General features: G+C 60.6%; 48 protein-coding genes and 9 pseudogenes (2 of these 57 running past the window's edge). 35 read left to right on the forward strand and 22 right to left on the reverse strand.

Going from position 1 to position 56,604, the window contains the following annotated elements; all coding sequences use genetic code 11:
* Both ACVWW1_RS32710 and ACVWW1_RS32715 read left to right on the forward strand, forming a co-directional pair.
* Window positions 1–1,214, forward strand: the 3' portion of a protein-coding gene (locus tag ACVWW1_RS32710) for a DUF2075 domain-containing protein (RefSeq protein WP_456658721.1). 766 nt of this gene lie to the left of the window's left edge; 1,214 of the gene's 1,980 nt are visible here — the last part of the coding sequence; its start codon lies beyond the left edge, outside the window; its stop codon occupies window positions 1,212–1,214.
* Window positions 1,215–1,586: 372 nt separating this feature from the next.
* On the forward strand, window positions 1,587–2,147 hold the full coding sequence (locus ACVWW1_RS32715) for a hypothetical protein (protein WP_456658722.1): 561 nt from the start codon (window positions 1,587–1,589) through the stop codon (window positions 2,145–2,147).
* A 60-nt stretch (window positions 2,148–2,207) separates the two neighbouring features.
* Here ACVWW1_RS32715 and ACVWW1_RS32720 read toward each other — a convergent pair whose 3' ends face one another.
* Window positions 2,208–2,777, reverse strand: coding sequence for a hypothetical protein (locus tag ACVWW1_RS32720; protein WP_456658723.1), 570 nt, complete (start codon window positions 2,775–2,777; stop codon window positions 2,208–2,210).
* A 443-nt stretch (window positions 2,778–3,220) separates the two neighbouring features.
* On the opposite strand from ACVWW1_RS32720, the pseudogene ACVWW1_RS32725 reads away from it, so the two are divergent.
* The 4 genes and pseudogenes from ACVWW1_RS32725 to ACVWW1_RS32740 form a co-directional block, all read left to right on the forward strand.
* Window positions 3,221–3,298: pseudogene (locus tag ACVWW1_RS32725) on the forward strand (hypothetical protein); the annotation flags it as partial.
* A gap of 81 nt (window positions 3,299–3,379) precedes the next feature.
* Window positions 3,380–4,009, forward strand: coding sequence for an adenylate/guanylate cyclase domain-containing protein (locus ACVWW1_RS32730; RefSeq protein ID WP_456660726.1), 630 nt, complete (start codon window positions 3,380–3,382; stop codon window positions 4,007–4,009).
* Window positions 4,010–4,019: 10 nt separating this feature from the next.
* A complete protein-coding gene (locus tag ACVWW1_RS32735) occupies window positions 4,020–6,287 on the forward strand; it encodes an ATP-binding protein (RefSeq protein ID WP_456658724.1) in 2,268 nt (755 codons plus the stop codon).
* Between the two features lie 288 nt (window positions 6,288–6,575).
* Window positions 6,576–6,824 (forward strand): agmatine deiminase family protein, encoded by a 249-nt coding sequence (locus tag ACVWW1_RS32740; RefSeq protein ID WP_456658725.1) that lies wholly within the window; start codon window positions 6,576–6,578, stop codon window positions 6,822–6,824.
* A 362-nt stretch (window positions 6,825–7,186) separates the two neighbouring features.
* Here ACVWW1_RS32740 and ACVWW1_RS32745 read toward each other — a convergent pair whose 3' ends face one another.
* Complete coding sequence (locus ACVWW1_RS32745; RefSeq protein WP_456658726.1) at window positions 7,187–8,128, reverse strand: LysR family transcriptional regulator; 942 nt, start codon at window positions 8,126–8,128, stop codon at window positions 7,187–7,189.
* A 129-nt stretch (window positions 8,129–8,257) separates the two neighbouring features.
* Here ACVWW1_RS32745 and ACVWW1_RS32750 point away from each other — a divergent pair, with 129 nt between their 5' ends.
* The 10 genes and pseudogenes from ACVWW1_RS32750 to ACVWW1_RS32795 all read left to right on the forward strand — a co-directional run bounded on the left by ACVWW1_RS32750 (window position 8,258) and on the right by ACVWW1_RS32795 (window position 17,988).
* The gene (locus tag ACVWW1_RS32750) at window positions 8,258–9,223 is read left to right on the forward strand and encodes a tripartite tricarboxylate transporter substrate-binding protein (RefSeq protein ID WP_456658727.1); all 966 of its coding nucleotides are present in this window, start codon (window positions 8,258–8,260) and stop codon (window positions 9,221–9,223) included.
* Window positions 9,224–9,231: 8 nt separating this feature from the next.
* Window positions 9,232–10,347 carry a methyltransferase gene (locus ACVWW1_RS32755; protein ID WP_456658728.1) on the forward strand — a complete coding sequence of 372 codons (1,116 nt, stop codon included), beginning with the start codon at window positions 9,232–9,234 and terminating at the stop codon, window positions 10,345–10,347.
* A gap of 69 nt (window positions 10,348–10,416) precedes the next feature.
* On the forward strand, window positions 10,417–11,388 hold the full coding sequence (locus tag ACVWW1_RS32760) for an MBL fold metallo-hydrolase (RefSeq protein WP_456658729.1): 972 nt from the start codon (window positions 10,417–10,419) through the stop codon (window positions 11,386–11,388).
* Window positions 11,389–11,627: 239 nt separating this feature from the next.
* Window positions 11,628–12,125 carry a lipocalin-like domain-containing protein gene (locus tag ACVWW1_RS32765; protein WP_456660727.1) on the forward strand — a complete coding sequence of 166 codons (498 nt, stop codon included), beginning with the start codon at window positions 11,628–11,630 and terminating at the stop codon, window positions 12,123–12,125.
* Between the two features lie 60 nt (window positions 12,126–12,185).
* A pseudogene (locus ACVWW1_RS32770) lies at window positions 12,186–12,413 on the forward strand (lipocalin-like domain-containing protein); the annotation flags it as partial.
* A 106-nt stretch (window positions 12,414–12,519) separates the two neighbouring features.
* The gene (locus ACVWW1_RS32775) at window positions 12,520–12,675 is read left to right on the forward strand and encodes a lipocalin-like domain-containing protein (RefSeq protein ID WP_456658730.1); all 156 of its coding nucleotides are present in this window, start codon (window positions 12,520–12,522) and stop codon (window positions 12,673–12,675) included.
* An 82-nt stretch (window positions 12,676–12,757) separates the two neighbouring features.
* Window positions 12,758–14,195 (forward strand): annotated as a pseudogene (locus ACVWW1_RS32780) (IS1182 family transposase).
* A 358-nt stretch (window positions 14,196–14,553) separates the two neighbouring features.
* The gene (locus tag ACVWW1_RS32785) at window positions 14,554–16,053 is read left to right on the forward strand and encodes an MmgE/PrpD family protein (RefSeq protein ID WP_456658731.1); all 1,500 of its coding nucleotides are present in this window, start codon (window positions 14,554–14,556) and stop codon (window positions 16,051–16,053) included.
* Window positions 16,054–16,511: 458 nt separating this feature from the next.
* Window positions 16,512–16,766 carry a hypothetical protein gene (locus tag ACVWW1_RS32790; RefSeq protein WP_456658732.1) on the forward strand — a complete coding sequence of 85 codons (255 nt, stop codon included), beginning with the start codon at window positions 16,512–16,514 and terminating at the stop codon, window positions 16,764–16,766.
* A gap of 61 nt (window positions 16,767–16,827) precedes the next feature.
* The gene (locus tag ACVWW1_RS32795; RefSeq protein WP_456658733.1) at window positions 16,828–17,988 is read left to right on the forward strand and encodes a peptidase M15; all 1,161 of its coding nucleotides are present in this window, start codon (window positions 16,828–16,830) and stop codon (window positions 17,986–17,988) included.
* Between the two features lie 315 nt (window positions 17,989–18,303).
* On the opposite strand, the gene ACVWW1_RS32800 is transcribed toward ACVWW1_RS32795, so the two are convergent.
* Both ACVWW1_RS32800 and ACVWW1_RS32805 read right to left on the reverse strand, forming a co-directional pair.
* Complete coding sequence (locus ACVWW1_RS32800; RefSeq protein ID WP_456658734.1) at window positions 18,304–18,876, reverse strand: TetR/AcrR family transcriptional regulator; 573 nt, start codon at window positions 18,874–18,876, stop codon at window positions 18,304–18,306.
* A gap of 32 nt (window positions 18,877–18,908) precedes the next feature.
* Window positions 18,909–19,265: a DUF302 domain-containing protein gene (locus tag ACVWW1_RS32805; protein WP_456658735.1), complete on the reverse strand. Its 357-nt coding sequence runs from the start codon at window positions 19,263–19,265 to the stop codon at window positions 18,909–18,911.
* Here ACVWW1_RS32805 and ACVWW1_RS32810 point away from each other — a divergent pair.
* Window positions 19,185–19,406 carry a hypothetical protein gene (locus ACVWW1_RS32810; protein WP_456660854.1) on the forward strand — a complete coding sequence of 74 codons (222 nt, stop codon included), beginning with the start codon at window positions 19,185–19,187 and terminating at the stop codon, window positions 19,404–19,406. The two genes, ACVWW1_RS32805 and ACVWW1_RS32810, sit on opposite strands and share 81 nt — an antisense overlap.
* 55 nt (window positions 19,407–19,461) lie before the next feature.
* Here ACVWW1_RS32810 and ACVWW1_RS32815 read toward each other — a convergent pair.
* A pseudogene (locus ACVWW1_RS32815) lies at window positions 19,462–20,926 on the reverse strand (amidase family protein).
* Window positions 20,927–21,480: 554 nt separating this feature from the next.
* Here ACVWW1_RS32815 and ACVWW1_RS32820 point away from each other — a divergent pair.
* Complete coding sequence (locus tag ACVWW1_RS32820) at window positions 21,481–22,923, forward strand: DUF1254 domain-containing protein (protein WP_456660728.1); 1,443 nt, start codon at window positions 21,481–21,483, stop codon at window positions 22,921–22,923.
* Window positions 22,924–23,739: 816 nt separating this feature from the next.
* Here the strand turns inward: ACVWW1_RS32820 and ACVWW1_RS32825 are convergent.
* Window positions 23,740–25,368 (reverse strand): AMP-binding protein, encoded by a 1,629-nt coding sequence (locus ACVWW1_RS32825; protein WP_456658736.1) that lies wholly within the window; start codon window positions 25,366–25,368, stop codon window positions 23,740–23,742.
* A gap of 175 nt (window positions 25,369–25,543) precedes the next feature.
* On the opposite strand from ACVWW1_RS32825, the pseudogene ACVWW1_RS32830 reads away from it, so the two are divergent.
* The 4 genes and pseudogenes from ACVWW1_RS32830 to ACVWW1_RS32845 all read left to right on the forward strand — a co-directional run bounded on the left by ACVWW1_RS32830 (window position 25,544) and on the right by ACVWW1_RS32845 (window position 27,778).
* Window positions 25,544–26,144: pseudogene (locus ACVWW1_RS32830) on the forward strand (N-acetyltransferase family protein).
* 151 nt (window positions 26,145–26,295) lie between these two features.
* A complete protein-coding gene (locus tag ACVWW1_RS32835; protein ID WP_456658737.1) occupies window positions 26,296–26,490 on the forward strand; it encodes a hypothetical protein in 195 nt (64 codons plus the stop codon).
* A 104-nt stretch (window positions 26,491–26,594) separates the two neighbouring features.
* Window positions 26,595–27,326, forward strand: coding sequence for an AMP-binding protein (locus ACVWW1_RS32840; RefSeq protein ID WP_456658738.1), 732 nt, complete (start codon window positions 26,595–26,597; stop codon window positions 27,324–27,326).
* Complete coding sequence (locus ACVWW1_RS32845) at window positions 27,272–27,778, forward strand: WS/DGAT domain-containing protein (RefSeq protein WP_456658739.1); 507 nt, start codon at window positions 27,272–27,274, stop codon at window positions 27,776–27,778. Before ACVWW1_RS32840 ends, ACVWW1_RS32845 begins: the two co-directional genes overlap by 55 nt.
* A 20-nt stretch (window positions 27,779–27,798) precedes the next feature.
* Here the strand turns inward: ACVWW1_RS32845 and ACVWW1_RS32850 are convergent, their stop codons facing one another.
* The gene (locus ACVWW1_RS32850) at window positions 27,799–27,927 is read right to left on the reverse strand and encodes a hypothetical protein (protein ID WP_456658740.1); all 129 of its coding nucleotides are present in this window, start codon (window positions 27,925–27,927) and stop codon (window positions 27,799–27,801) included.
* A 163-nt stretch (window positions 27,928–28,090) separates the two neighbouring features.
* Window positions 28,091–28,318 (reverse strand): hypothetical protein, encoded by a 228-nt coding sequence (locus ACVWW1_RS32855; RefSeq protein WP_456658741.1) that lies wholly within the window; start codon window positions 28,316–28,318, stop codon window positions 28,091–28,093.
* A gap of 199 nt (window positions 28,319–28,517) precedes the next feature.
* On the opposite strand from ACVWW1_RS32855, the gene ACVWW1_RS32860 reads away from it, so the two are divergent.
* Complete coding sequence (locus tag ACVWW1_RS32860) at window positions 28,518–28,808, forward strand: hypothetical protein (RefSeq protein ID WP_456658742.1); 291 nt, start codon at window positions 28,518–28,520, stop codon at window positions 28,806–28,808.
* On the opposite strand, the gene ACVWW1_RS32865 is transcribed toward ACVWW1_RS32860, so the two are convergent.
* The gene (locus ACVWW1_RS32865; RefSeq protein ID WP_456660855.1) at window positions 28,805–28,975 is read right to left on the reverse strand and encodes a hypothetical protein; all 171 of its coding nucleotides are present in this window, start codon (window positions 28,973–28,975) and stop codon (window positions 28,805–28,807) included. The two genes, ACVWW1_RS32860 and ACVWW1_RS32865, sit on opposite strands and share 4 nt — an antisense overlap.
* On the opposite strand from ACVWW1_RS32865, the pseudogene uraD reads away from it, so the two are divergent.
* Together uraD and pucL are read left to right on the forward strand one after the other, a co-directional pair.
* Window positions 28,901–29,783 (forward strand): annotated as a pseudogene (gene uraD / locus ACVWW1_RS32870) (2-oxo-4-hydroxy-4-carboxy-5-ureidoimidazoline decarboxylase). The gene ACVWW1_RS32865 and the pseudogene uraD overlap by 75 nt on opposite strands.
* Window positions 29,784–30,099: 316 nt before the next feature.
* Window positions 30,100–30,942 carry a factor-independent urate hydroxylase gene (pucL, locus tag ACVWW1_RS32875; RefSeq protein ID WP_456658743.1) on the forward strand — a complete coding sequence of 281 codons (843 nt, stop codon included), beginning with the start codon at window positions 30,100–30,102 and terminating at the stop codon, window positions 30,940–30,942.
* A gap of 15 nt (window positions 30,943–30,957) precedes the next feature.
* Here the strand turns inward: pucL and ACVWW1_RS32880 are convergent, their stop codons facing one another.
* Both ACVWW1_RS32880 and ACVWW1_RS32885 read right to left on the reverse strand, forming a co-directional pair.
* Complete coding sequence (locus tag ACVWW1_RS32880; RefSeq protein ID WP_456658744.1) at window positions 30,958–33,678, reverse strand: molybdopterin-dependent oxidoreductase; 2,721 nt, start codon at window positions 33,676–33,678, stop codon at window positions 30,958–30,960.
* Window positions 33,675–34,496: an FAD binding domain-containing protein gene (locus ACVWW1_RS32885; protein ID WP_456658745.1), complete on the reverse strand. Its 822-nt coding sequence runs from the start codon at window positions 34,494–34,496 to the stop codon at window positions 33,675–33,677. Before ACVWW1_RS32885 ends, ACVWW1_RS32880 begins: the two co-directional genes overlap by 4 nt.
* 131 nt (window positions 34,497–34,627) lie before the next feature.
* Between ACVWW1_RS32885 and ACVWW1_RS32890 the strand changes: the two genes are divergently transcribed.
* The gene (locus ACVWW1_RS32890) at window positions 34,628–35,977 is read left to right on the forward strand and encodes an 8-oxoguanine deaminase (protein ID WP_456658746.1); all 1,350 of its coding nucleotides are present in this window, start codon (window positions 34,628–34,630) and stop codon (window positions 35,975–35,977) included.
* A gap of 55 nt (window positions 35,978–36,032) precedes the next feature.
* Here the strand turns inward: ACVWW1_RS32890 and ACVWW1_RS32895 are convergent, their stop codons facing one another.
* From ACVWW1_RS32895 to ACVWW1_RS32910, 4 genes and pseudogenes are all read right to left on the reverse strand, one after another.
* Window positions 36,033–37,109, reverse strand: a complete 1,077-nt coding sequence (locus ACVWW1_RS32895; protein ID WP_212316713.1) for a BMP family ABC transporter substrate-binding protein — start codon at window positions 37,107–37,109, stop codon at window positions 36,033–36,035.
* Between the two features lie 70 nt (window positions 37,110–37,179).
* Window positions 37,180–38,099: pseudogene (locus tag ACVWW1_RS32900) on the reverse strand (ABC transporter permease).
* Entirely contained in the window at window positions 38,086–39,177 is a 1,092-nt protein-coding gene (locus ACVWW1_RS32905) for an ABC transporter permease (protein WP_456658747.1), read from the reverse strand. The pseudogene ACVWW1_RS32900 and the gene ACVWW1_RS32905 overlap by 14 nt, the downstream one beginning before the upstream one ends.
* Window positions 39,161–40,733: pseudogene (locus tag ACVWW1_RS32910) on the reverse strand (ABC transporter ATP-binding protein). Before ACVWW1_RS32910 ends, ACVWW1_RS32905 begins: the two are co-directional and overlap by 17 nt.
* A gap of 543 nt (window positions 40,734–41,276) precedes the next feature.
* Between ACVWW1_RS32910 and ACVWW1_RS32915 the strand changes: the two are divergent.
* Window positions 41,277–42,371: a hypothetical protein gene (locus ACVWW1_RS32915; RefSeq protein WP_207833813.1), complete on the forward strand. Its 1,095-nt coding sequence runs from the start codon at window positions 41,277–41,279 to the stop codon at window positions 42,369–42,371.
* Window positions 42,372–42,466: 95 nt separating this feature from the next.
* Here ACVWW1_RS32915 and ACVWW1_RS32920 read toward each other — a convergent pair whose 3' ends face one another.
* The 5 genes and pseudogenes from ACVWW1_RS32920 to ACVWW1_RS32940 all read right to left on the reverse strand — a co-directional run bounded on the left by ACVWW1_RS32920 (window position 42,467) and on the right by ACVWW1_RS32940 (window position 47,337).
* Entirely contained in the window at window positions 42,467–42,979 is a 513-nt protein-coding gene (locus ACVWW1_RS32920) for a nucleoside deaminase (RefSeq protein WP_456658748.1), read from the reverse strand.
* Window positions 42,980–43,163: 184 nt separating this feature from the next.
* Window positions 43,164–44,043 (reverse strand): annotated as a pseudogene (locus ACVWW1_RS32925) (ABC transporter permease).
* 1 nt (window position 44,044) lies between these two features.
* Window positions 44,045–44,926 (reverse strand): ABC transporter permease, encoded by an 882-nt coding sequence (locus ACVWW1_RS32930; RefSeq protein WP_456658749.1) that lies wholly within the window; start codon window positions 44,924–44,926, stop codon window positions 44,045–44,047.
* A 66-nt stretch (window positions 44,927–44,992) separates the two neighbouring features.
* A complete protein-coding gene (locus ACVWW1_RS32935) occupies window positions 44,993–46,285 on the reverse strand; it encodes an ABC transporter substrate-binding protein (RefSeq protein WP_456658750.1) in 1,293 nt (430 codons plus the stop codon).
* A gap of 17 nt (window positions 46,286–46,302) precedes the next feature.
* Complete coding sequence (locus ACVWW1_RS32940; RefSeq protein ID WP_456658751.1) at window positions 46,303–47,337, reverse strand: ABC transporter ATP-binding protein; 1,035 nt, start codon at window positions 47,335–47,337, stop codon at window positions 46,303–46,305.
* 360 nt (window positions 47,338–47,697) lie between these two features.
* On the opposite strand from ACVWW1_RS32940, the gene atzD reads away from it, so the two are divergent.
* On the forward strand, window positions 47,698–48,831 hold the full coding sequence (gene atzD, locus ACVWW1_RS32945; protein WP_456658752.1) for a cyanuric acid amidohydrolase: 1,134 nt from the start codon (window positions 47,698–47,700) through the stop codon (window positions 48,829–48,831).
* A gap of 68 nt (window positions 48,832–48,899) precedes the next feature.
* On the opposite strand, the gene upp is transcribed toward atzD, so the two are convergent.
* The gene (gene upp / locus ACVWW1_RS32950; RefSeq protein ID WP_456658753.1) at window positions 48,900–49,532 is read right to left on the reverse strand and encodes a uracil phosphoribosyltransferase; all 633 of its coding nucleotides are present in this window, start codon (window positions 49,530–49,532) and stop codon (window positions 48,900–48,902) included.
* A gap of 684 nt (window positions 49,533–50,216) precedes the next feature.
* Between upp and ACVWW1_RS32955 the strand changes: the two genes are divergently transcribed.
* The 4 genes from ACVWW1_RS32955 (at window position 50,217) to ACVWW1_RS32970 (ending at window position 53,577) form a co-directional block, all read left to right on the forward strand.
* A complete protein-coding gene (locus tag ACVWW1_RS32955; protein ID WP_456658754.1) occupies window positions 50,217–51,962 on the forward strand; it encodes a CocE/NonD family hydrolase in 1,746 nt (581 codons plus the stop codon).
* 24 nt (window positions 51,963–51,986) lie between these two features.
* Window positions 51,987–52,526 carry an enoyl-CoA hydratase/isomerase family protein gene (locus tag ACVWW1_RS32960; RefSeq protein WP_456658755.1) on the forward strand — a complete coding sequence of 180 codons (540 nt, stop codon included), beginning with the start codon at window positions 51,987–51,989 and terminating at the stop codon, window positions 52,524–52,526.
* Complete coding sequence (locus ACVWW1_RS32965; RefSeq protein ID WP_456658756.1) at window positions 52,516–52,776, forward strand: hypothetical protein; 261 nt, start codon at window positions 52,516–52,518, stop codon at window positions 52,774–52,776. The genes ACVWW1_RS32960 and ACVWW1_RS32965 overlap by 11 nt, the downstream gene beginning before the upstream one ends.
* A 108-nt stretch (window positions 52,777–52,884) precedes the next feature.
* Window positions 52,885–53,577 carry a TetR/AcrR family transcriptional regulator gene (locus ACVWW1_RS32970; RefSeq protein ID WP_456658757.1) on the forward strand — a complete coding sequence of 231 codons (693 nt, stop codon included), beginning with the start codon at window positions 52,885–52,887 and terminating at the stop codon, window positions 53,575–53,577.
* A 34-nt stretch (window positions 53,578–53,611) separates the two neighbouring features.
* Here ACVWW1_RS32970 and ACVWW1_RS32975 read toward each other — a convergent pair whose 3' ends face one another.
* A complete protein-coding gene (locus ACVWW1_RS32975) occupies window positions 53,612–54,364 on the reverse strand; it encodes a GntR family transcriptional regulator (protein WP_456658758.1) in 753 nt (250 codons plus the stop codon).
* Between the two features lie 125 nt (window positions 54,365–54,489).
* Between ACVWW1_RS32975 and ACVWW1_RS32980 the strand changes: the two genes are divergently transcribed.
* From ACVWW1_RS32980 to ACVWW1_RS32990, 3 genes are all read left to right on the forward strand, one after another.
* Complete coding sequence (locus ACVWW1_RS32980) at window positions 54,490–55,371, forward strand: fumarylacetoacetate hydrolase family protein (protein ID WP_456658759.1); 882 nt, start codon at window positions 54,490–54,492, stop codon at window positions 55,369–55,371.
* Between the two features lie 186 nt (window positions 55,372–55,557).
* Entirely contained in the window at window positions 55,558–56,514 is a 957-nt protein-coding gene (locus ACVWW1_RS32985) for an FAD-dependent monooxygenase (protein WP_456658760.1), read from the forward strand.
* Window positions 56,495–56,604 carry the 5' end (the start) of an aromatic-ring hydroxylase C-terminal domain-containing protein gene (locus tag ACVWW1_RS32990; protein WP_456658761.1) on the forward strand. It continues 577 nt past the right edge of the window, so only the first 110 of its 687 coding nucleotides appear in the window; the start codon lies at window positions 56,495–56,497; the stop codon falls past the right edge of the window. The genes ACVWW1_RS32985 and ACVWW1_RS32990 overlap by 20 nt, the downstream gene beginning before the upstream one ends.

Here is a 56,604-nt window from a genome sequence, read left to right on the forward strand (position 1 = left end):
CACTTCGGACCAAGGCCCACGAGGAAGAGCATGCCGTTTTCCTATCCGGCAACGGCCCTTTGGTAGAGGTGCTGCGCGAGGCACTGGCTCGGGACGAACATGCACAACTAAAGGAGCGTGGCGAGAAAGCCAAGAAGTCCGATGCCGTCCGCAAAGTCAAAAGCTTCGTTCAAAATATTATGCATTTCCGAGACAGCAACCTCGTGACCTCTGAGCCTCCGATCGAGCGTGTTGCCGTGTTCGACGAAGCGCAGCGCGCGTGGGACACCAAACATCTGGCGAATTTCATGAGTCAGAAAAAGGGGCAGACAAACTTCCAAATGTCTGAGCCTGAATTTCTCATTAGCGTTATGGACAGGCATGACGGCTGGTGCACGATCATTTGCCTGATAGGTGGAGGGCAGGAGATTAACGCAGGCGAAGCGGGTTTGACTGAATGGTTCTCAGCACTCAAGCGCAGCTTTCGCGACTGGAAAGTTTATACGTCCGAGCAGCTTGCTCATCGTGACTATCATTGGGGGCAAGATCTGCCGGCGCTTCTCGAAGGATTAGAGTGCCAATCTCTGTCGGCCCTTCACCTGGCCGTTTCCGTTCGATCGTTCCGTGCCGAAAAGCTGTCGGAGTTTGTCGGCGCACTGGTTGCAGGTGAAGCCGTTGAAGCCGCGCGCCTCTATCAGGAGATCAAGGCGTCATATCCAATCGCCGTCACGCGGAGTCTAAAACAGGCAAAGCAATGGCTTCGTAATCGAGCCCGCGGGTCGGAGCGGACCGGCCTAGTTGCATCATCAGGCGCCTCGCGTCTTAAGCCTGAGGGAATCAATGTCCATGAGAAGATTGATGCCACGACCTGGTTTCTGAACGGCAGAGACGACGTCCGCTCGTCGTACTACATGGAAGACCCGGCGACCGAGTTCGACATTCAAGGTCTGGAGCTGGATTGGGTCGGTGTTTGCTGGGATGCTGATTTTCGTTCCATCAATGGCAAATGGCAGTACTACCGATTTTCTGGGACGCGCTGGCAGAACGTCAACGATGAGAATCGAAAGATTTATCTGACTAACGCTTATCGTGTGCTGCTGACGCGCGCTCGCCAGGGTATGATCATCTACGTCCCGACGGGTGATGTCATCGATGCGACGCGGCCACCATCCTACTATGATGGAACGGCAGATTTTCTCCTTCGCTGCGGGCTATCGTTGCTCGACTCAGTGTGAGTCAAATTGCGCTCTATGGCCTCTGCCATTGACCGACTTCTTCCATAACATCTCATTTGCGAAATCGGACGTTCGTCTACGGGGCGTTGGCTCGTAGAGCTGGATCGGCTGCCGAGAAACAGCAACGCCTTTCACGCGATTGGTCCGTTTTTTCGCCAACGGGTGTTAGGCAAGGACTAGAAAATGCGGACCGCGGCCGACAATTTGGCCGGTTGCGGAGCTGGCGCGGCGCAAATTCGAGGTACGCGGGCGTAACTTCAATAACGCTAGAAAAATAAGGACAGACCTGTAGTATGTATCAGGGAAGGCTTCCCGCTCAGTGTGGGGGCATTGTATTGGACATAGTTTCTGCAGTTATTTGGGAGCTCTAAAATGGGTTCATTTATTCCCACCCCGCACGACCAAGAAATCGTGGCTCGCCTGAACTGGGTATTTCATCATCATAGGACGGTTATCAACAACCACCGCGATAACGCCCCCGGAGGTGGAGGGGCGAATCAAGCTCTCCTTCCTGCCGCCAGTTTGTCTCGTCTTGCGAGACGAATCGGGGCCTACCCGCAGAGCACTCAAGCACCGGCTGCCGGTGGGCTAAAAAACCCACGAGCCCGGTGGTTTGTTTTTCTTGATAACCTGCCCAATCAGACAAAAACCGATATCAACACGGTGATCACCGCAGCTTTGCAAAACAACGCTCCTATTATTTTCGATCTGACCCACGAACCCAATCCTCCGCTGCCAGCACCCTATGTCATCATGGCTTCTCCAGGGTCAGCCCATGCAGGTGACCCTTCCAAACGGCCAGACGGCCTACTGTCTAACTCTTGTCTGTCAAACGCCCATCCAGGAGTCCAATCAGGCAATTCCGCCGGGGACGCCTGGCGCGCCGGGCACCTTCAACAATCCAACCAGCCATGCCAACGCGCAGGGCAATGAGGTAGGAATCAATATTCCTTGGAATCCCGATAATACAAACTATTGACGAGGATGGGCTCCCTACCCTGGAGGCACCGACAGTTCGTGTAGGGGACACGTGCGCCACGCTGGCAGCGTTGAATTTGCTAAAACTGATCTGCGTCTCTTTTCCCAGTCATTGTTCCAGCAGCCCTCGAGGGCGCTCCCAGACTCGTGTTTGTTGAGAGCGTCGTAGGCGGCAAATAGCCTGTCGAGATCGCGCACGGCTTTCACGAAATCGATTTGTCCGAATTCGGCGATGTGTCCGTTTTTCAACGCCCACTGATCTGCATAGCACTCGCAGGCGAGGAATACATTCCACGGAAGGCGCGGTCCGTCAGCGAGGTGGTGCCCAGTTTCGTGCAGAAGAGCGAATGCCAAGGCGTCGATGCCAAGTTCGGGGTGATAAGCCAGCCCGCCGTAAAGCTTCACAACTTTCTTGCTATTCAGAATTAGGGCCTGTGCGTTTGCCAGCGCCGGCGAGGGTACCAATTGATATAATATCATGGGGAATTGGTTTTTTAACGCACGGAGCAACGTGAGAACGAGGCGTTTGCGGGCCCTCGTTGTTGCGAGGTCTCCGGGCGGAGCAATTGACTGCGATAGCAGCATCGGTGTCATCCTCGTGCCAAACCTTGTCACCATTCCGCGAGCTTGTCACCGGCGATCTAAGGGCGCTTGGCGGGTAACATTGGGCATTGGTTCAAACCGGTGAGGGGCTTAAACGCACCGTGGATCAGCAAGTCTTCCGGTTCTGCCTCCTTACCGCTGTAGTGACCGTCTTTTGGCGAATCGTTCCGCAAAGTCGGCTACATCCCAATGCTCAGCTACCTTTCGAACTTCATTCCAGATACCTGATTGTCCGGCCGTCTGCGGGAAGAAAGGACGCCATGAGCTTACAACAGCGAGCCCGTGAGAGCGCCCCTCCCTCACCGGCTTCGAAGGCGTGTTGGCTTCATGAGTACACGCCTCAGCTCAGCCGTGCGTTGTAACCCATAGAAGTATCGGTTCCTTAAGGCTATAATTCCGGACCCACTCGGTCTAAGGGACGCTCAATGCAATGTCTGCGTTGCGATCGTGAGAACACTGCGGGAAACGAATATTGCGAAGGCTGCGGTTCAGCGCTCGCGATCCGTTGTCGGTCGTGCGGTCACGCCAGTGGCTCATCGAGCCGATACTGCGGAAAATGCGGCTCCCTCTTGTCTCCTGCAGACATGGGAGACACGAATCGTCCCTGGCAGCAGGTACTGAGATCGCTCTATGCCAAGGGTGGCGAGCGAAAGCGCCTGACTATTTTATTTGCTGATATTCGCAATTCGACGGGATTGATAGATAGCTTGGGCGATCCCGAGCTTGGAATGAAGCGGCTGCAGCCGATCCTCGACCTTATGAACAATGCCGTTGCTCGTTACGACGGTGTCGTTAATAAATCACAGGGTGACGGGGTCATGGCGCTTTTTGGGGCTCCTCGGCCACATGAAGATCACTCTATACGCGGCTGCTTGGCCGCGCTTGCTATGCAAGACGGAGTCAAACGCCTCGGCGATCCCGATCTCCAGATTCGCGTTGGCGTCCACACCGGAGAGGTTGTAGTTCAGGCAATCGAGCACGGACTATATCAGACCTTTGATGCGGCCGGCGCGAATGTTCATCTCGCGAACCGGTTGGAGCAGCTGGCTGGCCCGGGCGAGATCCTGATATCGAAAGATGCATACGTTGCGGCCAGACAATTCATCGAAGTCGAATCGCTGGGACCCCAATCTATCCGCGGCATTGCAGCGCCGATGGATACATACAAGATCGTGGGTCTTCAACCACGCGCCAGCAAGCGGAGTTTTTCGTGAGGGAAGGCGATTGAGCTCCCTCATTGGCCGAGATGACCAGCTTTCGACGCTCATGCTTGAGCTCGAGAATGCCATCAAGAGCGAAGGCAGAGTCATCGGCGTGGTCGGCGAAGCCGGCATTGGCAAAAGCAGGTTATGTTTTGAATTTGCGGAAAACTGTCGCGCGAGGGGCATTCGGGTGTTTGAAGCCCGGGTACTGGATCATGGCAAGGAAACGCCGTTTCAGCCCGTACTAGAACTTCTGCGCGACTACTTTGGTGTCCGGGTCAAGGAGACAGCAGAAGCGTCTCGACAGCGCGTCCTTGAAAGTTTAACCACTCTTTCGGTATCGGAGCCCTTCGCCGCCATTATGCTCGAGTTCTTGGGGCTCGCCGACCCGTTGCAAGCAAAGTCCCGGGTTGATCCCAAGACGCGAAAAACGCTTTTGCTAGATTTTGTGCGAACGCTGCCGCGTTCAGGTCCTGAAGAAGCTGCAAACGTAGTCGTCATCGAGGATTTGCATTGGATCGATGCGGCAAGCCTAGAGTTCGTCGAAGCCCTGGCAGATGCCGTCTACGGTACCACTACGCTTCTGGTAGTTAACTTTCGACCTGGGTTTGCTTCGGCCTTGACCCAAAGATCGCACTATCGACAAGTCAACATGCTTCCGTTGCCCAAGAATGAAGCGACCACTTTGGTGCTAGAGCACTTCGGGCCGGATCCCTCGCTCGCTTTGCTTGGCAGGAATATCATTGAGCGGGGGCAAGGCAATCCGTTTTTTCTTGAAGAGCTAATCAACACGCTTGTCGAGCGTGGGGATTTTGATGGTGAAAAAGGAGCGTACAGGCTGAAAGGAGGCATTGACTCGGTCCCGTTGCCTACGACGGTTCAGGCTGTCGTCGCTGCCCGGATCGACCGACTTCAAGACGCAGCGAAGCAAGTGTTGGAGATGGCTTCCGTCGTCGGTCGCGAAGTCTCAGTTGCGATCTTGGACGATCTTGATTCCGGCTTGAGCGGCCATGCGTTGTCCGAATCCCTTCAGCAATTGAGACAAGCTGAACTGCTCTACGATGTCCCTCCATTTGAGCGTCGGCTTCTAGCATTTCGCCATCCTTTGATACAGGAGGTTGCTTATCGTTCGCTGCTAATAGAGCGCCGGCGCAAGCTTCACGCGGGCGTCGCGAATGCGATCGAGCGTTTGTTCAAGGAGCAGGCGGACGAACGGGCATCTCTTTTGGCTTATCACCTCGAGCAGGCTGGTGAGAATCTCAAGGCAGCGCAGCAAAATATGCGCGCTGCGTTCTGGGTCGGCACGCACGATCCGAGTCAAGCACTGAGAAGTTGGAAGAAGGTTAGAGAGCTGCTGTTGGATCAGCCGAAGTCAACGCCGACTGATTTCTTGAAGATGGCAGCTTCGGGCCAGATCGTAAACTTCGGTTGGCGCGAAGGAATGTCGGCGGCAGATGCAGCCGTCTACTTCAACGAGGCGAGGGATTTGGCAAGATCCTCAGGTGACATGAGGTCTAACGCCTTGATTCACGCCGCTTACGGCCGAATCTTGGCTAACGGGGGCTCTGCGGACGAATATGTACGAATAATTCGAGAAGCCAAGACGCTGGCCGACCAGGCCAACGATGTGAGCGTTCAGATCACGCTAAAGGCTGTTCTTTGCCACGCTTTGTGGCTGTCGGGGAACTTACCTGAGGCGCTCCAAATGAATTCGGAGGCAATTGATCGCGCCCATGAAATTATAAAGTTCGATCGTCAAACTCTAGGCTTCGATATCGAAATTTGGCTCGCTGCTTTGCGTGGCCGGATATTGGTGGTGCTCAATCGATTAGATGAAGCTCGTCCGTTTCTTGAACGAGTACTCCATCTTGACAGCGCGCAGGTCGATCAAATCCACCATGTGATGCCGAGCATGGCTTACGTTGACGTTGCGTGGGCCCGGAAAGATGCCTTGTTAGCTCAGGAGCATGCCGAGCGAGCCTTCCTCGATAGCCTTAAAAAGTGGCAACCCGTATCTGCGGGTCTATGCTCAAGCCTGCCGGGGACTTGCTCACATCGTCGCTGGAAGGTTCACGCCTGCTATCGACGATCTGTCGGATGCATTGAAGTTCGCGCGGTCGCGGAAAGCAGGTCTAGAAAACGAGCCAAGAATTCTGGCAGATTTAGCAAATGCCTACAGACTGAGCGGCGAAAGTACGGCCGCTCTCTCTACGGCCGAACAGGCCATAGCGGTTGCCACAGAGCGGCACGCTCGAGTCGCGGAATGTTCTGCCCGCATTGTTCGGGCTAGTTTATTGCTGCGATCGGAAACTGATGATCAGCAAGCGGACGGGAAGGCGGAGCTGGGGCGCGCAGCTGCGTTGATGCAGGAGACTGGCGCTATGCTCCTAGAGTCATTTTTGAATGACGTTACCGCAGGAAACGGCAGCTCGACGCAGGTTTCCGTGAAGGCTAGTTGATCGGCTGACGAGGATGTTTCCTCATTCATGTTTAGTGCGTTACCGCAGAACCCTGTGCCGCGGCGAGGGACGCGGACATCGCCTGCCTGCGTGCCCTTCCTCATTTGGGCCACCTAAGGGTGATCGATCCCCCGCGGGTCTCTGCCGCAGAGGACAGCCTTTTCGCCGCGGCCTACGTCAACGCCTACACGCCGAACGGGACGGTGATCGCCAGCAAATTTGGTGACAGGGACAGAGACCGGGAAGCGGAGAGGGCGCTGGCCGAGGCATTCCCTAGTCGCGAAGTGCTGATGATCAGCACCCCCAACATTGCGAGAGGCGGTGGCGGCATCCGCTGCCTGGTTCAGCCCGTCCCCATTGCGGGTTAATCGTTGCTGAGCGGCGGCGCCGCGCTCGGCCATGGGCCGACTTCTTCCATAACAAGGGATACGCGAAAGCCGAGCTCGCTTTCTATCGTGAGCCGCTATCATGCCGCCACTGGCGTCCCCGGCGCGCGCGCAGACACCTCGCGAAGAACGGCGTGCGGCCGAGAGTTGGACATTGCATCTTCAGAGATGCGATCAGCGGTGTGATCAGGGAAGAGGTAGCGTGGCCTTTCATCAATAGCGCAAACGTGCCTAAGTGGCCAACGCAGCGCGGGTAGTCATGTCAGCTTCTGGCCCCGTTGCGGACATCAAGCTAGCTTCGACCGATATTGCTTTTTGACCCATTGCGGAAGTCAGTCGACCAATCAGTTCACTCCAACCAGCGCCTTACAGACCTCCCGGCTGGCCTCTTGGAATAATTTGACGGCACCTCCGGCCCGGCGTCCCTTCAAGGTGATTGAGGCTATCGGTGCGGAAGTATCGCCAAGATCGACGTTCAGCGCGCGCAGCCATGCGCTACTCGATCGCATTCTGAGTATCTGCATGGGCAATAGGGTAATAAACCGGCTGCTCGCCAACAGATTCAACCGCATGTAGATCGAAATCGTGGTGACGGTGGTTGGCGGAAGCGGCAGGTTATGTCGCCGAAATAGCTCGACGCCGGTACGCCCCAAAAAAGAATCGGGCGGCGAGAGCGTCCATTGCTCTTGCATAAGTTCTGCGAGCTTCAACTTCCTTTTCGATCGCAGGAGCGGATGCCGTCGCTCCGCCATTACCGCAAGGGAAGATCTAAACAGCACCTCCGCGGACAAATCATCGGCGACCGGTAACGGCGACCAGCGCGTTATGGCCAGATCAAGCGTCCTCTGGCGCAGAGCATGCTCCAGCGCATCCCGATCACCTATCGTGATATGATACCTGATGCCTGGATATCTGCGGACGAGATGTCCGATAATTTCTGTAACGATGGCGGTGACCGGCTCGGTTGTACCGATCGTAACGAGCCCTTGCGCCGGATCTGACCTTTGCACAATGTCGGTGACACCTAGCTTTATTTCGTCGAAAACGACGCGCGTGCGATCGACAAGAAGGCGACCACACTCAGTGAGTTCAACTCCGCGCGAAGTGCGATCCAGCAGCGCAGCTCCGACGGCATGCTCCATATCGGTGATAGCTTTGGAGATCGCCGGCTGCGACAACCCGAGACGGTGAGACGCCTTGGCCATGCTGCCGACCTCTGCGACGGTCTGCAGCGTATGCAGATCCTTGAGGCGTAAGCGACGGCCGATGCGGTCGTGCCACTGCATGGGTATTCACCTCACGTTATAGCCCGATAGGAAATTGCAATTTCGGGTTATAGCGTTGTTGCTTCAGAATAGCGAGATGGAAAGCCGGCCCGATCATCGCATTGCTGTCCCAAGCACATGGAGAACGCCATGCAGCTTTACTCGCGTCGCGCCATACTGGCCGGGTTTTCGGCTCTGGCTCTTCCGCTACCCGTTATCGCTGCCGACCAGCCGCTGAAGATCGTGTTTCCATTCGCGCCTGGTGGGTCGGGAGATTCGATCGCTCGGCTGTTTGCCGAGCAGCTTCATACCAGGCTCGGCAAGGTGGCGATTGTGGAGAATCTTGCTGGCGCTGGCGGGCGCATCGGCGCTCAGGCGGTCAAAAATGCCGCACCGGAAGAGGAGGCAGTGCTGTTTGCTTCAGCTTCGCAATTCACACTTCAGCCGCATCTCTTCAGGAGCCTGGGATATGATGCAGAGCGCGACTTTGTGCCACTTTCGCAGGTGATGACGGTCGATCTGGCTCTGGCGGTCAGCGGGAAGCTGCCCATCCATTCGGTGCACGAACTCATCGACTGGATGAGGGCCAATCCCGAGCAGGCCGTGTACGGCTCGCCGGGAGCAGGTACGGCACCTCATTTCATCTGTGGCGAGTTTGGCCGGATCACAGGCCTAAACCTGCGCCACACGCCCTATAGGGGCACGCCTGCTGCCCTCCCGGATGTGCTGGCCGGCCGGGTCCCGATGTATATGGCGTTTCTTTCCGACCTCCTGGAGCAACATGGGGGCGGTGGCATACGCATCATCGCCACCGCAGCCGCTGCGCGATCTTCCTTCCTGCCTCAGACCGCAACTCTGAAGGAGAGCGGGATCGATATCGACGCGGCCGGGTGGTTCGCATTCTATGCGCCTGCCCATTCCTCGCGTCAGTTCGTTGATCGCCTGGGAAAGGAGATCATTGCAATCGGGAGCGATCCCGAAATGCGCGCAAAGATTCATGCCATGGGGTGCGAGCCAACAGGAACGACATCGGACCAACTTAAACATATCCAGCGCACCGAGTTCGAACGCTGGGGACCGATCGTCAGGGCGTCAGGATTCCCGATCGAAGACTAGGGCGGCGCATGACCACGAATCCCCCCGAGCAGTTGTTGGACCTTGTTCAATCGCACCGTGTGACGGCTGTGATCTATGTCGCTGCCAGGCTGGGCCTTGCCGAATTGCTGCGCGACGGACCGCGCACTGTCGAAGAACTCGCGAGTCGAACCCACGCGGACCGGGACGCACTGGCCCGCTTGCTCGTCGCTCTCTCGACCGTCGGCATTTGCTCTCGCGTCGGCGAAGGCCGCTACCTGCTAAACGAACTGGGGGGCGGGCTCGACGGTGCTGCTGAACGATCGTTCAAGAACTGGGTCATCTTTGAAGGCTCCATGCTGATCAGGAGGTGGGAGGGTCTTCTGGATTCGATCATGTCGGGGAAGACGGCTGCCCAACTCCAGGACGTCGACGACAATTTCGATCTGATGGCGCGCACGCCAGAGCATGTGCGGATATTCAATGAAGCGATGACAGACCTGACGCGGCTGGTCACGCACGATCTGTTGCAGGCCTACGACTTTGGCACGATCGCCCACTTGATGGATGTCGGAGGCGGCTCCGGGGAACTCATGGGCGCCGTGGCGAGAGAATACTCGAATATCAAAGGAACGGTTTTCGATCTGCCGAGGTGCGCCGACGCCGCCCACCAGTACTTCGGGCACCTCGGAATCTCCGACCGCGTCGACTTTGTTGCAGGCGATTTCTTTCACGCGCTGCCTGCCGTGGCCGATGCGATTATTTTGAAAAGCATTATTCACGACTGGGACGATGAGCGCAGCCGCATCATTTTGGGAAACTGCCGCAAAGCGCTTGCCCAAAAAGGCAAACTGCTATTGGTCGAACGTGCGATGCCGGAATTGCCCGGTACCGATGACGCGGACAGGTCGTGCGCGATGAGCGATTTAAACATGCTGCGTGGTCCAGGCGGACGGGAACGGACGGAAAAGGAATATTATCGGCTCCTGACCGAGAGTGGCTTCCGCGGAATCGCGATTTATCCTGCGGGCCGCTTCAATCTCATAGAAGCTGTATTTGCTGAGGCAGTCGGCAAGACGAACTCCGGCGGAGCGCCAAATTGTCGGCGGATCGGAGTAGACCGGAATCGGACGGCCGATCATCCCAACAGTGCTTTTGACCCATAGCCGATCTTGTGCAGTGCGCATCCCCATTGATATGCTCCATCCATTCAGTCAGCGGGGGAGACCCGAGCGATGTCCGATATCTCGCGTCGGGACGTGACACTTGGCGCAGCCGGTGCTTTTGCCGCGTTTGGGCTCGACAAGCCGATCACCTTTGTCGGCGCGGCCCACGCGGAACAGTCCGTCACTCAACCTTTTCGCAAATACAAGGTCGGCGACATTGAAATCTTCTCTCTGATCGATGGCACGCGTGACGTTCCGCTGCGAGACGGCATGGTCAGGAATGTCGGCGTCGAACAGGTCAAGACCGTGTTGCGTGGTGCTGGTTTTGCCGACAATCGGGCGCCTCTGCGGTTTATCGTCATGGCGCTCAAGCTGCGCGATCAAGTGGTCCTGATCGACTCGGGTACGGGCGGTCATCCGATTTACGGTGAGGGGAACGGCCGGTTATTCGAGAGCATGGCGGCAGCGGGCCTTGACCCCAAGGCCGTCAGGACGATCCTCATCTCCCATCTCCACGGCGACCACATTTATGGCCTCATGAACAATGAGAGCGATGCGCAGGTCTTCCCGGATGCCGACATCGTGGTGCCCGCCGCGGAATTGAAATGGTGGACGCGCCCGGGGGTCGACACGATCGATCTCGGACCGACGCGCAAGGGCCTCGCCCGGCGAATACAGGTCACGGTGGCGACTTGGAAAAACGTCAGGACCTTTGAGGGTGAACCAGAACTCCTGCCCGGTGTGCACGCCGTTCAGGCGCCCGGCCATAGCCCGGGAATGGTCGCGCATCTGGTCACTTCCGGCAGCGAACAGTTCCTGATCAGCGCTGACGTGGCCAATCTTGCGCCACACATTTCAACAAATCCCGAGTGGCAACTCGCTATCGACCAGGATCCGCAGATGGCTGTCGAAACGCGAAGGAAGATCTTCGATCGCGCGGTCGCCGACAAGCTCACCATTTCAGGTACTCACTGGTTGATGCCGAACGTCGGCCGGCTAGCCAAGGATGGCAGCAGGTACGTATTCGTAGCCGAGGGGTAATATTCCCGCGACACTATCTGTTGGCAATTGCAATACGACTGCTGCTCGTAGCGGAGAAGCGGTCGGCATTGACGCGAGGAACCTCAAGGGCGTGAACGTCGTCACAAAATAACAAGACACGAATGAAGGCCCGGTCAAGGCCACCGGTCACCAAAACGCAGGTTGCGAAACCAAGTCTCAGGTTGCCGAAGATAGTCGGCGTCCGCGCAGGTTCAACGTTTTCGGAGATTTCCGTGCGAATGAACACGTTCTGCAAACTATTCGGCGCAGCGTCAGTATGTCTGTTCCTTCCGTCAGCTGCCCTGGCCGAGGAACAGGAATTCGCTGGCAATTATCAACTAATCAACGCCACGCGAAGAATTCTTGATACCGGGCAGATCGAGGAAACCTTTGGCAAGAGCCCAAAGGGATTGGCCATGTATGGGAAGGATGGTCATTTCGTCATTCTTATCACCTATGACGGCAGGCCCAAGCCTGAATCGATTGACAAGATGACTGATCAGCAGCGCGCCGATCTTCATCGGATGATGACGGCATACGGCGGTACTTACACATACGACGGTAGCAAGGTTGTGCATCACCTCGACCTCTCGTGGAACGAGGTTTGGGGCGGTACGATGAACATCCGGGACGTACAGCGTGATGGAGATCGGCTTATCTATGTCGCCCGCCCGGCACCCTTTGCAAGCGACGGCAAGATCAGCGTCGTGACGCTGGTTTGGGAAAAAATGAAATAGCCGCACCGAGCATTTGAATAGCCGAGCAAAGAAAGGGCAGAGCATGGGGGGAGCTTCTTCATGTCCACGTTAAAATGGCTTGTTGCCATCGTTGGGTGGCTTATTGCGGCCTATCCGAGCTTTGCCGATGACCGTGACAAGGTGATCGGCATCTGGAAACTGGTTTCTCAAGAAATTGAAATTCAAGCCACCGGGCAGAAAGAACCCGTTTTCGGACGTTCCCCATCGGGTTACGCGATCTTCACGGCCGAGAGTCGGGTGATGTTTGTTCTGACCGGAGAGGGACGCAAGCCACCACAAACGGTCCAAGATCGCGCTGATCTGCTGAACAGCATGGCGGCCTACACTGGCATATTATCGTCTCGAAGGAGACAAGTGGATCACGAAGGTCGATGTGGCTTGGAACCCAGAATGGGTTGGCACCGAGCAGGAGCGCTTCTTCAAGCTCGACGGGGATCGCCTTCAAGTCACTTCGACGTGGCGAATAATGCCCAACTGGCAAGATAAGGGAATGCAGCGCAGCCTGCTGGTATTCGAGAGAGTGAAATAGACGTTTACGCCCGCTGTTGGCCCAGGCCGTGTGAAAACTCCGCCTCTGCTATTATTCTCCAATGAATCGGCGGGGACGAGCGATGGCGGGATTCGTGGAAGGGGTTGATCGCGGACAGAGCACGTTGTTCCCCGCGCTGCTCGACGACTATGTGACCGAAGATAACCCGGTGCGAGCGGTCGACGTGTTCGTCGACGGTCTCGATCTCGACAGGCTCGGGTTTGTCGGTGTCCAGCCACTCGCCACCGGCCGACCCAGCTATCACCCCGGCATGATGCTGAAGCTCTATATCTACGGCTACCTCAATCGCGTGCCGTCGAGCCGACGCCTGGAGCGGGAATGCCAGCGCAATATCGAGATGATCTGGCTGACCGGGCAGTTGGCGCCGGACTTCAAGACCATCGCGGATTTCCGCAAGGACAATGGCAAGGCCATTCGTGAGGTCTGCCGCGCGTTCGTCGCGCTGTGCCGCAAGCTTGATCTGCTTGTTGCGGCGAGCGTCGCCATTGATGGATCGAAGTTCAAGGCCGTCAATGCGCGGGACAAGAACTTCACCGAGGCGAAGATGAAGCGGCGCCTGGAGCGGATCGACGAGAGCATCGCCCGCTATCTCTCGCAGCTCGCGACCGCCGATCGGCACGGCGACGCAGTGCCGGCGGCGAAAGTTGCGAAGTTGAAGGGCAAGATCGAGAAGCTCAGGGAGGAGACCGTCCGGCTTGATGCGATCAATGCGGAGATGATGAAGAGCGAAGGCAAGCAGATCTCGCTGACCGATCCTGACGCGCGCTCGATGGCGACAAGTGGCAAAGGACACCGGGATCGTTGGCTATAACGTGCAGATTGCGGTCGATACGCAGCATCATCTCATCGTGGCTCACGAGGTGACCAACGTGGGCACCGATCGCCACCAACTCACCAATATGGCCGGCCAGGCGCGCGACGAGATGGCTGTCGAGACGCTCGAAGTCGTGGCAGACCGCGGCTATTACGATGGAGGGGAGATCAGGGCCTGCGAGGAAGCCGACATCACGGTGACGTTGCCGAAGCCGATGACTTCGGGCGCCAAAGCTGCTGGCCGCTTCGGCAAACAGGACTTCGTCTATGTCGCCGCCGACGATGTTTATCGCTGTCCCGCCGGCGAGCGCCTAACTTATCACTATACGAACGTAGAGGACGGAAAGACACTGCGCCGCTATTGGACAAGCGCCTGCAAAACCTGCGCGCTAAAGGCTCAGTGCACGACAGGCCCCGAGCGCCGCATCTCACGCTGGGAGCACGAGGCCGTTCTGGAGAAAGTTCAAGATCGGCTCGACCACAACCCCAATGCAATGGGGCTCCGCCGTCAGACAGCGGAGCATCCGTTCGGTACGATGAAGTGTTGGATGGGAGCAACGCACTTTCTCACGAAAAGGTTGCCAAAGGTGGCCACCGAGATGGCACTCACCGTGCTCGCCTACAACATGAAGCGCGTGATGACAATCATGGGCGTAGACGGATTGCTGGAGGCGATGCGGGCCTGAGGCCCGCCTCTGCGCGACCAAATCAGCGCCTACTTGAACCCCCTCGTTGCCACTGAGATGACAGGAGGTCGATTCCACCGAATGAGAAGCTCGGCGGCCACGTAATGCGCCAGTGCGCCCCAAGTTGTCACACGGCCTGGGCCCTTAGCTGACATGTCTGCCGGAACGCTGGACATCCGCTTTTTTGACCCTGAGCCGATATCTATAGCATTCCAAGGCCGGCCCACTTCCTCATATTAAACGTCAGCGCGTGGGAGGTGCGTTGCCGGCAATACGTTTACGTCGTCCGATAGCTCGACACGAAGATCAGCATATTCTGATCGCCATCATCCGCTCAAATTTCATAGTGGAGGCAGTTATGAAGCGCCGTGATTTCCTGGAGCGAACGACAATTGCCGTTACGACGAGTCTCGTTGGCAGCATTTGTCCTAATGGATATCGCTTGGTCGGAGCGGCACTCGCCGATGGTACGGGCGACGGCCAGATTGCAGCGCTCGAACAGAAATTTGCAGAATTCGCGACTGCTGTCAGATATGAAGATCTCCCGGCAGACGTGATCGCCTCGGCCAAGCGCGTGCTTCTCGATACGCTCGGCTGCGCGTTTGGGGCGGTCGGGTCTGAATCCGCAAATATCGCCGAGGCAACCATTCGAAAGACCTTCGGCGATGGCAATACGGCAACCGTGATCGGTTATCCGCGATCGGCGACCGTAGAAGGTGCAATTTTCGTCAACGGTGTTCTCGTCCGCTCGCTCGACATGAATGACACCTATATCGGCAGCGAGCCGCTTCATCCAAGCGAGGTGATCCCGACAGCGCTTGCGCTCTGCGAAGAGCAGGGGCGAAGTGGCCGCGATCTGGTCGAGGCGATGGTCGTTGGTTATGAGGCCAGCATGCGCGTCAATGATGCTATCTCCTTTCTTGAGCGCGGCTTCCACCCGTTGTGTGCAGCCTCGTACGGCGTCCCTCTGATTGCGGGCAAGGTCTGGGGGATTCCAAAGCAAGCTCTCGCAAACGCGGTCGGGATATCTGGCGCGCGCGGCTTCACGAGCTTTGTCGTCAACAGCGGCGCGATCAGCATGATGAAGGCGATGGGGCTCGCGGCAACTGCGATCGATGGCGTATTCGCGACGCGACTTGCCGCACAAGGCTTTACCGGCCCATCCGGCACGCTGGAATGGCTGGCGTCAAAAATGAAACCTGCGAAAGAAGGGTTTGCCGTCGACCTCGAACTTACGCGATATCGGCTGCCCCGCGTGGCATTCAAGCGCTTCCCTGTTCAGATCGAGTTGCAGGCTGTGGTGGAGGCTGGTGCGTCACTTTCCCGAAGGATCAAAGATCGAACCCAGGAGATACAGTCCATCACGGTTGAGACCTATCCCGGAATAATACAGCGCGTGGCAGATCTTGCGAAATTCCGGCCACAGACCAAGGGTACCGCTGATCACAGTCTTCCCGTGTGCCTCGCGATGGCTCTTCTCGACGGTGATGTGACAGTTTCGCAATTCGAGAAAGACCGCTGGCGGGAACAGGACGTGATGGCCTTGGTGGAAAAGACTTCCGTCAAACCCGGAGAAGCCCTCATTGCAAAACTGCCCAAGGGCCGCGGCGCAAGCGTCGAGATTGCCCTCACAGATGGTCAGTCTTGGCGCGAAACAGTGGAAGTGCCCGAAGGCGATGCACAACGCCCGCTCTCGCGAGCGTCTCTCGAACGGAAGTTTATGAATTTTGCTGTCCCCGTGGTTGGTAAAGATGTTGGAGAGCGCGTCATGTCGCTCGTCGATGGGATCGAAGACCTAAGAGATGTCCGGGAATTGACTCGGGCCCTGAAGGGGATGGGAAAGCAAAATCCGGCGTGAACCTGGTAGCCATGCCGATTTCCTCTTCTGGCCCAAGGCCGACCTGCAAGGCCTCTCTCTCGGTTGCAACCCCGGCCCATCTGGCGCCGATCGATGGCCAGGAATATGCCGCATTTCCCCAGCCCTTCCGAAGATCTCCAACGGTCGTCGCGCCGTCGATGCTGACGATGACGGCCGCGCGTCCAGGCCGTAGCCGCCACGGAGGCTGCCGCCGTGATACACTGACGTTCAACCTGGTTCTGCGTAGGTGAAATGAAAATCGTGGGGCTCGGCTTCATCGAGGGCCTTCCCGCCCGAGTGCTAGCCGATCTAGCCGAGATTATCTGCTTCCGAACGGCACGCGGACATCGTGTCGAAACACGTGCGACCTTCGCTATCGAAGCGATGGCTATCGAGAGGACTCATTCCATAAAATTCAATATGCGAAAGCCAAACTCGTGTCCGGGTGAAAGCCGTCGATGAAGGCCGAGCCCCGCAATTTCCGCTTCGCCCTTGGAAGCCGACGTTGGCGAGTATCCTGGCAAGGGAGGAGTTTGGTTGAAGCGGCTCATCGCGGCTTCCTCTCACCTCTTTCGCCGGGAGATGAACCTTCGGCGCCGTTCGAATTCGACGATGTTGGAAAAGTGCCACCGGGGCGCGAGTTGCATTCGGGCAACATCGTTCAGAAAGATGGGTCGTTAACCTTCTTTCGCCATTGCGCGACGATGCCCTGAGCCGACAATCCGCCTCGTCACATGCTGCAATCTGGCTCCCGAGGAGCCCGTGGAGGCTGGGATGATGAACTGGCGGCGGGTGCGGGCGGCGGCGTTGGGCGGGACGGTCGTTCTGTCGGGCTGTATTGTCTCGTGGTTTGCGGCGTTCGGTTCGGCTGGCATCGAGAAGATCGGTGCGTCAGTCACCGGTGCGTCAGTCGATGATTTCCGTGCTCCTGATGTTGTCGCCGATGCCGTATCCGCGACATCACCAGCAACTGCCACGTCGAATGCTGCCGTCAATGATCATTATGCTGTGATTATGGGCGAACGGGACGCGGTGGCGACGGCCAATGCTGCGCCGACCGTGCACGAGACGGAACCTGTCGTGGCGGCCGCGCTAACCAATCCGGCGCTGCCGCCGGACACTCAACCGGGGCAGGCGCCGGCAGCGAACACGCCGGATCCGGAGCCTCGCGTGGTCAAGGCGGCGGTGGACTCCGTCGAAATCCTCGACGAGTGCTGGGACGTCAACGCCTGCATCGATCGCTATCTGTGGACGCTCTATCAAAGGACGCCCAAGGAAGACACCATCAAGGTGCCGGAGCAGAGGGAGGTGACGGTCAAGAGAAAGAAGAAGTTGGTGACGGTCACTAGAATCTTCACCAGGCTTGTCGATGAAGAGTTCGCCTGGAAGGACACCAAGGCGGCCGAAAGAGCAGGCATACCCATGATGGACTACGTCATGGGAGGCGTCGATCGGAGCTTCAAGCTGAAGCTCTTCCGGGCACTTCTCGCGGCGGAACAGGCCGGCCTGTCACCTGGCATCACCAGCGCGTTCCGCGACGACTACCGCCAGTCGATTGCAAGCGGGCTGAAGGCGGCCAGCAACAGGTCGTATCACGGCGGCAGCCTCCGTGGCGGCTACGGCCATGGGCTCGCGGCCGACATCGTCAGCATCGACGGCGCGACACGCGACGACCGTTGGAGATCGTCGGAAAGGCTTTGGAAATGGGTCGATGCGCACGGCAAGGAGTTTGGCGTCGCGCGCCCCTATCTCGATTTTGATCCCCCGCATCTGGCGCCGATCGACGGCCAGGAATATGCCGCTCACCGCGGCGTCGCCAAAACGCGGCACGCGGAGCTGGACGCGAAGACGCGCAGCCGTCACGCGGTGCACGATAATCACGCCGCTGTGAAACGGGCAAAGACCGCCAAGTCATCGAAGGTGCGAACGATCTGAGCGGGATAACGATGATCCGTATGGTGGGTAAGTTTGCCCATGGGTCCGCGCAAAAGCGCGGCCCGATGACGGCTCCCACCAACGTCGTACCCCGAAGATGGTGGGTTATGCTTCACTCGGGCGTGTACTCATCATAAAGGGCCGCGTCCGCTTTGCCCTGAAAAGGCGACATAGAAGCGATCTGAATGCACGTCAGCGTTGGGCCCAGAAGGAGACATGGCCCTCGGTTAGCGGTCAGTCCGGAGTGTCACGGCTCGTTCCGGGGTGGCGTGGAAAATCTTTCCGCACCTCTCCGCCCTTCCTAATCTAGCAAGATCAAACTCGCGCCAAGTGCAACGCGGCCTCAACGCCGCCTTCCAGGATCTGCTCCGCCTGGACGGTGTCGGGGACGGCCCGCGCGAACTGGAGGGTGCCCACCATGAGGCCGAAGATGGCGGTCGCGCGGCGGCGGCTCGCTGGAGAATCGGCATTCGGAAGTAGTGCGGCCAGAGACAAAACGTAGCTTCGCAGCGCTTTCTCGTAGTCCTGCCGAGTGGACAGGGGCTGGCGGGCGATTTCCGGGAGCAATGCCGCCGAAGGGCACCCTTCCGCGGGATCTTCGAGGTGAGCGCGGTTGAGATATCTCCGGATCGCCCCCTCGAGGGCCAGGCCCCTCCGTTGATCCTCATCGAGGCGATGTTGTTGGTCGCTGAGCGCGCTCGCCAGCGCCTCGCGAACGAGCGCGTCTTTGGACTCGAAGTGCGGAGAGAATGCGCCTTTGGTCAGGCCAGCCTCGCCCATGATCCCGGCGATCCCAGCGGCGGAGATGCCGTCTCGGCGCATGCACTTCGACGCCACATCTATGATGTGCCGTCGCGTCGCTGCCTTATGACCTTTCTCGAAACGCATCTTCTCTCCACTCCACCAATATCCCGCAGCCGTTAGGCTGCAGCTGCTTCCAACAGGGCTTGGAGGTCGCGATCAAGCTGCTGGGCTACTGCATCGACATTATCGCTGCCAAACTGACCGAAAACGGATGCTGGTCGATCATATTCAAACGCGACGACGCCATCGTCATCCTCGCGCAGTAAGACGCGAATGGGCGCATACAGCCCCGCCGACAGTTGATGGCGGGTCATCTTGGATGCGGTGAGCGGATTTCCGATATCAAACTGGATGGATCGGCGCGTCAGCCCAGCAGTAGCTAGGAGTGCCCCATGGTCACGCTGATCGAAAATGGTGAGCGGCGGACCGGCCTCCAACTCTCGCAGTGCACGCGTGCCTTCACCGTATCGCAAGAGAGTGAAGATCCCGTCATCAATGTGGGTGCCAAGGTCGCGAGCTTGGCTCGAACGTCCTCGAAAGGCTTTGTTGAGCGGATGGTGACGTGCTCGACCGGAATGACACGCGTTGAGTGCAGTGCATTGGCCATCTGTTGATCCTCTAATTGGTTGTTTGCAGGTGACCCCTTCGCCACGCGAAGCGGCCACGACGCTAGATCGCACTCGACTTGGCGCCCAAGATGCCTTCGATGCCGCGGGCAAGGTTTAGAAGCCTCCGGTCGCTCCCTAAGGGGGCATCCAGCTCGAGCCCAATCGGCAGCCCCGCGCGAGACAAGCCAACAGGAAGGCTGATACCGGGCAGCCCCACGCTGCTTGCCGACACGGTGTGGTTCGCCAAAGCGAGGTAGCTGACTTCCTGCCCCGCGATATGGACGGTAGCCTGCTCTTCAATCAAAGGCGCCGTGCAGGGCGTGGTCGGTTGCAGAATGACCAGCGCCCCATGAGAGACGAACGCCGTGTTGAGCCGGCGCTGGATTTCCGGCCGGCTCACGTCGAGCGCCGCCTGATAGGCCTCTGCCGACGTGGCACCTGCACCACCCGGCAGTACGATGTGCCCCCACGCCTGCCGAAGTTGGGGCTTAAGGCCTTCGTAAATGGCCTCGAACGTCGTCGGAATGTCATGGAGGTGAAGAAATTCCGAAATTGCGCCCATCGTCTCATGAGCGAAGATGCCCCATGTGGCGGTTTGGATGAGGGCGTTGAAATCGTCACCAAGGTCGACCTCAACAACCTCGGCGCCAGCGTCCCGTAGCTGCCGAACCGCGTCGCGGAACCGGATCTCGACCTCCGAGTCCACCAGATCGAGGAACTGTCGGGGCGCGAAGGCAAGTCGAACTCCCCTCATATCGTTGCCGTCGTTGGAGAACTCGGCCGTTTGTTCACCCGTCACGACCTGATCCAGCAAAATGCAGTCCTCAACTCTTCGGGCGAATGCGCCCGTCGTGTCGAGCGTATGGGAGATCGGCGCAACGCCGTAGCGCGGCCAACGCCCGGTGGTTGGCTTGAAGCCCACGACGCCACAGAACGATGCGGGTACCCGGATGGACCCAACGGTGTCACCGCCCAAGGACGCGGGAACGAGCCCAGCGGCCACGGACGCGGCGGAGCCGCTCGAGGAGCCGCCCGACACGCGATCTCGTGCGTGCGGATTCTTCACCTGGCCGTAACGTGCGTTTGTGACCGGTCAAGCCGTACGACATCTCGACGAGGTTGTTCTTGCCGAAGACCAAAGCGCCCGCACCCTTAATGGCCCGGACAGCGTCGGCATCTTCGCGTGGCACGAAATGAGCGAGGCCTTCGACGCCCAGGCTGGTAGGTAGCCCTTTCGTCAAATAACTGTCCTTCACCCCGAGCGGCGCGCCAAGGAGCGGGGCGGCCGATCCGGCCGCACGCGCCTTGTCCGCGTCCCTCGCGGCCGCCAGCACCGCGGCCTCGTCGATGGTGATGAAGGCGTTCAGCTCGGCAAGTGCTCGGGCGCGCTGTAAAAGCGCCGCGGTGTAGGCCTCCGAGGTGATGTCGCCGTTGCGAACCGCTGCTGCAGCGGTTGCGAGCCCAAGCGAGTCGACATCTGTGGTTTGCGATGCGATGTGGCGTGAAGTGGCGGTCGTGTCGTGCATGACGATCCTCGCAAAGAGCTGTTTGGCGGCATCCCGCTGCCGCCGAACAGCGGCTCAGCCCAATGCCATTACGATCATAATATAACATTACGATCGTACTTCAATGGTAGTCCATGCTGTGTTGCCGGACACATATTCGTGAGGCGCCGATGACACCGTTGATCGAGCATTAGCAATCAACCGTTCGACGAATGACCATCAGTGACACAGGGCCTGAACACACCCTTTATTCACGCTTCCAACCCGCGGCGCGCGCGCTGGCCTGCGTCATACCGAAGCAGGGGCGGCGTTTGTCAGGCCGAGTAGATGGCTTCTGCATTGGGTCAATCGGGTCAGTTTGCCCCTAAGTCGGTGACTTCCGGTTTGCCCTCGACTCCCGACATTGTCGCTGCCGTGCGCCAACCGACGCGATGGGCCAACAAGGACTTCCGGGCATGCTTAGGGTTGTTTGATTTTGCATTGTCAACTACTGCGCCAGGTGCGAAAATTCTCAGGACCAATTGATCTGCGAGCACGATGCTCGCTTGAGCACAAAACTGGAAGGACTCCCGAAAATGCTTACTAAGCGCGAGCTTCTTCGTTCGGCCGCCTTGGCTGCCATCACTGCGTCGACGGCGAAGTCTGTCCCCACCTACGCGCAGACCGGCGCCGACCGCCCAGGTTTTTTCAAGGCAAAAGACATTGCCGAGGAGGGGTTCATCTATGGTCTGCCTATCGTGATGAACTATGCCGTCATGCATGAATATGCGATCGATCGCGGCTCAGGGCAGTTCAAGGCTCCGTTCAATCAGATCAAGAACGAACCCAACGTCTTCACCTACAAAGATACGGCAATCGTCACGCCAAATAGCGACACGCCCTATTCCTTCGTCTGGATGGATTTGCGGGCGGAGCCGGTGGTGCTTTCGGTGCCGGCGATCGATCCGAAGCGCTACTACTCGGTCATGCTCTGCGACGGCAATACCTACAATTACGGATATATCGGCACCCGTGCCACAGGCAGCGAAGCCGGCGACTACATGGTGGTCGGGCCCGACTGGAAGGGCGACACCCCACCGGGCATCAAGCAGGTGTTTCGTTCGAGCACACAGTTTTCCGTCGCGGGCTATCGCACCCAGCTTTTCGGCGCGGATGATCTCGACAACGTCAAGAAGGTGCAGGCTGGCTACAAGGTGCAGATGCTATCGGCCTATCTAAAGCAGACGCCGCCGCCGGCCGCGCCAACCATCGACTTCCCCAAGATCGATAAGGAACTCGTGAAGACCAACTTCTTCGATTATCTCGACTTCGCGCTGCAATTCGCGCCGGCGCAGGGCAATGAGAAAGAGATACGCGCTAAGCTGGCACTCATCGGCGTTGGGCCTGGCAAGACCTTCAACTTTAAGGACCTCCCTCTGGAGCAGAAACTGGAGATCGGCCTCGGTATGAAGGAAGGCCAGCGGAAAGTCGACGAGGCCGTCGCCAATGTCGGCAAGGCGATCAATGGCTGGCGGGTTAGTGGTCTTCCAGGCGATAGCGCCCACTATAATGGTGACTGGTTGAAGCGTGCTGTCGCTGCTCAGGCCGGCATTTATGGTAATGATCCGGCGGAAGCGACCTATCCATTCACGCGCGTTGACAGCGATGGTCAGACGCTCGACGGTAGCAAGAACAGTTACACTCTGACATTCGCACCGGGCCAGGAGCCACCGGTGAACGCGTTCTGGTCGCTGACCATGTATGACGGCAAGTCCCAGCTTCTGATCGAAAATCCGATCAACCGCTATTTGATTAATTCGCCAATGCTACAAAACATGAGGAAAAATGCGGATGGATCACTAACGCTCTACATCCAGAACAAGTCGCCCGGCGCTGACAAGGAATCAAATTGGTTACCGGCGCCCAACGACACGATCTATCTTGTCATGCGGCTCTACTGGCCGAAGACCGAAGCACCTTCGATCTTGCCGCCGGGCGAAGGGACATGGCAGCCGCCCGGCATCAAACGAGCCGCATAGAGGGACACAGAGAGCGGGCACGAGCACCGCGCTGGAGACTCTCAGTGCGTTGGCCGATTGGAGAGGCATCGATGGCGCCTTAGGGTCACAAGGCGACATCGTTTGGGACACGGTCGCGTGTCGGCTTTGCCCTCGAAAGCGGACATCCCGGATTTATGAGTGGTCGCTCGTACAGGACTGAAAGCACACGTTCCCTTCAGAGCATCCTATGCAGCCCGCCGGGCGGGATTCGGGCTAATTTGCATGGCCTACGTGATACGGAGAGCCCTGGAGGTTCGGATGTTATCCCCTAGCGAGAAGATCTGAGCCGCAGCAGACGAGCAATTCTTTTTCTAGATTCTCTCCCTCCGCCATTTGCAAGATTTTGTACGCCAGATTGCGATCTCTCGCGATTTCCTACGACCCGCGAAAATGGCCAGGCGGCGGACCCTGACATTGTTGACGAGGTGTCGGGATCCGGCGGGTGGTCAGCATGGCGTCGCGGCCATCCTTCGATGGCACGTCGGCCGCTAGAGACCCGCCGTATTGTGATCAAGCGCGCGCGCAGTCGATGCTCATGCTGCCGTCAAATCTCGGCTGAGGCCTAGCGTCGTATTGCGGCTTGGCCAATCGGTCGATCGTTGTCGTGACTGAACATGTCGCAGGTTGCAATTTGCTCTTGATCGATGAATCGCCGGGGATCCAAAAATGACATGTCCAATGGACATCGATTCCCGAAAAGGTGCTGGCGGACCAAATTGGGAGTGATTTTGGGACATGGCCGATCGGGATTTCTGGCTGGCGCCGTTGGCCGGTCGGGGCAAGTTCGCTGCAGCGTCAGCCCTTGAGCAACCGCCGCAACAGCTTGCCGGCCGGTGAGCGCGGCAACCCGGTAACGAAGCTGACATCGCGCGGTACCTTGTAAGGCGCCATGTTCTGGCGCGCCCATGCCACGAGCTGGGCGGTGTCCAGTTCGGCACGCGGGACCAGGACGATGAAGGCTTTGACCACCTCGCCCTTGGTTGCGTCGGGCGCGCCGATCACGGCTGACGCCGCCACGTCGGGGTGCTTGTTCAGAATCGATTCGACTTCTTCCGGGAAGACGCTGTAGCCGGAGACCTTGATCATCTCCTTGAAGCGTCCCATGAAGGTCAGATAGCCCGCGGCATCGAGGCGGCCCATGTCGCCGGTGTGCAGCCAGCCATTGCGCAGCGCCTCCGCGGTCGCATCAGGACGATTGCGGTAGCCCTTGAATACGCCCGGGCCGCAGATCACGATTTCGCCCGGGACGCCGGCTGGCTTGTCTGCGCCGGAGTCGGGATCGACGATCCGGATCTCGTTGCCGGGCACCGGCCTGCCATGAGTACCCCAGCGTATTGCGTTGCGCGGCATGAAGGTGTCGACCGTGTGGGTCTCGGTCAGCCCATACGCCGCCTCGAAGCTCTCGCAGTTCGACGCGACGGCCTGCCATTGCCTGGCAAGCGCTTCGGTCCAGTCGATACCGAAACTGGTCACGGGATTGACGCGGAGGCTCCTCAGAGCGAACTCGGAAATGTTCGGGAGCTGCGTGATCGCGACGTTCATCGGCGCCACGCTGTACCACCAGCTCACCTGATAGCGGTCGATCGCCTGTGCCGTCACGAGCGGATCGAACCGGTACAGCAGCACGGACGTCGCGCCGGCATAGACCGGTGCATTCACGCCCATCACCATGCCGGCGATGTGATACAGCGGCGCAATCGAGAGCAGGACGTCATCGGTGCCGATCCCGTTGCAGTCCACGGTCGCGGCCGTCTTGAAGATGACGTTGCGATAGGACAGCATCGCGCCCTTGGGCCGGCCCGTGCTGCCCGACGTGTAGATCATCAGCGCCGTATCGTTCATGTCGATCGCGACATCGCGGGGCGCCGCGCCGCTTGCAGCGACGGAGAGGAAGTCCTCAATTTCGCCGGCCGTACCGGCCGGCTCGGAGCCGGATGCGAGCAGCTCATCCGGAACGCCGATCGGTGGCCGCTCGGGCAGCAGGTCCGGGTAGCGGACCACGAAGACATGCTCGAGCTTCGTCTTGTCGCGGACCTGACCTACGATCGGCAATAGCGGTTCGGCCGCGACGATCACGCGCGCGCCGAGATCGTCGAGCTGGTAGGCGAGCTCGTGCTCCTTGTTCAGCGCCCCGCAGGGCGAGGCAATGGCGCCGATCTTCTGGATGCCGTATTGCGCCATCAGATATTGCGGGCAGTTGTTCATGAACAACGCGACCGGCTCGCCTTTGGCGATGCCGAGCTGTTGCAGGCGCGCCGCGAATGCATCACTCGCGCGGTCGAGCTCGAGGAACGTGATGGCGCGGCCATACCAGATGCAGGCCGGTTTCTCTGGCCGCTCGCGGGCATGCCTCCGCAGCATTTCGTGCAGCGGTCGTTCGAGGTTGTCGTTGGAAACGCCCATGGTCATTGTCGCCAGGTTCATGTGCTCATATCAGGACGGAAAGGTGCAACGGGCCGTTTCAGGAGTTGTATTGGGACATCGGTACGCCCGGCTTGCCTGATTTGGCTCCTGCGTGCAGGACAGGCGGAAAACGCGCTGCGATCCCCGCAAGGTGGTTGTGGCGAAGTCTGGACTTCGGATTGAGTGAACGATCTGCATGAGGAACACCAAGATGCGATCCTATCCGCGTCGCGTCAACTTCGAGAGCGGGGACGTCGAGTTTCGGTTGATGGGGCCTGCCGACGAGGCCGCCGTTCTGGAGTTTGCCAACGCGCTTGCCGTGCACGACATGCTGTTCCTGCCGCGGAATATCCGCGAGCCGAAGGTGCTCTCGGCATGGATCAAGGAGATCGAGCGCGGCTCGATCGTCAGCCTGCTGGTGGTCAAGGACGACATCGTGGTGGGGTGCGGCACGATCGTGCGGGACCCCATGTCGTGGTCGGCTCATGTCGGTGAGATCAGGACCGTGATCTCCTCGCATGTGCGCGGCACCGGCATCGGGCGGGCTCTTTCCAATGAGGCGTTTGACCTCGCGCTGTCGATGGGCCTGGAACGCCTGACCGTACAGATGACGTCCGACCAGACCCGCGCGATCGCGAATTTTCGAAGCACTCGGCTTCCGCGCCGAGGCCGAGGCCCTGTTGCGCGACCAGGTGAAAGACCTTCAGGGCAAGACGCACGACATCGTGGTGCTTGGCGTCAACGTGGCGGATGTGCAGAAGCTCGAACCGGGCGGCTCGTCCGGAGCGATCGACTAGCACGGGGGACTGGCCGAGGAACGGCTTCGCCGTCCTCGCGCCGTTCGCATCGATAACGGTAACGTCGCGGTCATGCCGGCTTTCGCGGGCTGGATCTTCGTTCCGCCAGTGTTGCAAAAAATGCAACAGAAACTGGACGACACGATCATTGATGCAAGATGCTTTCTCCCCGATGCTGCGCGGGCAAGTTGGTTCACCGTTCACCGCATTGCCTCGCAATCATTTTCTGGAGGTGTCCAGCATCATGACGTCGACCTCTTCGCCTTCCGCAGACCTGGCCGCCCCGGCGGTCAATCCCGCAAGCACCGGCAAGCTCACGCTGTTCGTTGCCGTTCTGACCAGCTGAGCGAAGTCGCCTGGGATGATCATCACATCAGCTTCGGCCAGCTGACCCATAATGATGGAGCCTACCGGGCCTATCCGATCGATGATCCGCGCGAGACGATCGCGGTGCTGCAATACCCCGGCGGGACGACAGGGTTGCCGAAGGGGGCGATGCTCACCCACGCCAACCTGACCAGCGCGTGTCAGCAGTACCGGGCGACGACGGCCGGCTCGCCGCCGGTGCTGGTCGATGGGCAAGAGCGCTTCCTGGCCGTCTTGCCACCGTTCCACATCTACGCGCTTTCCGTGAATGTACTGTTCGGCGTCTTGATGGGCGCGGAGATCATCCAGCACGTCCGTTTCGATCCGAAAGCCGCGCTCGAGGAAATCTCGACGAAGTCGGTCAGTGTCTTCTGCGGGGTGCCGACCATGTTCACCGCGCTGATCAACCATCCGGAGACGCCGAAGCACAGCCTGCGCGCGCTGAAATATTGCGGATCCGGCGGCGCGCCGTTGCCGCTCGAGGTGGCGCAGCAATTCGCCTCGATCACGGGCTGCAATTTGAGCGAAGGCTGGGGCATGACCGAGACCTCGCCGAGCGGCACCTACACGCCGGCGCAGCATGGCGCCATGCGCAAGGCCGGCTCCTGCGGCATGCCGATGCCCGGCATCGTCATCAAGTTCCTCAACGTTGACGACAGCAGCGGATACGTCCCACTCGGCGAGCGCGGCGAGATCTGCATCAAGGGCCCGAATGTCGCTTCAAGGCGATCCACGCGTCATCCGAAGCGGCTAAGGCGGTTGTGCGCGAACTCAAGCCGGTGCTCGGTGTGCCGATCACAGGTTCGCCGTGGCTGATGACCGGGCTCGCCTCACTGCTTGGGCGCTCCAACCTCGCCAGCCGCATGCCGGCAGCGGGCAACGTGCTGATCTCCAATGTACCGGGACCGGGGCAGCATCTCTACATGGCCGGCGCACGGATGGTGCATTACTTCCCGGTCTCGATTCCCTATCACGGCAGCGGGCTGAACATCACGGTGCACAGCTATGCGAGCCTGCTCGAATTCGGTCTGACCGCATGCCGGCGTGTACTCACGCAGGACGAGTCCTACGAGATGATCGAGCATCTCCGGGCGGCCTTGCGCGCGATCGAAGCCCTGCCGCCGGTCGAGGCCGAGATCGTCGAGTTGACAGCGCAGGCTGCGACTCAATCGAAGGCGGCATCGGCGGTCGCGGCGTCGGTGACGGTCATCCAGGCAGACGAGGTGCCGCCGGCTGCCGCAAACGACAAGGCGAGCCGGGCCAGCTAGGCGCCCGGGCCTTCGACGCTTCACATCGCCGGAGCTGGGGACGCCACCGCGGTCTCCCGCTCGGCATGCTCCCTGTTCGGCGCAGCCGCCGCGCTGCAATTCCAGCTGTCGGCGTTCGGCATCGGCATTCCGGATGCCTTGCTGATCATGCTGCCGTACCTGCTGGCGCTGCTCGCGGTCGGCGGTCTGGTCGGCCGGCAGATGGCGCCGGCGAAGATCGGTTCGCGCAGCGAGCCGTTCCGGGCGCGACTTCGGCCGGACGGGCAGGCATCAGGCCGAAGTTGTCTGGGCGCGCCAGAGTCTGGAATTAGTCTAGTGTCCGGCCGGAGCCGAATAGCCGCCGGTGTAATAAGAGGAAACGGGGCTGTTTACCCTGGGTTGCTGCCAAGCCGCATAGGCGTCGGTCGGACGGGACTGCGATTGCTGAACCGGTGCAACCTGTGGCTTGTGGTGGCGCTCTGAGGCCATGGCGCTTTGCAAGGTCGATCCGAGCAGCAGACCGGCTGTAACGGCGCAAACAACGCGAGTGTTTTTCTTCATTGGGTTCTCCCTTGGGCTCCTGGCCGGAGGAATCGCTCGGCCTGGTTTTCCGCAAATAGTGCTTGCAGCAGCGTTGCTTAGCCCGGCGGCGATCACGAAGTGGTGCGCAAAATAATTGGGCGCGACTAAACTTTTGGCAGGGTCTATCGTTGGCGGGCTCCAATCACGCGCGCACACACCATCCGAGAACACACAGCCGATGAAGACGAAAATCTTGTTAGTCATGCTGTTGGCCGCTTCGCCGGCGGCGGCCGAGACGCGGCCGGCGCCCAAAGCCGTTCCGAAAGCTGCGACCGTACCAGCAGACATTTGCGCGCCGATCGGCCGGACTGCGAAAGGCGAGCTGGTCTATTCGATGAAATGCCAGGACGTGCCGGTCGCTGCAGCGCCAGCGGCCGAGTCCAACGAAGCTGCGCCGCCGCCCGAACCGGAAACGCAGCGGACCGGATTATTCGGTTTGTCCTACGACCGGCGGAAACCGGGGGACTAGTGCATTGCAGCGTGCGGCGCATCGCGCGGAATGACCGTCCGGCGCGCCGCATGTCGAAGAGCCATCCATCGAATGGACCAGCGGACGAATTCATGACGACGTTGATCGATCTCAACAATGCGAGCCGAGACGACTTTGTCGCGGCCCTCGCCAATGTCTTCGAACATTCGCCGTGGGTTTGCCGAACAGGTTGCGATGAAGCGGCCGTATGCCGGTATCGCTCAATTGTTCATGGCGATGAAGGCGGCGGTCGAGCAGGCACCGTCCGAACTGCGACTGGCACTGATCAAGATGCATCCCGACCTCGCTGACAAGACGCAGCGTGCAGCGGGTCTCACCGATGATTCCTTCGCCGAGCAAAATAGCGCGGGGCTCGATCGGCTGTCGGGTGCGGAATACGATGCGTTTCAGCGCGTCAACAATGCCTACCGCGCCAAGTTCGGATTTCCTTACATCGTCTGCGTGCGCCGCCACACCAAGGACTCCATTCTACGTGATTTCGAGCGACGTCTGCCGAATGACATCGCGGTCGAAATGCAGACCTCGGTGGAGGAGATCTGTCGCATCGCGGCCCTGAGGCTCGACCAGATCGTGATGGCTGACGACCGGCTGGCCGTTCACGGACGTCTCTCGACCCACGTGCTGGATACCCACAGCGGCAAGCCCGCTGCCGGGATTGCGGTCGAACTGATCGAACTCGCAGGGCTGGGCACGAGCCGCGTGGTGACGCGCGCCTTGACCAACGCCGACGGCCGGACGGACCAGCCCTTGATTGGCGGCCGTCCCGTTCCGGCCGGGACATACGAGCTGCTGTTCAGCGTCGGCGATTATTTCGCCAGGCGCGGCGTGCCGTTGTCTGATCCACCGTTCCTTGACAGGATACCCCTGCGCTTTTCCGTCAGCGAACCCGAAGGGCATCTCCATGTGCCGCTGCTCGTGACGCCATGGAGCTACGCGACCTATCGTGGCAGCTAGTGTTTCGAGAGCGACGTGAGCTTCGGTTGGTGAAAAGAAAACGCGTCAACTGGAGTCCGGACCCCCGCCTTGATTCCACCGAAACGGCCCTGGGTGCGGAAGCGCAAGCGGTGGACGGTTGCTGAAAGGTTCGGCAAGCGTGGTGAAGATTCCGGCAGCGATAGCCGAGCTGCGGAGCAGCTCAATCCGGTGATCGGCATTCTTTATCCGTCCAGAGTGCGTGGCATGGGCTTGCCGATGGCACGAACGTTGCTCGATACTGGCTGCGAGAGGCGGCGGGCGTTGCCGGCCTGGTGCCATTGCTGGAGACTTTGACGTGTCGCTGATCAAGAACCGATATGGCAAGGGCCGGGTCCGCGTGTTGCGGATTCACCGTGACGGAGAGCGGCAGGAGGTCAGTCAATTGAGCATCAGGGCGATGCTCGAAGGCGATTTCGCTCCCACCTTTACCCACGCCGACAACAGGATGACGGTCTCGACCGACACCATCAAGAACATCGTCAACATCGTGGCGCGCGAAAACACCGGCCTTTGTGCCGAGGAGTTCTGCCAGGTGTTGGCGAGAAAATATCTCGACACCTATCAGCAGATTTCATCCGTCGCGATTACTTCGCAAGAGACCAAATGGACCCGCCTGAGTTTTGACGGCAAGCCACACCCGCACAGTTTCGTGCTCGACGCCAACGGTCGTCCGACGGTTGAAGTCACGATGACGCGCACCGGCGGGCCGGCGCTGGCTTCGGGTATCGATGGGTTCGCATTCATGAAGTCGACCCAGTCGGGCTGGGAGAACTATGTCAAGGACCGCTACACCACGATCCCGGAGACCGCAGATCGCATCTGCGCGACCAGCATGGTCGCGTCGTGGGCATGGTCCGCAAAGCCCGAAAGCTATCCGGCAGCGAATTCACATATCCTCGATACCTTGCTGAAGGTCTTTTCGACAACCTACAGCAAGAGCGTGCAGGACAGTCTATACCGCATGGGAGAGGCGGCACTCGCAGCAGTACCCGAGATATCCGAGATCAGCATGGCTTGCCCGAACATGCACTTCATCCCGATGAATCTTTCGCCTTTCGGACTGGACAACAACAACGACGTGTTCCTCCCCACCGACGAGCCGCATGGCCAGATCGAGTGTACGGTGGGGCGGAGATAGGGGCTGCCCGAGACATTAGCCGAATTTCTTCAGCAGTTCCGGAAACAGCCGGTCAGGCTTGAAGGGAACGTCGGTAAAGCGGATGCCGGTGGCGTTGGCGATGGCGTTGCCGAGCGCGGCGGCGACGGGGTTGTAGGGGCTCTCGCTCATCGATTTCGCTCCCATCGGGCCGACGCTGTCGGAGGTGTCGGCAAAATAGACGTCGGTGCGCGGCACGTCTGCGAAAGATGGCAAGTGATAGTCCCGGAAACTTGGATTGATCACGCGGCCGCCGCTGTCGATCACCAACTCCTCGTAAAGTGCCGCGCCCAGCGATTGCGCCACTCCGCCCTCGACCTGACCGCGGCACTGCATCGGGTTGGCGATACGGCCGGCATCGGCGGCCTGCACGCTCCTCAGGATCTTCAGCGCGCCGGTGCCCTTGTTCACCGCGACGCGAAACCCCTGCACGTTGAATGCGACCGACCGCGGCGTTCCCTCCGACGTACCGCTGGCTTGCAGGACCTGGCCGCTGCCGCGCGCCGAGCACGCAAGCTCGACATAGGACAGTTGCTGCCTGCCGCAGACAGCGTGTTCTGCCTCCAGCACGCAGGTGCCAGGATCACCTCCAGCCAGACGGCAGGCCAGCGCCTTCAGGTCGCCCGCCAGATTCTCGGCCGCGGCCTGAGTCGCGCTTCCGGCCACGAAAATCCCCGCGCTGCCATAGGCGCCGGTGTCGTGGCCGCCATGCGCGGTGTCGGATTGTCTCAGGCGGATACGATCGACTGATGTGGCGAGCACGGTGGCCGCGATCTGGCGATGCACCGTGCTGGTGCCGTTACCGAATTCCGCGGTGCCGACGGTCAGCTCGAAATGCCCGTCGTCGCAGAGCATAATCCTGCAATCCGCGATGTGGCCGGCGGGAGGCACGGTATCGATCATGGTCAGCGCGATGCCGTCGCCGACCAGCCAGTCGGCGGAGAGCTGCGGCGTGGGGGTTTCCGCTGACATCGCGCGCTCAACCAGATCGAGACACTGGTCGAGGCCGTAGGAGCCGTACGTCACGTCGTGATATTCGGAGCCGGGTGGCGAGAGCATCGGGTCGCCCGGCCTGACGACATTGCGACGGCGTATATCGAACGGCGAGATGCCGAGTTGTTTGGCGAGTTCGTCGATGGCCGCCTCGACGGCGATCAGCGTCTGCGGCAGGCCATAGCCGCGGAAGGCGCCGGCCGGCAGCGTGTTCGTGTAGCAGGCAATCGCATCGACCTTCTTGTTCGGGCAGTTGTAGACGCTGATGCATTCGCTGACCGCGTGGAAGAGCACAGGGCCTGCGTGATTGCCATAGGCACCCGTGTTCGACAGCACATCGAGCTGCAGGGCTGTCAGATTGCCGTCCTTGTCGGCCCCCGCCTTGACTGTCACCCGCATTGGATGCCGCGTCGAGGTCGCCGTGAATTGCTCTTCGCGTGTGAGTTCGAGCTTGACCGGCCGTCCCGTGCGGAGCGCGGCGAGCGCCAGGATGTCTTCGACGAGCATCTCCTGCTTGCCGCCGAAGCCGCCGCCGACGCGCTCGCAGAACACCCGGACCTTGTCGGTCGGCAGCTTGAAAAGGCTGGCCAACGCGCGGCGGGTCAGGAATGGGACCTGCGTGCTGGAACGGACGTTGAGCACGCCCGAGGCGTCAAGCCATGCCAGCCCGCCATGGGTCTCCAGTGCGGCGTGCTGGACGCGTTGGGTCGTGAAGGTACCCTCATAGGTGACAGCCGCCTCGGCGAATCCGCGTGTGACGTCGCCAAATTCGCCATGCGTTTCGGCGACAATGTTGCGCGCGGCATTGGCGACGCGATGCGCGGTCGTCTTGTCGGCATGAATGGCCGGAGCGCCTGCGGCGATAGATTCGGTGGGATCGAACACGGCGGGAAGGATCTCATACGCGACCTTGATGAGCCGGCAGGCATTTTCCGCGGCGGCTTTGCTGTCCGCCACGACAGCCGCGACCTTCTGACCGATGAAGCGGATGGTCGTGTCGAGCACCCTGGTGTCATCGGGATCCATCCAGTCGCGCTCATGCCGCGCGGTCGAGAACAGGCAATCGGGCGCGTCCTCATGCGTCAGCACCGCGTGGACGCCGGCGGCCTTCAGCGCATCGGTCTTATCGATCGCGACTATTCTCGCGTGGGCGTGAGGAGAACGCAGGAGCTTGATGTGCAGCAGGCCGTCGATCGTCGTGTCGAAGGTGTAGGGCGCTGCACCGCGCACGACCAGGGGGCCCGCGGGGGCGGGCAGGCTGCGGCCAAAGGCCGTGCCGGCCGTGGCGTCCTCTATGTTGGTCTTGCCGTCGAGCGCGTCCTGGATCGAACGATAGCCGGTGCAGCGGCAGATATTGCCCTTCAACGCCGCGTCCAGGTCCTGCCGTTGTGCCTGGTTCAGCGAGGCGCAGGTCAGGATCATGCCGGCAGTGCAGAAGCCGCACTGGAATCCCTGCGCATCGAGAAAGGCCTGCTGCAGCGGATGCGTGCCGGTGATGCCGGCAAAGCCCTCGATGGTGGTTATCGCATGGCCGTCGGCGCGGAATGCCGGGATCAGGCAGCTATGGACCGGCTCGCCGTCGAGCAGCACCGTGCAGGCGCCGCAGTCGCCGGCATCGCAGCCCTTCTTGACGCCGAGATGACCGAGCTCGCGCAGGAACGTGCGCAGGCATTGTCCGGGACGCGGTGGATTCGAGAACGTCTTGCCGTTGATCTCGAACGTCATGGGTGCGCCTGCAATTCGTCGCGGATCTCCTCGGCAAGCCGTAGCGTCATGTGCTTGCGCCATAGCGGTCTGCCATGGACGTCGGCGTGGTAGAGGCCATCCGCAATGCGCCGCTGGATCGTGTCGCGGAGTTGGTCGGCACGAGGCACAGCAGGAAACGACAATTGCACCGGCCGCACCGTCGAGGCGGTGACGGTCAGTGTGAAACTGCCGTTGTTGTCGACGCTGCCGATCAGCAGAGCGGCTGAGCGGCCGACCGGCGTCAGCGAAATCTGGCGGAATGCCGAGCGCCGCTTCAGGGCAGCGATCGGGATATCGATTTGCCGCAGCAGGTCACCGGGGGCCAGCACGTTTGCATGATCGCCGGTCACGAAGTCCATGACCGGGATGGTTCGCTCGCCGCCGCGGGCTGGCCAGATCGTGCACACGCCATCGAGCGCCGAGGTCAGTGAAATCATCGGTCCCGCAGGGAGCGACATGCAGATGTTGCCGCCGACGGTCGCGGTCTTCCAGATCTTGAAGGAGGCGAGGAAGGCACGACAGCACTGGTTGATCAGCGGCGCGGCCATCCAGTCCGGCGGGCAGGCCAAGGCATCGAGCTGCGCGACCGTACAGGTCGCCGCAATGCTCAGATGCGTGTCATCAATCGTGAGGGCCGGCCAATTTAGCTCAACGAGATCGATCAGGCGGATGAGATGCACCTGGGGCTCCGAGAACAACCAGGTCCCGCCCGCGAGCCAGGCATCGCCTGCCGCCCAAACGGGCAATTGCGCCCGCGACAGCGGACGGACGACCTCGGTAATGGTGTTCAGGTCCATGGATACGCCAGCGCTTTCAACCAGTTGCATCATTGACTATGAAGTCCTGCAAGAGCAACGCCAAGTCTCGCGGGACGTGGGACGGTCCTTGCAGGTCAGGAATGACGTTCGCCGGCTCGGGAGACGAAATGATGAATCAAATGCAGGCAATCTGGATCAAGGATCCCCTCTCGATTCTGGCCAACGGAGCCGAACGCGGCGTTGTGGTCCATGGCGGCAAGATCGTCGAGTGCGTGGGCGCCGGGCATCAGCCGACGACGGCGAATGTTGCGGTCTACGATGCGAGCGCTCATGTCGTGCTGCCCGGGCTGATCAATACCCACCATCATTTCTATCAGACGCTGACGCGGGCGCTGCCGGCTGCGATGGATCGCGAGCTGTTTCCCTGGCTGCGGGCGCTGTATCCGGTGTGGGCGCGACTGACCCCGCAATCGCTCGAACTCGGCGTCAGCGTCGCGATGTCCGAGCTGCTGCTGTCCGGTTGCACCATGACCACCGATCACCACTACGTGTTTCCGGCGGGCCTTGAGGAGGCGATCGACATCGAGGTCGCGGTGGCAAGGCGGCTGGGTGTCCGTGTGCTGCTCACGCGCGGTTCGATGAACCTCTCGCAGCGTGACGGTGGATTGCCGCCAGACAGTGTGGTGCAAGACGAGGATGCGATCCTTGCCGACAGCGCACGGCTGGTATCGAAGCATCATGAGCGCGGCGTGGACGCGATGGTGCAGATCGCCCTGGCGCCATGTTCGCCATTTTCGGTGACGACGTCGTTGATGCGCGCAACTGCCGATCTCGCCGATAGGCTCGATGTCCGGCTGCACACGCATCTTGCCGAGACCGAAGACGAGAGCAGGTTTTGCCAGCAGATGTATGGCTGTCGCCCGCTCGATTACCTCGAGCAGTGTGGATGGCTGAATGCCCGGACGTGGCTGGCTCACGGCATCTTCTTCGATGCACAGGAGATGAAACGGCTGGCCGGGGCCGGAACGACCATCAGCCATTGCGCCTGCAGCAACCAGATCCTGGCGTCCGGTTGCTGTCCGGTCTGCGAGATGGAGGAGGCTGGCGTGGTGATCGGGCTCGGTGTCGACGGCTCGGCGTCGAACGACGGATCCAACCTGATGCAGGAAGTCCGCGCCGCGTTCCTGCTGCAGCGTGCCCGTTACGGCGTAACGAAGGTCAGCCACAAGGATGCGTTGCGATGGGCGACCAGGGGCTCGGCCGCCTGCGTCGGCCGTCCGGAACTGGGCGAGATCGCCGTCGGCAAGGCGGCTGATCTCGCGCTGTTCAAGCTTGATGAGCTACGCTTCTCCGGCTCTGGCGACCCACTTGCCGCGTTGGTGCTTTGCGGCGCACATCGTGCCGATCGCGTGATGGTGGCAGGGAGATGGGTCGTGATCGACGGAGCCATTCCCGGGCTCGATGTCCCGGACCTCATCCGACGTCACAGCGCAGCTGCGAATGCGATGCACGCGGGATAGCGCGCAAGGAGACTCGGGCCGGATCACCCGAGCCCGAGCCTGGTCGTGATCGGGTCTATTTCCCGGGGAGCTTGTCGTCGATCCCTTTGACGTAGAAATTCATGCCCAGGATCTGAGTGTCCTCGAGGTGATCGCCGCCCTTGCATTCGACGTCCTTGCCGTCCTGCGTGACGACGGGGCACTTGAATGGATGGAGCTTGCCGGAGGCGATAGCGGCCTGAGTGTCCTCCGCCATCTTCTTCACGTCGTCGGGCATGTTGGTGTAGGGAGCCATCTCGAACATCTTGCTTTCGAGGCCGCCCCAGGTGTCTTCGGACTTCCAGGTGCCGGCGAGCTCGGCCTTGACGCGCTCAATGTAATAGGGCGCCCAGGTGTCGAGGATCGAGGTCAGCTGCGCCTTGGGACCGAACTTGATCATTTCAGAGTCCTGGCCGAATGCGAGCTTGCCGCGTTCGCTTGACACCTGCATTGCAGCCGGGCTGTCGGTGTGCTGCATGATCATATCGGCGCCCTGGTCGAGCAGCGCCTTGGCGGCGTCGGCTTCCTTGCCGGGATCGAACCAGGAGTTCACCCAGATGATCTTGACCTTGATGTTCGGGTTGATGGTCTGGGCGCCCAGCATCGTCGCGTTGATGCCCGACACGACCTCCGGAATCGGGAAGGAGCCGATGTAGCCGAGCACGCCGGCCTTCGACATCTTGGCCGCGATCTGACCCTGGATGTAGCGGCCCTGGTACCAGCGCGCCGAATAGGTCGACATGTTCTTGTCACGCTTGTATCCCGAGCAATGTTCGAAGTGCACATTGGGATATTTCTTCGCAACCTTCAGCGTCGGATCCATGTAGCCGAAGGATGTGGTGAAGATCAGTTTGTTGCCGGCGCGCACGAGCTGTTCGATCGCGCGTTCGGCGTCCGGTCCTTCCGGCACGTTCTCGAGGAATGTCGTTTCGATCTTGTCGCCAAGTTCCTTCACAAGAGCCTGGCGCGCCAGTTCGTGCTGATAGGTCCAGCCGAGGTCGCCGACCGGTCCGAGATAGATAAAGCCAACCTTCAGCTTGTCGGCGGCCCAGGCGCCGCTGTTGATGCATCCGGCCAGGAGAATCGCTGCCGCCGCAAATAATGTTCTCTTCATCTCAATCTCCAAACGGGGAAACCATAGTACGGAACGTGGGCGCCCCATCGCGGCACGTACCGACATCAAGCTAGCGGTCCGGCACGAATACGGTTCCGAGCGCAGCGGGCGCCGTCGAGCCGCCGGTGCGCGCGCGCGAGAGCAGAACCAGAACGATGATGGTCGCGAGATAGGGCAGCGACGACATGAACTGAGATGGAATTCCGATGCCGGCGCCTTGCGCGTGGAGCTGAAGAATGGTGACGGCGCCGAACAGGTAAGCTCCGACGACCAGCCGGGCCGGCCGCCAGCTCGCGAAAACGGTCAGCGCCAATGCGATCCAGCCGCGGCCCGCCGTCATGCCGGGAATGAAGAAGGGCGTGTAGGCGAGCGGCAGAGATAGGCGCCGGCGAGCCCGGCGCAGGCACCGCCGAACATCACCGCATAGAGCCGGATCCGGAGCACCGGATAGCCCAACGCATGGGCGGAGACGTGGTTGTCGCCGCAGGCGCGCAAGATCAGCCCGGCCCGCGTCCGATACAGGAACCACCAGACGCCGACCACCAGGGCGATCGAGAGATAGACAAATCCGTCCTCTCCAAACAGGATGCGCCCCGCCAGCGGAATGTCGCTGAGGCCCGGAATGCGGAGATGCGGCGCCGGCGTGATGCGTTCGCCGACGAAGCCGGCGCCGATCAGGCCGGACAATCCGATTCCGAGGATGGTCAGCGCGAGGCCGGTCGCGACCTGATTGACCGCGAGCCCGAGCGCCATCAGCGCAAAGATCAGCGACATCAGGGTGCCGGCGACCATGCCGCAGAGCACGCCGACGATGGTCGAACCGGAGAGCCACGCGCCGCCGAAGCCGCAGGCCGCGCCGACGATCATCATGCCTTCGACGCCGAGGTTGAGCACACCCGAGCGCTCGGTCACGAGTTCGCCGGTGGCTGCGAGCAACAGCGGCGTGGAAGCCGCCAGCACCGACAGGATGATGGCCTCAATGAGCCCCACGTTGCACCTTTGGCGATGAGGAAATAAGCCGAAAGCGGTAGAGGATCAGGGAATCGCAGGCGAGCACGTAGAACAGCAGGATGCCCTGGAACACCTTGGTGACGTCCAACGGGATTTTCATCGCGATCTGGGCCTGCTCGCCGCCGATAAAGGTCAATGCGAGGAACAGTCCTGCAATTAATATTCCAATCGGGTTCAGTCGCCCGAGGAAGGCGACGATGATCGCAGTGAAGCCATAACCAGGCGAAATCCCGGGCTGCAGATGGCCGACCGGGCCGGCCACCTCGATGATGCCGGCGAGCCCGGCCAGCGCGCCGGAGATTGCAAAGGTCAGCAGCACCAGTTGATTGGCGTTGAACCCGCCGAACCGCGCTGCCCGCGGCGCGGCGCCGACGACCCGGATCTCGAAGCCCTTGATGGTCCTGCCGAGCAGCACCGCGCCGGCGGCCACCACGAACAGTGCGATGATCGAGCCAAGATGCAGCCGGCCGCCTTCGATCAGCGTCGGCACGGTCGCCACCGGATCGAACTCGGCCGTGGTCGGAAAGTTGAAGCCTTGCGGATCACGCCAGGGACCGCGCACGAGATAGTCCAGCAAGAGGTCGGCGACATAGACCAGCATCAGCGAGGTCAGGATCTCGCTGGCGCCGAACCGCACCTTGCAGATCGCCGGAATCAGTGCGTAGAGCGCGCCCGCGGCCGCGCCGAGCACGAGCATCGCCGGCAACACCCAGTGGCCGGCATCGGTGCCCTGGGTCTTCACCGCGAGCCAACTCCCGGCCACCGCGCCGACCAGGAATTGGCCTTCGGCACCGATATTCCAGGCGTTGGCGAGATAGCACAACGACAGGCCGATCGCGATCATGACCAGCGGCGTCGCCTTGACCGCGATTTCCTGCAGGGAGTAGCCGTCGGTCAGAGGATCGATGAAGTAGACGGCGAGCGCGGCAATCGGATTCTTGCCGAGCAATGTGAACACGATGCACAAGGTGGCGATCGTGAGTCCGATTGCGATCAGCGGCGAGATGAGCGCGATCGTGGCCGAGCGCTCGGCGCGCTTCTCAAGCACGAGTTGCATGAGGTGCCTCCGGAGCTTCGATGCTGCTGCCGCCCATCAGCAGGCCGAGTGTCTCGCGGCTGGCTTCGGCGGTTGGCACGGGGGCCGACAGCCGGCCATGGAACATCACGGCGATGCGGTCGGTGATTTCGGCAAGTTCGTCGAGGTCCTGGCTCGTCACCAGCACCGCGGCGCCGCCTGCGGCAAGATCGAGCAGGGCCTGCCGGATCACGGCGGCCGCACCCGCGTCGACGCCCCAGGTCGGCTGGTTCACGATCAGCACGACGGGATCGCGGAGGATTTCGCGGCCGACGATGAATTTCTGCAGGTTTGCCGCCCGACAGGCTCGCCGCCTCCGGGTCGCGCTTGGCTTTGCGCACGTCGAAAGTCTCGGTCGTGCGGTCGACGGTCTTCAGGGTTGCGGCCGTGTTCACGAAGCCATGAAGCACCATATTGCCGATGGCGTGGCCGGTCAGGAGGGCGTTTTCCGAGAGCCGCATGCGCGGCGCCGTGCCGTGGCCGAGCCTTTCCTCCGGGATGAAGGCCGCACCCAGCTTGCGGCGCTTGGTGATCGACAGGTGCCCCGCCGCGTGTCCGTCGATCACGATCGTGCCCGGGTCCTTCGCCAGCCGCTCGCCGGAAAGGGCTGCGAACAGTTCGTCCTGCCCGTTACCGGCGACACCGGCGATGCCTAGAATTTCACCACCCCGGAGCTCGAACGAGATGTGCTCGAGCCGGATGCCGTGCGGATCGTCGGGTGTGAGGTTGAGGTCGTTGACCAGCAGGCGAGGCACGGTGATCTGCCGGCTCGCCGCAGCCTTCACTTCCATGATCTCGCTGCCGACCATCATGCGCGCAAGTGACGCCGCGGTCTCAGCCCTGGGATTGCAGGTCTCGACCTTCCGTCCGCCGCGCAGGATCGTTGCGGTGTCGCAGAGCCGCTTCACCTCGTCCAGCTTGTGGCTGATGTAGAGAATCGCGCGGCCTTCGGCCTTGAGGCGATTGAGCACGATGAAGAGCTGATCGGCCTCCTGAGGTGTCAGCACGGCTGTCGGCTCGTCGAGGATCAGGAATTGTGGATTCTGCATCAGCGCGCGCACGATCTCGATACGCTGCCGCTCGCCAACCGAAAGCTGCCAGACCTCCCGCTTCGGATCGAGTGGAAGTCCGTATGTACGCGACACCTGCTCGAGGCGCGCCGACATGTCCTTGAACGGCTCCTTGCCGTCGAGGCCGAGCGCAACATTCTCGGCGACCGTAAGATTGTCGAACAGCGAGAAATGCTGGAACACCATGCCGATTCCATGTGCGCGCGCATCCGATGGCCCAGACAGCACGATCGTCCTGCCCTGCCAGCGGATCTCGCCCTCGCTCGGCTGGATCAGACCGTAGATCGTCTTGACCAGGGTGGATTTTCCGGCGCCGTTCTCGCCGAGCAACGCATGGATCTCTTGCGGCCGAATATCGAGATCGATCTTGTCGTTGGCGAGAAACGAACCGTAGCGCTTGGTCAAGCCGACCGTCTGCAGAAGCGGCGTGGCACCTGTGTGCTGCGCGGCAGGTGTCGTGTCTGGCATCCCGGGATATCGCATGCGTGGAGAGAGGAGCCGCAATAGTGGGCCAGTTTTTACGCACGCGTAAGTAGGGAAAAAGCGCCATTGCTTGCTCAAGGCTTCGGCAGGATTGAATCGTTCCCTAAATTTGCGGGGGAGGCTGTCAGTCGGCCTCGCTTCGGCGTCCGCGGAAGTTGTTGCAGAAATGTGACTGTCGATCCAATTCGAAAGTGGAGCGGTCAACGATGACGCAAAGTTGAGCAGCGTGTCGCTGCAGGATTCCAGCGGATTTCCTGCGCCCCGGCGGTACGTCCCCGCGCTGTGCGCAAATGTCGCGGAAGTCGAGCAATGATGGGCATAATTTGAAAAATCCCGAATTCCGTCGAAGCGAATTTTGCGGCCGTCAACCGCTGCAGGACTGACCCAACCAAACTGATCTCGCGGAGGTTGCTGATCAAACACGCGTCAGCGCGTGGAGAAACTTCGGGCTTCCCGTTCGCCCCGAAGCTGCGCCACGCTCCTGCATCAGCACGAATTCGTTGCGTTCACTCCTGGGGGTCTTTCACAATGTTCAACATCCGCCGAACCTTGTCGGCCGCGGCACTATCATTAGGGTTGATGCCGGTCGCTAACCTTGCAAGCGCCGCAGATCTGCCAGTCAAGGCACCCAAGCCGGCAGCTGATCTGCCATTCTTCCTCGTCATCGACGACCGCGTGACCTACTCCTACATTTTCTCCGGCACGGATCCGGGCGTATTCTCCGTTCGCCCTGACGGCAGCATCAACGGAAAGACCGCCAAGCAGGTCTATTCGTTCACGCACTTCGATATCTGGGCCTATGGCCAGAACTTCTTTACGATCTCGATGTACAAGTCGGATCATAACGACCCGGCATCACCGTGCTCGAATGTCGGTGTGACCATCACGGGAGCTCCAGCAACCTGCGCCGGCGCGACCGAGATCTACGGGCTGTTCCGCTCGACCTTCGGCTGGAATCAGATCTTCAACACGAAGGCGTTCAGCATGGGGCCGCTGAACAACATCTCGTTCGAAGTCGGCATGGACGCCAACACGGAGAACAATTTCCTGGCGCCCGCCAAGCGGGACGTCGTCGCCGGTCTCCAGTTCGAGTTCAACCTTCCCTACAAGGGTTACATCAACGTGTCGCCGTTGATGTACTACGAGTTCTCCAATCACAACGCGTTCGACCAGTGCGGGCTGTTCGGCCCGGGCGTGCCCGGGGTGACCTGCCTCACCGACGGCAATACAAAGTTCAACCCGACCTGGGCCGTCGAAGTAAACTACTACATGGATCTCGGCTTCCTGCCCGAGAGCATGCAGTATTTCTCGATTAGTGGCCGCGCCGGCTGGTACGGCAAGAAAGGCACCGAGAACGAACCGATGGCGTTCAATCCGGTCACCAACATCAGTACGGCCGTCGAGCTCAACTCCGAACCGATCCGTCTGACCTTCGACGCGAGCAAGGCGCTTTGGGGCCCGAAGTATTCACATTTCGTGGACGTCTGGGTGGCCTACCGTTATTGGCAGAACAAGTTCGGCCTCGATCACGCCAAGAGCGTCGTCTGCAATGTCTCGCCCGGCGTCAGCAACAATTCCTGTACCGAAGAATCGCTCTACTCCGGTATCTCCGTGAAGTTTTGATCCACCCGATCCGTTCCACGGGTGGCTCCTGGTGGCGCCGCGACACACCGCGGCGCCACTTTCACGTCCGCACGCGGAGGCGTTCAGCTGGGGGATCACCGCGCGACTATCGCGCCCCAGATACCCTCGTGCACGACCGTGGCCTCGTCTTCAAGCAACGGGCCGACCACCATTGTCTTCCGTTGACCGCTATCGAACACATTGCGGCAGGGCAGATCGAGCGTCGGATTCTCGGGGTGATTGCCTGTCAGTTCGCGCAAGCGGTGTTCGCTCAGCCCGTAGACCACGCGGCCGATGCCCGCCCAATAGATCGCGCCGGCGCACATCGCGCAGGGCTCGGCGGATGAATAGAGCGTCGCAGCCGCCAGCACGTCCGCGGACAGCGTCGTGCATGCCATGGTCGCCAGTAGTCGCTCGGCGTGGGCCGTGCGGTCGCGCGACCGCATGAAGCCGTTCTCGACCTCAAGCAGGACGCTGCCTTCGCGATTCACGAGAACAGCGCCGAAGGGATGATTGCCATGGCTGATCGCGCGGCGCGCAACCGCGAACGAGTGCCGCAGAAAGCTCTCGTCGTCGAGCAGGTGGTTCGAGTTGTTCGCGTCGCTCATGAACGATCTCCTTGCCAGTCACATCTGCGCGGCGGCTGCGAATTGCCGGCCGGCGTCTTCCTTGCCCGAAATCGTGATGACGGCAATCTCGGCTCTCACGGCTGCAATGGCGTCACTGGCCCGGCCATTCTCTCCCGGTCAAGGCGGCGGTGCCGTGCGACGATCCGGATGCGTGTGAGGGATTTTACACCAGTCCCTTGCCCGCGTCCGATCCATGACGTCTCTGCCGGGCCTGAAGCACAAGAATGACAACCAGCGCCAGAAAGATGACGAGAAAGGAAACGGCGCTCGTCAACGTTCCGAGCGCATAGATATCTGGCTTCGTGACGGTGGTCGTCAGGCCCTGCAGGTCAAGGGGCAGTGTATTGACAGGGCCGATGGTCTGGCTCGAGCGCGCGAGTTCGTCCCAGGACAAGGTGAACCCAAACAGGCCGATACCGACAACCGATGGCAATATGATCGGCAGCACAACATGCCGAAATGTCTGCCACGGCGTGGCGCCCAGGTCGCGTGCCGCTTCTTCAAGCCGGCTATCGAACCTGTTGAAGATCGCAAACATGATCAGGAGACCAAAAGGCAAGGTCCAGGTCAGATGTGCACCAAGGCCCGATGTAAAAAGCCCCATTGCCGTTGTCCAATCCGTGGCGCCGCTCTTGATGATGAAGTCGTCAAGCAGCCGGAATTCCAGGGCGATGCCGAGCGAGGTAATAATCGATGGCATGATCAGGCTGGCAATGGCCACGTAGAATAGCAAGGTCGCGCCGCGGAACGATCTGCGGAAGGCCAGGCCTGCCGAAACCGAGAGGACGACCGTAAGCACCATGACGACGAGGCCGAGCTGAAGCGACCGCTTGAAAGCCGCGGCGATGTCGACGATGCCTGAGCCGGAGAACACCTTGCCGAACCACACCAGGGACACCCCATTCATGGGGAATGTCAGGCCGCCATCCGGCCCCTGAAACGACAGGATGTAGATCGCGAACATCGGTCCGTATAAAAACAGGACGTTAAGCGGTGAAGAATGCGGCGAGAAGATAGAAGGATCGCGATCGCTTCTCGTTCATCTCACAGCTCCTTGCGAACATCGACGATTCGGGTCAGCGCCGAAATGATCAGGATCGCGATGCCGAGCAGGATGACCGCATTGGCCGCAGCGGCCGGGAATTGCAGCGCATTCAGGCGCGTCTCGATGATCTTGCCTGCAGATGCAATCTGTTGGCCGCCCATCACGCCTATCGTGACAAAATCGCCCATTACGATCGTGATCACGAAGATCGACCCAATGACGATTCCGGGTTTTGCCAGCGGAATAACGACGTTGACCAGGGTCTGCCATCCGGTGGCTCCGGCGTCATAGGCGGCTTCGATCAGACGCTTGTCGATGCGAATCATCGAGTTGAAGATCGGCACCACCATGAAGAATGTGAAGAGGTGAACGAGGGCAAGTACGACGGAGAACTCCGAGAACAAGAGCCACTCCAGCGGTTGCCGGATCAGTCCCACGCCCTCGAGCCCCCTGTTGACCAACCCGTTCCGGCCAAGCAGCGGAATCCATGCGATCATGCGGATCACATTCGACGTCCAGAACGGGATGGTGCAAAGCAAGGTAAGTACGATCTGCCAGGTTTTGGACCGGACGTGGAACGCGAGAAAATAGGCGACGGTGAAGCCGATCAGAAGGGTCAGGCTCCAGGTCAGCAGACACAGTTTCAGCGTCTTCAGATAGGTCTTCAAGATGGTGCAGAGGTTGGGCAGATCGGCGATGCATCCCTCGAACGTGTCGCTGTAGCCACGCAGGCTAAAGGCGGGGATCATTTCATACTCGTTGTAGTCCCACGCGCTGACAATCGTCACAAGAAGCAGCGGCAAGAGGAAGAACACCGAGAAAACGAGCATCATCGGTGCAGCCTGAAGCCAGGCAACGAAGGTCTTGCGGTCTTGCATCATCGAACGGTGAATCGCGGTGATGGCGCAGCAGGACTTGTCAAACGCCTTGTCCTCCTGTGGATTGCATCAGGCGGCGATGAATTCATTCCACTTGCGCACCATGTAATCGTTCTCGTCCATAACGGCGTTCCAGCAGGCGACCGCGCCCATGCGGTCTTCGTAGGATCCCCCGTCGCGCTTGGTGCCGGCCTTCTCGAGAATCGTGCCGTCGGGTGCCTTGATGTCGCTGACGGCGGCCTTGCCTTCCATCCAGTAGCCCCACTCGTCCGCCGTCATGTTGGCCTTCGCAGTGGACAGCACAGCCGAATAGTAACCCTGGCGGTTGAGATAGGCGCCGGCCCAACCCGACAAGTACCAGTTCACGAATTCATAGGCCCAGTCGAGCTTTGGCCCCGTAACCGCCTTCGATACGCAGAACCCGGACGCCCATGAGCGATAGCCTTCCTTGAGCGGCTGGAATGTGCAGGCGATCCCCATCGAGCGCACCTTGGTGACCGCAGGCGACCACATCGACTGGATGACGGTTTCACCCGAGGCCATCAGGTTGACGGATTCGTTGAAATCCTTCCAGAACGCGCGGAACTGGCCGGCCTTCTTGGCTTCCGTCATGATCTTCATGGTGAGATCAATCTCGGCCTTCGTCATGTTGCCCTTGTCGGCATAGGTGTGCTGACCGCTGGCTTCGACGACCATCGCGGCATCCATGATTCCGATCGACGGAATGTTGAGAATCGAGGCCTTGCCCTTGAATTCGGGATTGAGCAATTCGGTCCACGATGAAATTGGCCGTTTGATCAGATCCGGCCGGATGCCGAGCGTATCGGCATTGTAGACCGTCGGGATCAGCGTCACGAATTCGGTCGGCGTTTTTGAGAACGTCTTGGAGTTTGCACCCTCAAGATAAAGCACCTTCCACGGCGCGGTGCCCTGATCGCCGATCTTCTTGCCGTTCGGCAGCTGACCCTTGGTGAACACCGGGGTGATGTTGTCGAATTCCTTGATCTTCTTGGCGTCCAGCGCAAAAATATTACCCGATGGCACCAGCTTCCTCAGCGAGAAATATTCGGTATCGAGCACATCGAACGAGTTCGGCTGGGTGATCACGCGTTTGGTCACGTCGTCGGTGGTTGCCGTGATGTATTCGATCTTGATTCCGGTATCTTCCAGACACTTCTTCGAGATCTCATCACCTTCGTTCACCGCCGTTCCGAGATAACGCAGAACCTTCGGATCGGCTGAATGGACGTAGGGAAATCCGGTAATTGCGCCCGAACCCGCCGCAAGGCCGACCGCTCCGGCCGCGCCCTTCAGCATGGTGCGACGGCTGACGCGACGATCGAATTTCGAGGATTTGCTCATGATTGTCTCCTTGGGTGTCACGCCGCCCTTTCGGGCGACCGGGCGATTACAGGACTCGTGGTTTTAAGAAGGCTGACCTGCGTCGGGTCCCATGTGGCGAGAACGCGCTCGCCTACGGTGTACCTGGCCGCGTCGAATTGGGTTTCCGTGACTTGGGCCGAGATCTCGGAGCCACCCTCGGCGGCAATGACAACGCGGACATAGGTTCCCTGGTATTCGACCTCGCTGATGGTGCCTGCAACGGATGGACCAGCGACAGCTTCGCTCGGTCGCTTCAGCATCAGCCGGTCAACCCGAACGGCGAAGGTCTCGGGACCCACAGCAATAACATTGTGGCCGCCGATGAATTTCGCCGTGAATTCGGTTCGAGGGTGGTTGAAGATTTCACGCGGCGAACCCTGCTGCTCGATCCGGCCCGCGTTCATGAGAACCACGATATCAGCCAGAGCCATCGCCTCGTCCTGGCCATGCGTCACATGGATGAAGGTAAGCCCGAGCTCGCGCTGCAGCTTCTTCAACTCGGCTCTCATCCGCAGCCGCAAGAACGGATCGAGCGCCGACAGCGGCTCGTCGAGGAGCAGGATTTGAGGAGAGGTGATCAGCGCGCGCGCGAGTGCGACTCGCTGCTGCTGGCCACCGGAAAGCTGGCCTGGCAGCCTTGCCGCATAGGGCTGCATGTCGACGAGCTCCAGCAACTTGTTGGCCTCGGCATGGCGTGCAGCCTTGCCGACGCCTTTCATTTTCAAGGCGAAGGCAACGTTGTCGATGACCGAGAGATGAGGGAACAGGGCGTAAGACTGGAACATCATCGCCGTGCTTCGATCGGCAGGGGGCAGGTCGGTTACATTCTTCGGCCCGACCAGGATGTCGCCTGAAGTGACCGATTCGTGGCCGGCCACCATGCGCAGCGTCGATGTCTTGCCGCAGCCGGACGGCCCGAGCAGGCAGCAATAGGAGCCGGGGGGAATCTTGAGGTTGATGGCGTCAACGGCGGTGACGCCACCGTACATCTTGGTCAACTGTACGAGTTCGAGCGCCGCCGTCGTCGTCATCCGCACCATTCCGCATAGTCTTGCCAGGGATCTTGAGCAACACTGTCGCCCCGGCCCGCGATACGGAGTTCGATGCAACAGATGTGCCAAATCTTGCGACAGACCAGACAAAAATTGGGCAGATTCCGCCGGCCGACGAGGTCGGCCGCGCCGCTGCGACCGAGATCGGAGGTCAGTTGCCAGGTACGCTGTCTGCGAAGCTTGAGTTCCGGACTTAGGCGATCGAGGCGATGTTGAAGGTCGATCCCTCTGCCAAAGCCATCTCGATCCGATCAGAACCGGTGCCGTGCCCGCGGGCGCCGGGAGACGTTTTGGCTTGCCATATCTTTTGCGAGCCCGAAGATATCCGAGGGGAAGAGCATGCGCACAAAATCGGTCGACGTCGTTCGCATTTCCACCAAGGGCCCCGGTGACGTCTCTGGTCTGCTGAGCCTGATCGAGCAAGGCAGGATCGATCCAAAGTCGATCGTTGCGATCTTGGGGAAGACTGAGGGCAATGGAGGCGTCAACGATTTCACGCGTGAGTTCGCCGTTTCAGCTCTCCGTACGACCCTGGCGCCTTATCTAGATCTGCCGCCGCATCGCGTTGAGCAACGGATTGCGTTCGTGATGTCGGGTGGGACGGAAGGTGTGCTTAGTCCGCATATCACCGTGTTTACGCGTGACGGTGCCGCCAATCACGATTCAGGTATCTCAGGGAAACGCCTTAGCATCGGGATGGCACAGACGCGGGATTTCCTGCCCGAGGAGATCGGTCGCGACGTGCAGATCAGGGAAACCGCAAGGGCGGTGGCAGCCGCCATGGCCGACGCTGGGATCGTCGATCCGCAGGACGTCCATTTTGTGCAGATCAAGTGCCCGCTTCTGACCAGCGACCGCATCGAGGCAGCGGTGGCGCGGGGTCATGAGCCCGTGACCAACAGCGCATACGGTTCGATGGCGTATTCACGTGGCGCGTCGGCGCTGGGCGTGGCCGTCGCGCTTGGCGAGGTTGAAAGCGAGATTGACGACGAACACGTGCTCCGGCGGTTCGATCTGTTTTCGTCGGTCGCCTCCACGTCGGCGGGCATCGAACTGATGCATAACGTGGTCATTGTGCTGGGCAATACGACGTCGTCGGCGGCTCCATTCGAGATCGGACACGCCGTGATGAACGACGCCATTGATTCGACAGCGGTGATCGATGCGTTGAAAAGCGTGGGGCTGCACATCGACGACGCCTGCAAGCCGCCGACGGCGTCGCGGCAGCTCGTCAATATCTTTGCCAAGGCGGAAGCCGCGCCGAACGGGAGCATCCGCGGATTTCGTCACATCGTGCTTGAGGATACTGACATCAGCTCAACCCGGCACGCTCGCGCTGCTGTCGGCGGATTGATCAGCGGCTTGTCGGGAACCAGCGCTGTGTATGTTTCCGGTGGAGCCGAACATCAGGGACCCCCAGGTGGCGGGCCGGTTGCCGTAATCGCTCGACTGTTGGCAAATGGGTCCGACTGAGCATCGGGCGTCGTGTGCCGTTACAACGGCATCTGTTCACGCTTCAGCACGAAAGCGCCGCCGACGGCTCACCTTGTGCCGAACATTCTGTCTCCTGCATCGCCCAAGCCTGGTACGATATACCCGTGATCATTCAGTCTTTCGTCGATAGCAGCGGTCCAGATCGGAACGTCCGGACACTCGTCCCGGAATCGGGCGATTCCTTCGGGGGCTGCGAGCAGGCAGACGAACCGAATGTCTTGCGCGCCTCGCGATTTGAGCAGGCGGGCCGCCGCGCTGGCCGAATTTCCCGTAGCAAGCATTGGATCCAGCAAGATCACGATGCGCTCCGAAACATCCTGCGGCGCCTTGAAGAAGTACTCCACGGCTTGAAGTGTTTCCGGATTCCGGTAAAGGCCGATGTGCGCGACGCGTGCTGATGGGACGAGCGCCAACATTCCGTCGAGAAACCCGACACCCGCCCGCAAGATCGGAGCGAATGTGAGTTTCTTGCCTGCAATTTTGGGTGTCCTCATTGCAGCGAGCGGCGTATCGATGTCGACCATCTCCAGGGGTAAATCCCGGGTGACCTCATAGCAGAGAAGCATTCCGATCTCGTTCAGTAGCTCGCGAAACCCTTTGGTGGAACGATCCTTGTCGCGCATCAGCGAGAGCTTGTGCTGGACGAGGGGATGGCTGACGAGGTTCACGTTCTTGGTCATGATATCGCTTTCTCAATAAAGGGGGCGCGTGCGAGTTCGTCCAAGTCGTCGCGTGTGCAAGTAGCGTGCCCCGCTTCTTCTGACTGTCGAGCGCGGCCTCATTCATTGGGCGGAAGGGACATTCTTCAGGGCGATCCACCCGGCTCCTTCATCGCTTGACTCGTTGTTCGTGTTTTGCGGAACACGATCATGGCCCATTCGGAGGATAGGGAATCTGCTCGTCGAAACCGATGCATAACTGCGCGAAGTCTACCAGGCTATCGAAAGTCCGGCGTCGGAGGTTAAGCAGTGCCCGCCGAACGCGAGCTTGTCGGCCGCGGATGAGGCTAGCGATTGGCGTTCTCGCTGAGATCACCGATGACGCCGCCGCCAAAACGCTCACGCGACCGGGCGCCGGTTGCGCGAACTTCCCATGACGCCCGAGCGCGTAAAGGCGCGCTTTCCTGATCGCCGCCGCGCGAATGCGCGGGGGCCTCCCGCACGGATCGGTCGGCGTCTGCCGACGTCAATTGTTCCACCTGCAGGACACACCGTTCCATTTGACCGTCCTGCTGACGTCAGAATTATACTTTACGAGCGTAAAGTAAGATGCGATGGTTGGTGCGGCCAGAGGGAGAGGCCTGCCTCTCCGCTCGTGATGGTCGAAGTCGACGGAAACCGTCGCGCAAACGCCGGGGAGAAGCGATGATCGAGGAGCGGGACATCAGCGTCGTGATGCGGGACGGCACCCGGCTGGCGGTCGACGTCTACCGCCCGGAAGCGACCGGCAAGTACCCGGTGTTGTACGCATCAGCGCTGCACAACAAGGACATCCAGGGACCCGACATCGCGGACATCCTGCCGCCGCAGCCGGCGCATGCGCCGCTCTGGTTCGGTCCGATCGAGGCCGGCGATACAAGGCGCTTCATCGCCAACGGCTACGTCCATGTGATCGCGCAGCCAAGGGGCTCGGCCAAATCGGAAGGGCACTACGGCCATGAGGACACCGACCACTACGACCTGATCGAGTGGATCACGCAGCAGCCTTGGTCGAACGGCAAGGTCGGGATGGTCGGCATCTCCGGCTATGCCGGCGAACAGTGGCGTGCCGCAGCCCAGGGACATCCGGCGCTCAAGGCGATCTTCCCCTACGACGCCTGTAGCGCGTATGGCGGCATGTTCGGATTCCGGGATTTCAATCCGGGCGGCGTGCTACACAGTTTTCCCTATCTGCTCGATGTCTTCAGCACGGTCCACGAGTCCCGCGACCGTCCTGGCGAGCTGCCGCCTGCCGAGGAAGAGCTGTGGCGCCGCGCCATGCGGAACCCGGACTTCAAGCAGTACATCAACCTCTACAACATCCTCACCCAGAAGGGGCAGCGCACCTTCATCATGTATCTCATGATGACGCATCCCTGGGAACTCGATGGCACCGTCGAGCGGGCGGAGGAGATCTTCAGGAAGATCAAGATTCCATTCTACACCGGCTCGGGCGCCTACGCTTACACCTACAAGCTGCACTGGCTCGGTGCGCAGCATTATTTCCAGAACGTCGATGCGCCGAAGAAGCTGATGTTCACCGGCCCGGCCCATCTCGAGCGGCCGTTCCATCAATATCACGACGAGATCATCCGCTGGTATGACCACTGGCTGAAGGGACATGACACCGGCATCATGAACGAGCCGCCGGTGCGCTATTGGCTGATGGGGGCCAACGAGTGGCGAACCGGAACCGACTGGCCGCTGCCGGAGACGCGGTGGACCAAATACTATCTCTCGCATTGGGAGACGCTGTCGACCGAGCCGCCGCGGCCGGCCTCCGAGGTCGGAGCTTCGGCACAGGAGCCTGACGTCTTCACGCAGATGCCCGTCACGCGCACGACCAAGATCGAGCGGTTGCGCTACATGACCGAGCCGTTGCCGCATGACGTCACCGTCGCCGGCCCGATCACGCTGACGCTCCACGCGGCGATCGACCAGGACGACACCAACTGGATCGTCGTGCTCAAGGATGTCGGCCCCGACGTTTCGGTTCGGACCGCGCGGGAAGGCGAGCGGGACGTGCCGTCGACGTTACCCGAGCGCGAGCTGACGCGGGGGTGGCTGAAGGCATCCTATCGCGCGCTCGACGAAAAGCGTTCCAAGCCGTGGGAGCCATTCCACAAGCTGACGCAGGATGCGATCGCGCCGGTGACGCCCGGAGACGTGGTTGAGTACCAGATCCAGATCCTCGCCACTGCGAACCAATTCAAGGCGGGTCACCGCATCTGCCTCGACATCACGTCCATGGATGTCCCGACCGGGACGGGAGCCATGACCAACGTCGAGTACATCCCGTACCACGTCTGCAGCAGCAGGACCGTCACCCACAAAATCTACCGCGACGCGGAGCGGCCGTCACATCTGCTGCTGCCAATCATCCCCGAGCCTGCCGACCGGCGTCCGGCCTGACACCTCATAGAAGGAAACGCGACCATGAAGACGATCCGCTTTGAACGAGACGGCGCCATCGGCAACATTGTCCTGGCCAATCCGCCGTTCAATCGCCTCGACGCGCGCTTCGCGGAAAACCTGCGCACCGCCGTGCACCAGGCCAGCGAAAGCGACATCCGTGTGCTGGTGGTTCGTGCCGAGGGGCCGCACTTCAGCTTCGGCGGTGAGGTGCGGGAATGGCCGGGCAAGGACATCAACTGGTTCCGAACATTCGTCGCGGACGTGAACGTCTCCTATCGCGCGATCGAGATGCTGAAGATCCCGACGATTGCTGTCGTGCAGGGGATTGCCTTCGGTGGTGGCTTCGAGCTGGCGCTGGCGTGCGATTTTCTGGTCGCGGCCGAGAACGCCACCTTCCGCTGCGTCGAGGTCACGACCGCGATGCTGCCGATCGCTGGCGCACTGCAGCGGATCGCCGAGCGTGCCGGGCGGGCGCGTGCCTCGCGATTGGCCATGCTCGGCGAGCCGATTTCCGGACGTGGAAGCCGGAGCGCTCGGAATTGCGACGCATGTGGTTGCTGAGCACGATCTGTCGGCGACGGCGACGGCATTGGCCTGCCAGCTCGCGACCGGGCCGACCAGGTCATACGCTGCGACGCGCACCCTGCTCAAGGCGTGGTCGAGCGGAGGGGTGGCTGCGGCCGATCTCGTGATGCTCGACGTCGCGATGGAGCTCTACAACGGTACGGACGCCCAGCGCGGCTTTGTGAGCACGGCGGATGCCTTCAACAAGGACATCGAGCCGCCGACACTTGTCTTCGAAGGAAAATAGGCCGGCGCAGGATGGGCGTGCGGAAGCGACGGAGGGATTCGTGCGGCGCGAAAGCCATTCGACACGCCGCTTGGCGGCCGGTCCGGAACCATGTTAATCGAACACCAAATGGCGAAGAAAACGGGGCCGGTAGCCGGACGCCGGGAGCGGCCGCGGAAGAGGGCCGAACAACAGCGTTCGATCGAGACGCGCGCCGCGATCCTCGATGCCGCCATTGCGGAGTTTGCCGAGCGAGGATTCGACGGCGCCAGCATTCGTGCCATCGCCGATCGGCTCGGCTTGCAACACCCGCTGATCACTTATCACTATCGAAGCAAGGACATTCTGTGGCGCGCGGCCGCCGAGCATGCCTTCTCGCAGATCCGTGCCGAATGGGATAGATCGGTGGAGGAGGGGATCGATCCGTCGCCGTTGGCGCGGCTGCGCCAGGAATACACGACCCTGTTCCGCTACACGGTCGCATTTCCCGAGTTTCATCGGTTTATGCGCCAGGAGACCCTGACCAACAATCCGCGGCTGAAATGGGTGGCAGATGCGGTCCTCGCCCCGCTTCTGGGCCGGTTATTGCCCCAGATCACCGAGGCTCAGAAGCAGGGTCTGCTTCCCGCCGCGGACCCGATTCTGTTTCACTATATGATGGTCAGCCTCACCGCCACGCTTTCGGAATTCGGTCCCGAAATGCAGGTGACCAGCGCACTGTCATCCGGTGACCCGAAGGTTGTTGCCGCCTATTGGCGGCTTGTCGAGGAGATGGTCTTCGGCAAGGAGCCAAACGAGGGTAGGCGTCGAAGGCAGCCATGACGCTGCGCCGAAACGGTTCGAAATGCGGCCCGTGTCAGACGGGCGCGCCGCGTTTGCGAGGCAGGCTTTCAGGCAGATAAGCCCCGCCTGGCTTCGCCTTGGCGGATTCCGGAGCCGGCTCGCGCTCGGCCAATACGGAATCGAGGATGACCTTTGTCGTCATTTGCAAGTGCTGGTTCATCAGCGTGACGGCGCGTTCGCTGTCCCGCGCCAAAGTGGCCTCTGCAATCTCCCGATGTTCCCTGTCCAGGTCTCTGTCGACTTTGGACAGGGGGCCAGAAAACGCGCGGTAGCGTTCGGAGTGGTTGTAAAGCGTCGCGCGCAAGTGGAGCAGCCAGGGGCTGCCGCATCCCGACGCGAGAGACTCATGAAAAATCTCGTGCGCCCTCGAATACTCTTCGCTGTAGCGTCGCGCGGCCTTATCTGCCCATACCGGCGTGTGCGACAAGCGATGCAGCGCAGCGACCACCTGTGACTGCCACTCGATCCCGCCTTTCTCGATCGCACCCCGAAGACACAACTCCTCGATGCTGCATCGAACATTTGTGAGGTCGCTCAGGGCGTCGACGGACAACGGCGCCACGCGGAAACCTCGTTGCGGTTCGCTGACCACAAAACCCTCTGATGCGAGGCGCGACAGAGCCTCGCGCACGGCGCTCGAGCCGACCTCGAAGCGGCGGCACAAGTCGTCGATCTTCAGCTTTTCTCCGGGCGCGAAGCGGCATGCCAGCAATTGCGAGCGAAGCTTGGCATAGGCCCCGTGGGTCAGACTCGTCGGCGATTCCATGGGCTTAGGCATAACAAAAGGGGCGATCCGAGTCATTCAAAATATGCACGCTTCTATAATAATGCATTTTTATTTACAAAGTGCATTTTATGTGCTACAGGGGACGAACAGGGAGGAAACACCTCATGCGGTTCATCGCTTACGAAAGAAGCGCGAGGCGCGGCCTCGCCGTGGCCGATCAGGCCGGCCGATATCGGGGACTTGATGATGGCGCGGCGCACGGCCGGCTCGAGCGCGCCCTCGCCGGCGGGCATGACGGGCTGAAGGATCTCGCAGCGGCGCTTCTCAAGGGCGAGCCGCTCGATTCGGAAGCCGTGACCTTCCTTCCTCCGCTGTCCTCACCCGGCAAGATCATCTGTGTTGGATTGAACTACGCGGACCACACCGCCGAAAGCAGCATCCAGCAGCCCGACTACCCGACGCTCTTCGGCCGGTTCTCGTCGAGCCTGATCGGGCACGGTGCGCCGATCGTGCGGCCGAAGGTTTCGGCAGCGCTCGACTATGAAGGCGAGCTTGTCGCAGTCATCGGGCGCGGCGGCCGCCATATCCCGCAGTCTGCGGCCCTCGATCATGTTGCCGGCTTTTCGATCTTCAATGACGGCACGATCCGGGATTATCAGTTCAGGACGCCGCAATGGACCATGGGCAAGAACTTCGACGGCACCGGAGCGTTCGGGCCCGCGCTTGTGACAGCCGACGAACTTCCGCCCGGCGCGGGCGGCCTGACGCTTGAGACGCGCTTGAACGGCACGGTGATGCAGAAGACATCGACCTCCGACCTCATCTTCGATGTCGCAACGCTGGTCGCGCTGATCAGCGAGGGTATAACGTTGTATCCGGGCGATCTGATCGTGACCGGCACGCCGTCCGGCGTCGGCGCTGCACGCAAGCCGCCGCTCTACATGAAGCCCGGCGACGTCTGCGAGATCGAGATCGAGGGGCTGGGCGTTCTTCGCAATCCGATCGTGCAGGAGGGCGATGATGATGCGGTACGTGCAGCCGCCTGACTTTCGCCGACGTCGCTGCGCGCGGTGACGAACGGAGGTCGTATCGATCCCCAAGCAAGGCTTGGCCAAGATCGATACGCACACTGCCCGGAGTTGAGGAGACGATCAGACCAGATCTTGATCTGGCGTCGTGCGCAAGCGGCAACACAACATAAAATCCGCCGCCGGTCCTAATGGGAGGAAACGATGAAATCGGTTCCGGTTTTGATTGCAGGGGGCGGTCCCGTCGGGATGACGCTTGCGAACGTCCTGGCCCGTTTCGGCATTCGCTCCATGCTGGTCGAGCGGAATGCGACGACGACCCGTCATCCGAAGATGGACATCACCAACAGCCGCAGCATGGAGCTGTTCCGCCGGTTCGGCCTGTCGGACGCGTTGCGAAAGGTCGCGGTAGCGGAAGATCATCCCTTCGACGTCTCCTGGATCACGAGCCTCGCGGGATATGAGCTGCATCGGTTTCGGTACATGAGCCCGAGCGAGTTTCGAAAGCACAGCCGAACCAGGAACGACGGCACCCAGCCGCTCGAACCGCCGATGCGCGTTTCACAGGTCGAGATCGAACCTGTCCTGAAGAAGGCCATCGACGCCCGTTCGGAAGTCGAGGTGAGGTTCGGCGTCGCCTTTGAAAGCTTTGAAGCGAAGGACGATGGCGTCGTCGCCGTCCTGCGGGAGCAGGGGAGTGGCGCGCAAGAACAGGTCAGCTGTCAGTATCTCATCGGTTGCGACGGCGGCTCCAGCCGCGTTCGCGCGGGACTGGATATCGCGCTGGAGGGCCAGTCGCGCGTCGGCGAGCTCTACATGATTCACTTTCGATCGACGGAGCGCGACCTGTTGCAGCGCTGGGGTGTCGCCTGGCACTACCAATCTCCGCTTGGAACAATGATTGCCCAGAACGATGATGATATCTGGACCGTGCATGTTCCCGTGCTGCCCGGGCAGGATGCGACCAAGCTCGATCCACGCGCGCTCGTCGAGGCCTATGCCGGCCGGCCATTTCCGTTCGAGATCCTGGTCGCGAATGCCTGGACGCCACATCTCGTGGTTGCCGAATCTTATGGCAAGGGACGTGTCCTCCTCGCCGGCGACTCCGCGCATCAGTTCATCCCGACCGGCGGGCTACGGAATGAACTCTGGGGTCGGTGACGCCATCGACCTCGGCTGGAAACTGGCTGCGACGCTGCAAGGTTTCGGCGGGCCCGGCCTGCTCGCTTCATATGAAGTCGAGCGGCGTCC

Source organism: Bradyrhizobium sp. JR3.5 (assembly GCF_054057015.1).

What these genes read in the sequence shown, in the direction of transcription:
- ACVWW1_RS32715 (WP_456658722.1), top strand. Translation starts at nt 1,587, where the DNA reads ATGGGTTCATTTATTCCCACCCCGCACGACCAAGAAATCGTGGCTCGC.
- ACVWW1_RS32720 (WP_456658723.1), bottom strand. Translation starts at nt 2,777, where the DNA reads ATGCTGCTATCGCAGTCAATTGCTCCGCCCGGAGACCTCGCAACAACG.
- ACVWW1_RS32730 (WP_456660726.1), top strand. Translation starts at nt 3,380, where the DNA reads ATGGGAGACACGAATCGTCCCTGGCAGCAGGTACTGAGATCGCTCTAT.
- ACVWW1_RS32745 (WP_456658726.1), bottom strand. Translation starts at nt 8,128, where the DNA reads ATGCAGTGGCACGACCGCATCGGCCGTCGCTTACGCCTCAAGGATCTG.
- ACVWW1_RS32750 (WP_456658727.1), top strand. Translation starts at nt 8,258, where the DNA reads ATGCAGCTTTACTCGCGTCGCGCCATACTGGCCGGGTTTTCGGCTCTG.
- ACVWW1_RS32755 (WP_456658728.1), top strand. Translation starts at nt 9,232, where the DNA reads ATGACCACGAATCCCCCCGAGCAGTTGTTGGACCTTGTTCAATCGCAC.
- ACVWW1_RS32760 (WP_456658729.1), top strand. Translation starts at nt 10,417, where the DNA reads ATGTCCGATATCTCGCGTCGGGACGTGACACTTGGCGCAGCCGGTGCT.
- ACVWW1_RS32765 (WP_456660727.1), top strand. Translation starts at nt 11,628, where the DNA reads ATGAACACGTTCTGCAAACTATTCGGCGCAGCGTCAGTATGTCTGTTC.
- ACVWW1_RS32785 (WP_456658731.1), top strand. Translation starts at nt 14,554, where the DNA reads ATGAAGCGCCGTGATTTCCTGGAGCGAACGACAATTGCCGTTACGACG.
- ACVWW1_RS32790 (WP_456658732.1), top strand. Translation starts at nt 16,512, where the DNA reads ATGAAGGCCGAGCCCCGCAATTTCCGCTTCGCCCTTGGAAGCCGACGT.
- ACVWW1_RS32795 (WP_456658733.1), top strand. Translation starts at nt 16,828, where the DNA reads ATGATGAACTGGCGGCGGGTGCGGGCGGCGGCGTTGGGCGGGACGGTC.
- ACVWW1_RS32800 (WP_456658734.1), bottom strand. Translation starts at nt 18,876, where the DNA reads ATGCGTTTCGAGAAAGGTCATAAGGCAGCGACGCGACGGCACATCATA.
- ACVWW1_RS32810 (WP_456660854.1), top strand. Translation starts at nt 19,185, where the DNA reads ATGGTCACGCTGATCGAAAATGGTGAGCGGCGGACCGGCCTCCAACTC.
- ACVWW1_RS32820 (WP_456660728.1), top strand. Translation starts at nt 21,481, where the DNA reads ATGCTTACTAAGCGCGAGCTTCTTCGTTCGGCCGCCTTGGCTGCCATC.
- ACVWW1_RS32825 (WP_456658736.1), bottom strand. Translation starts at nt 25,368, where the DNA reads ATGAACCTGGCGACAATGACCATGGGCGTTTCCAACGACAACCTCGAA.
- ACVWW1_RS32835 (WP_456658737.1), top strand. Translation starts at nt 26,296, where the DNA reads ATGCAAGATGCTTTCTCCCCGATGCTGCGCGGGCAAGTTGGTTCACCG.
- ACVWW1_RS32850 (WP_456658740.1), bottom strand. Translation starts at nt 27,927, where the DNA reads ATGATCAGCAAGGCATCCGGAATGCCGATGCCGAACGCCGACAGCTGG.
- ACVWW1_RS32855 (WP_456658741.1), bottom strand. Translation starts at nt 28,318, where the DNA reads ATGAAGAAAAACACTCGCGTTGTTTGCGCCGTTACAGCCGGTCTGCTG.
- ACVWW1_RS32860 (WP_456658742.1), top strand. Translation starts at nt 28,518, where the DNA reads ATGAAGACGAAAATCTTGTTAGTCATGCTGTTGGCCGCTTCGCCGGCG.
- ACVWW1_RS32865 (WP_456660855.1), bottom strand. Translation starts at nt 28,975, where the DNA reads ATGTTCGAAGACATTGGCGAGGGCCGCGACAAAGTCGTCTCGGCTCGC.
- ACVWW1_RS32880 (WP_456658744.1), bottom strand. Translation starts at nt 33,678, where the DNA reads ATGACGTTCGAGATCAACGGCAAGACGTTCTCGAATCCACCGCGTCCC.
- ACVWW1_RS32885 (WP_456658745.1), bottom strand. Translation starts at nt 34,496, where the DNA reads ATGGACCTGAACACCATTACCGAGGTCGTCCGTCCGCTGTCGCGGGCG.
- ACVWW1_RS32890 (WP_456658746.1), top strand. Translation starts at nt 34,628, where the DNA reads ATGAATCAAATGCAGGCAATCTGGATCAAGGATCCCCTCTCGATTCTG.
- ACVWW1_RS32895 (WP_212316713.1), bottom strand. Translation starts at nt 37,109, where the DNA reads ATGAAGAGAACATTATTTGCGGCGGCAGCGATTCTCCTGGCCGGATGC.
- ACVWW1_RS32905 (WP_456658747.1), bottom strand. Translation starts at nt 39,177, where the DNA reads ATGCAACTCGTGCTTGAGAAGCGCGCCGAGCGCTCGGCCACGATCGCG.
- ACVWW1_RS32915 (WP_207833813.1), top strand. Translation starts at nt 41,277, where the DNA reads ATGTTCAACATCCGCCGAACCTTGTCGGCCGCGGCACTATCATTAGGG.
- ACVWW1_RS32920 (WP_456658748.1), bottom strand. Translation starts at nt 42,979, where the DNA reads ATGAGCGACGCGAACAACTCGAACCACCTGCTCGACGACGAGAGCTTT.
- ACVWW1_RS32930 (WP_456658749.1), bottom strand. Translation starts at nt 44,926, where the DNA reads ATGATGCAAGACCGCAAGACCTTCGTTGCCTGGCTTCAGGCTGCACCG.
- ACVWW1_RS32935 (WP_456658750.1), bottom strand. Translation starts at nt 46,285, where the DNA reads ATGAGCAAATCCTCGAAATTCGATCGTCGCGTCAGCCGTCGCACCATG.
- ACVWW1_RS32940 (WP_456658751.1), bottom strand. Translation starts at nt 47,337, where the DNA reads ATGACGACGACGGCGGCGCTCGAACTCGTACAGTTGACCAAGATGTAC.
- atzD (WP_456658752.1), top strand. Translation starts at nt 47,698, where the DNA reads ATGCGCACAAAATCGGTCGACGTCGTTCGCATTTCCACCAAGGGCCCC.
- upp (WP_456658753.1), bottom strand. Translation starts at nt 49,532, where the DNA reads ATGACCAAGAACGTGAACCTCGTCAGCCATCCCCTCGTCCAGCACAAG.
- ACVWW1_RS32955 (WP_456658754.1), top strand. Translation starts at nt 50,217, where the DNA reads ATGATCGAGGAGCGGGACATCAGCGTCGTGATGCGGGACGGCACCCGG.
- ACVWW1_RS32960 (WP_456658755.1), top strand. Translation starts at nt 51,987, where the DNA reads ATGAAGACGATCCGCTTTGAACGAGACGGCGCCATCGGCAACATTGTC.
- ACVWW1_RS32970 (WP_456658757.1), top strand. Translation starts at nt 52,885, where the DNA reads ATGGCGAAGAAAACGGGGCCGGTAGCCGGACGCCGGGAGCGGCCGCGG.
- ACVWW1_RS32975 (WP_456658758.1), bottom strand. Translation starts at nt 54,364, where the DNA reads ATGGAATCGCCGACGAGTCTGACCCACGGGGCCTATGCCAAGCTTCGC.
- ACVWW1_RS32980 (WP_456658759.1), top strand. Translation starts at nt 54,490, where the DNA reads ATGCGGTTCATCGCTTACGAAAGAAGCGCGAGGCGCGGCCTCGCCGTG.
- ACVWW1_RS32985 (WP_456658760.1), top strand. Translation starts at nt 55,558, where the DNA reads ATGAAATCGGTTCCGGTTTTGATTGCAGGGGGCGGTCCCGTCGGGATG.